Genomic DNA, 57,498 nt, shown 5'->3' with positions numbered 1-57,498 from the left:
CTCTCATCCAGGTCAACATTCAAGGAACGTCCCGCCGCCGCTCTCAGTGAATGGCGTCAGCTTTGCGTGGCCTGATCCAGACCGGGGCAGGGGACATTCCAAGACTTTATTGTTGAGTCTGACAGCGCCCGCGGAGCGCCTCGCGCAATGCGCGGAATCCGTCGAGCAGAGCTGTCATCATCGGGGAGGCGACGGTGCCCCTTCCGGGCGACCACCGATTGCGCTCGAGATCATCCGGATGCGCATACCCTTCGCATGAAATGAACTGGCCGTATTGCGCCTCGAGTTCGAGGCATTCCCGGTGACGGCTCCGACGTTCGGTTCTCTCCGGCATGGCGCACCTCATTCTGTGGGAAGCAAGGCCGGACGACGGGCGAGTTCCGCCTCGAGTTCGGCGATCCGGGTGGTGAGCGGCGCGGTCATCGCGCGGATCTCATCGAGCGTGAACCGCTCGGTGATGTGCTGCGGGCAGTTCCAATCGAACCCCTCGACGGTGATGAGAAACCCGCGTTCGACCCGGGCCCGATAATCAGGCAGTTCGAGCCGGCTGAGCGTCGCCTGGTCGTCGAGCCCGACGATCCGGGCACGACCAAAGAGCTTGAGGCGCGTCTTGTTCGGATAATCCATGAAGAACAGCGACACGCGGGCGTCCGTCATCAGGTTGCCGACGCTGACATATTGCCGGTTACCGCGGAAATCCGCGAAACCGATCGTGTGTTCGTCAAGCACCCGCACGAAGCCCGCAGGGCCTCCCCGATGCTGGATGTAGGGCCAACCCGTCTCGCTGACGGTCGCCATGTACAGCGAATCCCGTGCCGCGATGAAGCCGGCCTCGGCGCTGGTCAGCGCATGGTTCATCGCTTCCGGAACACCCTCCATCCGGGCATAGGCCATCCGGCTCCCCAGATCCTCCTGTATCTTCTTCACCGTCGGGGTGAAGGCAATGTCCGCGAATTTGTGCGACATGACGGTCTCCTCAGGGCCATCCGGCCCTTGCTGTTAAAGTCCCAGGTCAGACAACCCCGGGTGATCCTGCGGGCGCGGGCCTTGCGGCCACCGGAACTTCCGGTCGCTCTCGCGGATCGGTTGATCGTTGATGCTCGCGAAGCGCAGGCGCATAAGCCCCCGCTCGTCGAACTCCCAGTTCTCGTTGCCGTGGCTACGGAACCAGTTCCCCGCATCGTCGCGCCATTCGTAAGCAAAGCGCACCGCGATCCGGTTCTCGGCGAAGGCCCAGAGTTCCTTGACGAGGCGGTAGTCGAGCTCGCGCGACCATTTCCGAACCAGAAATTGCACGATCTCGGCGCGGCCGACCGGAAACTCCGCCCGGTTTCGCCAGCGGCTGTCCTCGGTATAGGCGAGGGAGACGCGTTCCGGGTCGCGCGCATTCCAGGCATCCTCGGCCATCCGCACCTTCTGGATGGCCGTCTCGCGGGTGAAGGGTGGCAGGGGCGGCCGTGCGCCTGAAGCGGCATTTGGCGGCGTCATGGCAATCTCCTTTGCTTGCGGGATGTGTCGAGCGCAGGACAATCCTGCGCCTGAACACGGTGTCAGAGGGCTCGGACCCACTCCGCCACAGATAATGCACCAGCGCGACCGAGTAGATGTCGCCCGCGGCCTGATCGTTCGCTTCACGGTGCTCTGAAGCGCCTTTTGGGTTCAGGCGGCCTTGTTCAGATCGATCTTCGGGAAGTCGATCTCGACCTGCGTCGCCTTGCCGAGCAGGTTCGTGAAGATGTTCATCGCCACATGGGTGATGATCTCGATGACCTCGGCATCGGAATGGCCCGCAGCCCGCACGGCATCGAATTCGGCCTTGCTCACCTGACCGGTATGCTCGACCAGTGCCCGCGCGAAGACGAGCGCGGCTTCCGCCTTGGCATCGGCCGAACGGCCCATCCGGTTCGCGAGCATTTCCTGGTTGTCGAGCCCGGCTTTCCGCCCGATCGCCGTATGCGCCGACACGCAGTACTGGCAGGCATTCTGCTCGGCGACCGCCAGAGCGATCCGTTCGCGCGTCTTCGGGTCAAGCTGGCCGGCGCCGGCAATCCCGTGAATGCCGAGGAAGGCGCTTAAGGCGGCGGGCGAATTCGCCAACACGCGGATGAAGTTGGGAACCATGCCAAGACCGGACTGGACGGCGTCCAGAAGCTGTTTCGCTTCGCCGGTGGCGGTTTGGGGATCAATGACGGCAACACGAGCCATGTTTCTATCCTCTTTCAATTGATGCGACGGACCGTCCCGGTCGCGCTCCGGAAGAAAATGGCTCCTTATCCAGATTGAAAGAATACGCGATATATGAAATTCATTATTCCTCTGAGGGGAATAGAAATGGATCGTCTGCACGAGCTCGAGGTTTTCGTTGCGGTGGCGGATGCGGGTAGCTTCGCCAAGGCCGGCACGCGCCTGCGCCTTTCGCCACCGGCTGTGACGCGAGCCATCTCCGCATTGGAAGACCGGCTTGGGGCCCGTGTCTTCCAACGCACGACGCGCAGCCTCACAATCACGGAAGTAGGCCAGCGCTTCCTTGAGAATGCGCGCCGGATCCTGACCGATCTGGACACGGCCGAAAAGGAAGCCGTTGGCGAAACGGCTGTCCCGCACGGTCATTTGACCGTTACGGCGTCAGTCACATTCGGTCGTTCCGCCTTGACGCCGATCGTCTGTGCCTTCCTCAACCAGAACCCTCGTGTGTCCGTCTCGGTCATTTTGCTCGATCGCCTGACCAACCTCATCGAGGAGGGTATCGACCTGGCCGTGCGGATTGGCCCCTTGCCGGATTCAAACCTTGTCGCGAAGAAGGTGGGCATGGTCCGCCGGATCCTGGTGGCGAGTCCTGATTACCTGTCACGCCGGGGAACGCCGCTTTCGCCGGCCGACCTTCGCCTGCATTCGATGATTGCCTTCACAGGGCTGATGCCGAACCGCGAATGGCGCTTCATGGATGGCAGAAGCGGTCAGAGCGTCGCCTTCACCCCGCGCCTCGAAATCAACGATTCGGTGGCGGCGATTGGAGCGGCGGAGATGGGCGACGGCATCACCATCGCTTTGTCCTACATGGTCGCAGACAAGATCCTCGACGGGCGTCTGGTGCCGGTTCTCGATGACTTCACGCCGCCAGCCGTTCCCGTTAACCTCGTTTACCCGCAGAACAGACTGATCTCGCCCAAAGTCAGGGCCTTTGTGGATTTCGCAACGCCGCGCCTGCGGGGCGCCCTCGACAAACTGACGATCCCGATCGCCGGGCCGCCCGTCACCTTGTCATCCATGCCTCCATCCGCCTGACAAGCCTGGTACGGTCCTGCCCACCGCTGCGGCGAGCCTGCATGGATTGCGTTAAGGTGAAAACCCGCGCCCGCTGACCGGCAGTATGGGCAGCCGGAGCGGATGAGGAGCGATCGCGTTTTCTGGCACTTCAAGACCGGCCCGGAGATGGCTGGCTCGCCTTTTCGAACCGTTTCGGGCCGCTTCCTGGGAGAACTCCCGACATGGTTGGAAATGCCCGACCTTCTTGGTCTCGATTTTTGCGGCGGAGATCCGCCGGAGTCGGTTCAATTCCGACGACGAGAGCGGGCGATGCTCTGCTTCCGGCGGATGCCAACCGAAGGTCCGCTAAGCAAATTCTGCAGAAATTCGCCGCGGTCCAAGGCTCCATTTACAATCACTTCAACCAGGAACGACACCTCTCATCGAGGCCAGCATTCAAGGAACGCCGCGCCGCTGCTCTCACCGCGTGGCGCCAGCTTTGTGCGGCCTGATCCATGCCGGGACAGGGTGCTTTCCGAGACTTTTTTGGTTAGTCTGACAGCACCCGCAGGCGGGCTCATCTGTGGATGCTGCTGCTCATGCAGGCCTCCTTTCGATCATGGCGCATGCCATCGGGCGCGGTTCGGCTGATCCAGCGCTTGAGTGGCTGCAGCGAGACCCTCTCACGTCATGACCTTGTCATGGCGAGCCAATAACCACCACGGCTCGTGCGGTTCGCAGCGCATTCGATCCCGCTCCCGACACTGGATTGGTCAGATGACCCGCTATCTCGCAACCCGTTTCGTGAGAGCCGTTCTCACGCTTCTTCTTTGCGTGAGCGCCGCCTTTGTTGTTCTCCGCCTTTCTGGGGACCCGACGGATATCCTGCTCCCCGAGGATGCGTCGGCAGATACCCGCGCGGAATATCGCACGCGTTGGGGACTCGACCGGACAATTCCCGAACAGTATTTTCGCTATCTCGCCAGTGTGCTGCGAGGAGATTTGGGGCTGTCCTTCGCCGATGGTCGGCCGGCCATCACGGTCATCCTCGAGGCCATCCCGAATACGCTCATTCTCGGAAGCTCCGCGATTATCCTGGCGCTGGCAGTGGGTATTCCGCTGGGCATTCTGGCGGCTCAGCACCGCAACACGCCCCTTGATCGGACAATCATGTCGTTGGCCGTCCTTGGCTTTTCGCTGCCGACTTTCTTTCTTGCCATTTTGCTCATCCTTCTTTTCGCACTGACGCTGAGATGGCTGCCATCGTCCGGGACGGAAACCTGGCTTCACCTCCTCCTGCCAACAATAACCCTGGCGTCAGGTCTTCTCGGCAAGACCGCAAGGTTTACCCGAACATCGCTGCTCGAGGTGCTGAGCCAACCCTATGTCCGGACGGCACGCGGAAAAGGTGTACCTCGCCTCGGCGTCCTTCTGGGTCATGTTTTCCCGAATGCCGCTGTTCCACTCCTGATGTTTCTCGGGATCGAAATCGGTCTGGTTCTGGCTGGCGCCGTCGTCACGGAAACGATTTTCGCCTGGCCGGGTATCGGGCGCCTGTTGGTCTCTGCAGCGGCGTCCCGCGATCTTCCCGTGGTCCAGGCAGCGATCCTTTTCGTTGCCGCGATCATCGTCCTGTCGAACCTGGCCGTCGATCTTATTCACGCGATGGTTGACCCTCGGATCGACGCCTTCGGCACGAAGCATTCCCGCTCATGAGTGTCCAGGTGGAGACATTTTCTCCTGCCCGGCGGTCGATGCCCCTATCGATCCGTCTCGCGTTGGCCTTTCTGGCCAGCATGGCCGTGATCGCGCTGATCGCGCCGTTGATCGCCCCCTATGATTTTGCCCAGCAGAATCTTCTCAGGCGGCTGCGACCTCCGGTTTTCTGGGGGGGCGATTGGGCCTATCCGCTGGGAACGGACAATCTGGGCCGCGATATCCTGAGCCGGCTCATTTATGGCGTCCGGACATCCATCGCCGTCGCGATGGCAGGCACGCTCATCGGGGCTGTCTTCGGTTCGCTGCTGGGTTATCTGGCGACCCGCCGGCGTGGTCTCGTCGAGGAGATCATCATGATGATGGTGGATGTGCAGGCAGCCTTGCCGGCCTTCTTCATTGCCATCGCCTGCATCGCGCTGATGGGATCGAACCTTCTGATCTTCATCGTCCTTGTAAGCCTGGAAGGCTGGGAACGGTATACCCGCCTCGTTCGAGGGCTCGTGCTTTCCCAGCAGGCATCGGGATACATCCTTGCCGTGAAGGCCCTCGGAGCGAGCGCGGCACGTGTCGATATCCGGCATGTCCTCCCGAACATCGCAGCATCCCTTGTTGTCCAGATGAGCATTACCTTTCCATGGGTCATCCTTCTCGAGACCTCGCTCTCCTTCCTCGGGCTCGGTATCCAACCACCCGGTACATCGTTGGGGCAGATGCTCGGATCGGGCCGGAACTATCTGCTCCAGGCGTGGTGGATTGCCGTCCTGCCCGGCATGACGATCTTCCTCACCACCATGGCGATGAGCCTCGTTGGCGACTGGCTCCGGGACAGGCTGGATCCGACATTGGAAGAGCCTTCCTAACGGCACGCCGTTGTCACTCGCATGTTGCAACTCCTCCGTACGAACCGGGCAGCGCCAACTGGAGATTTGCCTCATGTCTGTGACCCGCCGCCGGTTTTCACAAGGCCTCGTCGCCGCCCCCTTCGTTGTCACGACGCCCCATGCTTTTGCCCAGACAGATCGTCGACCGACCTTGACGGTGGCCGTTGCGCAGCTGCCTAAGGTGCTCGAGCCGGCACTCGAGTTGAACAATGTCGGGACGCGGGTCACGTATTCGGTATTTGATACGGTCATCCGTCGTGACTTCAAGGGCTCGCCGGATGGCGGCGGGTCGGCCCTGCTGCCCCATCTGGCGACGTCCTGGAAGCGCGAGAGCAGCCAATCCCTGCTGGTCAGTTTCCGTGACGACGTGATGTTTCACGATGGCGCGAAAATGACCGCCGAGGATGTTGCCTACACGTTCCGCAATGGCCGGCTCTGGGGGGAAAAGGCAGCGATCCCGGGTGGCCGCGCCTTCTTCGGAACGCTGTCGGAGGTTGAAGCCGTTGACCGGAACACCGTGCGCTTCAAGACCCGCATTCCCGATGTGCTCCTCGAGCAAAGACTGGCCTCCTGGTGCTCCTGGATCGTCAGCAAGCGCCATTACGAGCAGGTCGGGATCGAGGGCTTCGGGAAGAACCCGATCGGAACAGGCCCCTTCCGGTTCTCGCGGGCACGGGCCAATGAATTCATGGAATTCGAGGCGCATGACGCCTATTGGATGGGCCGCCCGAATGCGCGCCGCGTGACATTCCGCGAGGTGCCGGAACTCTCGACCCGTATTGCCGGGCTGGTCTCCGGCGAGTTCGATCTGATCACCAACGTCCCGCCAGACCAGCTCACCGTGTTGCAGGGGTACAAGGATGTCGATGCCCGGTCGGTCGTGCTGGCGAACAGCCACCTCCTGACCTTCGACGCCCGTTCTCCGCAGACCAACGACAGGCGCATCCGGCAAGCCCTCGGCCTTGCCATCGATCGCAAGAAGCTTGTCGACTCGCTCTGGCTCGGCAAGGCTGCTATCCCGGCTTCCCATAATTACCCCGAATTTGGCGACATGTTCTTGCCGGGACGCGCGTTGTCCTTTGACCCGACGAAGGCGAAAGCGCTTCTGAAGGACGCCGGGTACAAAGGCGAACCGATCACCTATCGCACGATGCCAAACTACTATACGGCCGCTCTCGATGCCGCCCAGATCATCGTGGAGATGTGGAAGGCCGTCGGCATCAACGCGCAGCTTCAGGTTGTTGAAAGCTTCGCGCAGATGCAGAGTGCAGGCCAGCAGGTCGGCAACACCTCGAATTCGACCCGCTTCCCCGATCCTCTCGGAGCGCTGTGGATCTCCTGGGGCCCGAATTCGGAGTTCCAGCGGTCAAAGGCCTTTGACCCGGGCGACGCTGCCGCGTTCAACACGCTTGGGAAGGCACTCGAATCCGAGACCGATCCCGCCAAGCGGAAAGCCTTGTTCGCGAGCATGCTGGACGCTTGGGAAGATGCGTGTCCCGCCACGATTCTCTACCAGCCCTTCGAGAGCTATGGCGTGAAGAAGAAGATCAGCTGGAAGCCCTACAGCTTCTTCTTCATGGACCTGCGGCCGGACAATCTGTCCTTTGCCTGATACGGGACAGTCCATGACGCGTTCGATCACGATCGTGCAGGTTTCGGACACCCATCTGTCCGAAACCCACGCCTACTTCATCGATAACTACCGTGTATTCGAAGAGGAAATGGCCAGGCTGAAGCCTGATCTCATTGTCCATACGGGGGATATTTCCTTCAACGGGCCTGCCCGCCCGGATGACCTGGTGTTTGCGGCGTCCCAGCTCCGCCGGCTGCAAGCGCCGCTCCGCGTCCTCGCGGGCAACCATGATGTCGGTGAGGCCCCGGGCCATTCCCGCCTCGACCAGCCCCTGAATGACGCGCGCATCAAGGCGTGGCGTGATCATGTTGGTCCGCTTTGGTGGCACGAGGATATCGGTGCCTGGCGCCTGATCGGTCTCGATACAGCGTTGATGGGTTCCGGCAGACCAGAAGAAGACGAGCAAAACGAATTCCTTGTGGGAGTACTCGCTTCGCGGGGGACCCGCCCGGCCATGGTATTCATGCATATGCCGCCTTTCTACCGCGATGCCGAAGACCCGGTCTTCACGACATCCGCCATTCCGTTCGGCGTGCGCGGTGAATTGCTGTCTCGTTGCCGGGACGGAGGCGTAAAGGTCATGACCTGTGGCCACCTGCACGTCTATCGCACGCTGCGATACCAGGGGATGCAAATCGTCTGGGCACCGACGACGGCCATGGTCAATCCGAAACACCAGTGGATGCAATGGCGGCGGTGGACGCGGCCGGGCTATCTAGTCTGGCATCTTGAGGGCAGCAGGATCCGCCATGAACTGGTTGAGCCGAGGCTCATGATCGGGCTGGATACGACGCGCTGGACCGAAATTGGCGGCACAACAACGAACATGCCGCCACGTCCTCTGGTCCGGAATGCCTAGTCATGACCGATGGCGGTGTCAGCCCTGACGCTCGCCATGCACAAGAAAGGTCGCCCCGCCCCGACTTGCGATGGCGAGGCTTTGTACAAAGCCGCCGGTTGAAGCCGTGAACGCGTGCCGTTCGACGGCGTGGTCCGCTGCACTCCGCAGCGTGTGGCCCTGCATGCTGACGGGCTGCGGAAGGCCGAGCAGATCGAGGATGGTCGGCCCGATATCGATGATCCCGGCAGGAACATCCGTGATCGCGCTGCCATTCGCTGCTGAACCGCCGAGAACAAGCAACGTATTCAATTCGTGCCGGTTGAGGCCACCATGCATGCCGCCACCGACCGGCACGCTCCCCGTGATCAATCCGAGCCCGGGCAAGCCATGGGCGTCCCTGCTGGTGTCGGAGCGCAGGACATAAACAAGCTCCGGCGAGCGCGGATGGTGAAGCTCGACCAACCGCGTCGAGAAGGTTCCCGGGACACTGCCCAGAATGGGATCATCGGATGGTGTGAAGACCATCCCGGTGAATTCCTGCGCCATCAGCCAGCGGGCCACGGCATCGCGGCGATCAAGATCACCATCGAGAACGCGGATCTCGCCCATGTTGCCCCCGGTGACCGCCAGGGCTGCTCCATCAAGAGCCCGCGCGGATGCTTTCGCCGCCGGGTGACCGGCTCCGGTGAGGAGTTCGGTAATGTCAACCTGGCCTGAACTCGAGATCTGCCCATGATCCGAGGCGATGATCAGGGCAATGTCCTGTGCGTCCGAGCGGGCGGCAATGGTGTCAAGAATGCGCTGGAAGGCTGCATCGACATGGGCTAGTACGGCCAGCGTCTCTTCAGAACCCAGAAACTTGTAGTGGAAGGACGTGTCAGGCTCGTTGAACCAGATCAGCGCGACATCGGGGTTGATGTCCGGCAGAACATGCTCCGTCAAGACACGGGTTGCATAATCGATTTCCTCGAACCGCGGCAGATTGCGTGGCGGCAAGGGGCCAAAGCGGGCCACCATTTCCCGGACGGCATGTGGCGTCTTCGTATGGGCCTCCCCCAATACCGAAAACGTCCAGTGGTTGTTGATCGCCGCACCCGGATTGATGGCGTAGGTCGATCCCGGCGAACCGGAATGCACGACCGCGAGGTTCCTGCCGTGCGCAGCCAGGACATCCCCGAAGGTTGTTGCCGTGATGAAGCGCCCATTGAGCGTGGCTTCAGCGAGCGCGATATCGCTGGCAAGCGAGACGTCCAGCACGAAATCGCGGCTTACCTCCGGATAGTAGAAGGCGTTGCCGACAATGCCATGGATGACCGGCATCGCTCCCGTTGCCATCGAACTGGTTGCGACGCGCGTCATGGAAGGGAATACAGACCGGGCTTCCCGGAACCAGGAATTTGCCACGGAATAGGCGTGCAGATTGGGCATGAGGATCGGCGTGACCATATCCGGCCGCAATCCGTCAAACACGACAACGACGATCTTCGATGTTTCTTGCATGGTCTACCTCAAGGTGGGATCGAGCCGGTCGCGCAGCCAGTCGCCCAGAACCGAAACGGCAAGGGTTGTCAGGATGATGGTCACCGCTGGTGCAAGCATGATCCAGGGAGCCCGGGTGATGTATTCGCGGCCAAAACCCACCATGTTGCCAAGGCTGGTCATCGGGGGCTGTACCCCAAGGCCAAGGAATGAAAGCGAGCTTTCCAGCAGGATGACCTCCGGGAAAACCAGTGTCATCATCACGATCAGCGTCGACGCGATGTTTGGAAGAATGTGCCGAAGATAGACCCGGACGGGCCGAGCACCTAACTGATGGATCGCCGATGCGTATCCTTGCGCGCTGGCCGAAATGGCCAGGCCACGCGCAATGCGCGCATAGCGTTCCCAGCCGAACAGTCCCATCAGCCCGATCAGAAGCGGCAGGGAATTGCCAAAGAAGGCAAGAACCGACAATGCGAGGATCAGAAACGGCATGCTGGCTTGAAAATCGGCCAGCATCAGGACGAGTTGTTCAGCAACACCACGAAAATACGCGGCCACGAACCCAAGGACGGTGCCCAAAAAGGCAGAAATCAGGGCCGCGCCGAAGGCGATCAACAGGGAAATCCGGATCGACACAAAAAGCCGCGACATCACATCACGGCCCAGCTCATCGGTGCCGAGCCAATGCAACGGATTGCCCGGCGGTGAAAGGCGATTGCGCAAGTCAGGCGCAGTGAAGCGATAGGGCGAAAGGACATCGGCAAGCAGGGCAATGACAACCATCCCGATCAGCCATGCCAGGGCAAGATAAACGGCGATCGGAACCGATCGCGATCGTGTGTGATCCAAGGATTTGGGCGCCGGCTTTGCCGATGCCAGGGCATGATCGGTCATGGCTGCCCTCCCGCTGCCTTTTGACCCTTCGCACTACGCAGTCGCGGGTCCAGAAAGCCGTAGAGGAAGTCAACGATCAGGTTTGAGATCACCATCGTTGCCGCAACCAGGAGCAGAATGCACTGCACGACCGCAAGGTCACGGTTGGCCACGGCCACGACAAGCAGGCGCCCGACTCCGGGCCACGAAAACACGCTTTCGACAACCACCGCCCCCGCGATCAGGGTGCCAACCATGAAACCAATGATCGTCACCGTCGGAATTGCCGCGTTCGGCAAGGCATGGCGCGTGATCACATCCTGCCAGGGTACACCCTTTGCGCTGGCGGCCCGGATGAAGGGTTGGCCGAGCACCTCGAGCATGGCGGATCGTGTGAAGCGGGCAAGGATCGCGGCACCGCCGATCCCCAGCGTCAGGATCGGAAGAATTGCATGGCGCCAGCTGTCCTGCCCACCCGAGGGGAGCCAGCCGAGCTGAACTGCGAAGACCAGCACCAGTGTCAGGCCAAGAACAAAGCTTGGGATCGTGAATCCGGCAACCGAAACGATCATTACAATGCGGTCTGTGAGGCTGCCACGGTGCAGGGCGGCATAGACCCCGGCCGGAATGCCGATGCCGAGCTTGAGGACCAGGGCAGGGACCGTCAGCGCCAGGGTGATCGGGATGCGTTCGGCGACAATCTCGATCGCCGACCGGCCATCGCGCATGGACCGGCCCAGTTCGCCCTGGGCAATCGCCCCGAAATAGTGAAGATACTGGAGCCATATCGGATCATCGAGGCCCCAGGCTCGACGAAAGGCGGCGAGCACTTCGGGCGGTGCTTCCGGCCCGAGGATGATCTGGGCTGGATCTCCGGAAAGCCGCAGCACGATGAAGGCAAATGTCACGACAAGGGCGATCGTGATCAGCGCCCGGCCAACGCGGAGAATGATGAAGCGCCCCATCAGGCGGCTCGCGTCTGGTCAGAGGTCGCGGCAGGGTAGAGATGGCAGGCAACGCGGCGTTCCCTGCCCACAGGAACGAGCGCCGGGGCCTCCTCCTTGCACCGGGGCATCGCGGCTCCGCATCGGGGATGAAACGCGCAGCCTGTCGGCCGGTTCGCCGGGTTGGGCGGCTCCCCGGTCAGGACGATACGTTCATGGCGGTTGGTCGAGCGGGCTTGCGGCGCGGCAGAGACAAGGGCCTTTGTGTAGGGATGGAGCGGCGATGCGAACAGATCATCCGCATCTCCCTCCTCGACAAAGCCTCCGAGATACATCACCGCCACACGCTTCGAAATCTGTCGAACCACCCGAAGATCATGGCTGATGAACATCATCGCGAGACCCAGTTCGGTCTGCAGGTCGATCAGTAGATTGACCACCTGCGCCTGGATGGACACGTCGAGCGCTGAAACCGGCTCGTCACATACGAGAAAATCGGGGCCAGTCATCAGGGCCCGCGCAAGAACGACGCGCTGGCGCTGCCCGCCGGACAATTCATGCGGGTAGCGCGCGCCCTGTTCGCGCGAAAGTCCGACCCGCGCCAGCATCTCTGCCGCCTTGACCTGATTGCCGTGATGCTCCCGTGGATGGTGAATATCCAGCGGTTCGCGGATCTGCGTGAGCACCGGGAGACGACGGTCAAGTGCACCCAGCGGATCCTGGTAGATCATCTGCATGCGCTGTCGCAGGGTTCGCCATTCAGCCGTGGATGGCATCGGCATCGGGCTGCCACGGAAGCGAACGGAGCCGCGGTCGGGGGTTTCGAGCCCCAGGGCAAGACGCCCCATCGTTGACTTGCCCGAGCCGGATTCGCCTACAATGCCAAGGGTTTCTCCCGGCAGGATATCAAAACTGACATCATCGACAGCCCGAACGAGGCTCGGCGCGCCGAACATGCCTCGACGAGATTGATAGACCCGCCGGAGATTGCGGGCCAACAGCAGCGGTTCAGCGTTTGCCGACGTCATGCTGCATACCCGTGCGATCGAGCCTGTTCCTGAACGACGGCTTCTTCAGCAAAACAAGCCACACGATGCCCCGGATGTGAGACCCCTAGCGTGGGAATGGCTGAATCGCATGTTGACACCCGTTTCGGGCATCGCGGTGCAAAGGCACAACCGGCTGGAAGAAGTCTCGGATCAGGGACGACACCTGGAATGGACACGAGGCGACGGCGAGGCCCGGACAGCGGCGGCAGCGATCCCAGCAATCCCTGAGCATAAGGGTGGCGGGGGTCATCAAACAGGGCCCCGGTCGTTCCTTCCTCGACAATGCGTCCGGCATACATCACGGCTACGCGATCACATGTTTCGGCGATCACGCCGAGGTCATGGCTGATCAGAACCAGCGCCATGCCCAGCTCGCGGCGGATGGTCTGGATCAGATCAAGGATCTGCGCCTGGATCGTCACATCCAATGCGGTCGTCGGTTCATCTGCAACAAGCAGATCAGGCTGCCCGGCCAACGCCATAGCAATCATGACGCGCTGGTTCTGTCCGCCGGAAAACTCATGCGGATAGGCGTGAATACGACGGGCGGCATCGGGAATACCAACGAGATCAAGAAGTCGGAGTGTCTCTGCCCTGCCAGCGATCCCAGAAAGACCGCGATGCAGTGCAAGAGTTTCGCCAATCTGTTTGCCGATCGAGATCACCGGATTGAGCGCGCTTGCTGGATCCTGGCTGATCATGGCGATTCGCCCTCCCCGCACACGATCGAGCGTGGAGGGCGGGGCCCCGATCAATTCCACCCCCTCGAGCGTTGCGGAACCGCCAATTCGCGCCTTTCCAGGCAAGAGTCCGAGCGCCGCCAACCAAGTGACGGACTTCCCCGAACCGGACTCGCCAACCAGACCAACGGCTTCGCCGCGCGAAACCGTCAGGTTGATGCCATGCAATACGCGCACGCCATCGAAGCTGACGGTCAGCTCGTCCAGCGCGACAAAATGGCTCTCACGATCAGACATAGTTGCCAGGCCGGAAGTCCATCGCGAAGGCTGGCGAAGCCTGCCATTTCAGGGATTTTGGCTTGGCCGTGAACGTCGCATTCTGGTGCAGGACGGTATAGGCAGGGTCTTCGCGCTCGCAGATTTCCAGCATTCGACGAAACGCGAGCCGCCGCTTCGCCCGGTCGGTCGACGTCTCGAGCACTTCACAGAGCTGGTTCATCTCGGCGTTGGTCCATTCGCCGATCTGTTGTTGCTGGCCGTTGGGACCATGCTGATTGACAATCGAGGAGACAGGATCAGAGAACGGTGCCGAATTCGACCAGTCCCGCACAGCGCGCTGGCTGCCCCTTTCCATGATCTGGGTCCAGTTTTCCTTCGAGTTGATCTCAACGTTCAGGCCAACCGTGCGCCACATCTCAATGAGGATCTGCGCAGTCGCGTTCTGATTTGTGTAGTAATTGTTGAGCAGGCGATACGGGATCGGGTCGCCCTTGTACCCAGCCTGTTTCAACAGATCCTGGGCCAGTTTCGGGTTGTATTCCGGGACGCGCCAATCAGCGTGAAACATATCGCCATAGTATTCCCACTGCAGGCCGGCCGGTACCTTGGTGCGCCCGGCCCACAGGCTGTCGACGATAGCCTGGCGATCAATCGCATGGGTGAAAGCGCGGCGCACAAGCGGGTTCTGGAGTTGCGCGTGGTTCTTATCAAACGTGATCAGGCGATGATTGAGGATCGTGCCGCCCTGCACTTCAAAAGCTGCATTCTTCTCGATCTGGCTGATCTGGTCCGGCGGAATATCGCAGGCAAACTGGTATTGGCCGGAAAGAAGACCGGCGATCCGGCTCGGAACTTCCGGCACTTCGATAAAACGAATGCGCTTGATGGGAGGGCGCCCACCCCAATATTCGTCATGGGCTTCCAAGACGAGCATATTGTCTGGGCGGAACTCCACAACCTTGTACGGGCCGGTCGTGATCGGCTTGCGTGCCCAATCGAGGTAGGAAGCGGCATCTTCCCAACCCTTCCGGCTCATGATGTCCGAGCCATAGCGCGCAAGGCGCCCCTCAAGGGTTACGTCCGGTGTCGCATTGAAAAAGCGGACAGTGTACTTGTCGACGGCTTCAACGCGAAGCAGATCGGGCCAGGCCCGGCGCGCCACCGCAATGATCTCGGGGGGCAGTTCCTTGCCGGGGCGGGGCGTCGGGATTTTCTCGAAAGCCTTGAGCGTTGTCCGGTTCTTGGCCTCGCTGTTGCCGAACATACGTTCGCGCGAGAACGTGAAAACAACATCTTCCGCCGTCATTTCTTCGCCGTTGTGAAACTTCACCCCCTGGCGCAGCTTCAGCTCAACCGTCTGGTCGTCGATGCGCTTCCACTCTGTCGCAAGGCCGGGACGAGGGGACAGATTCCCAAGCCATTCCTTGGAGATCAGCGGCTCCCAAAGTGACGTGAAGAAAACGCGCTCTCCCACGTTGGATTGTTCGCGCAGCACATCAAGTGTGTTGGAGTTCACAACCTTCTGTACCGCGACCGTGATCGTTGGCCGGTTATCCGCCTGGCCAATCGCAAAACGCGGAATGGCAGTAATGCCCAGAAGTGAAGCCCCTGCGCCAAGAGCTGTACGGCGTGACAGATTGACCACTATGATCTCCTTTTCGATACAAAAGCGACGATCTCGGAACATCCTGCGGCCCTTGGCTGCAGGGAGGATCAACCACGCCCTCACATTAAGTATTGGTAAGCTGCCCCGCTGACAGCCCTGTGACGAAGCTGGCAAAATGGATGATCTGTTGCCCGATGATCTCATCGATCCTTGCAAGGTTTCTGGTGCTGTCTGCTGTGCCCCCTGCGCCAGGAACCTCTTCGGTCAGAAGATCGTGACCCAATCACTTCGATGCCTACGATTTGAAATACTGAAATGCCCGTGATTGGGCAGTCGTTTTGATCCGCCGTATACGGAGATGCGGCTTTCCGGCGCGCCGTACAGCAAAGCCGTTGTTGCAATGAATCGGCATTCACGACTCGACTCCGAGCGTCGGGCTTGCTCTGATCGCGGATCGAAGACGGGACCAACAACCCAACTCCGCGAAAAAACCGATGTGGAAACGGAGTCGGCCGCGGCATGCCGCCGAGCAAAACCATGAGTGAACTCCTCCTGGCCCACGAACCCGCCATACGGCTGGCATTCTTTCTCGCCATCCTGCTGGGGATGGCGATTTGGGAAATGGCGGCGCCTTGCAGGCGCCTCGAGATCCCGCGGCTGCTCCGCTGGTCAAACAACCTCGCGATCGTTGTGATCGACACGCTTCTGGTGCGAATGACGTTCCCGATTGCTGCGGTTGGCCTCGCCGTGCTGTGGGATCAACGCGGTTGGGGGCTGCTCAACCTGATTCCTCTCCCTGAATGGCTGGCCATCATCCTCGCGATCCTGGTCCTCGACTTCTCGATCTACCTTCAGCATGTCGTGTTCCATGCTGTTCCGGCCCTGTGGCGGCTGCACAGGATGCATCACGCCGACCTTGACTTCGATGTCACGACAGGATTGCGGTTCCATCCGATCGAGATCCTGCTCTCAATGGCCATCAAACTCGGCATTGTCGCTGTCCTTGGCCCGCCCGCCGTTGCGGTCCTGATCTTCGAGATCCTGCTGAATGCGACCTCGATGTTCAATCATTCGAATATCCGGCTGCCGCTGGGGGCCGACCGTCTGTTGCGCAAGATTGTTGTCACGCCCGACATGCACCGCATCCATCACTCGGTGATCCCGTCCGAGACCAACAGCAATTTCGGCTTCAGCCTTTCCTGGTGGGACCGGCTGCTGGGGACCTACAGGGCCGATCCGGCCGGGGGCCATGAGCGAATGGCGATCGGCATTGACCGGTTCCGGTCCCGCAGGGACCTGCGCATCGATCAGATGCTGCTCCAGCCCTTCCGCAAGGCCGGGAGCCTGGAACCATAAGCAAACGCGTCAATGACCACGCGCCTCGCCGATCTGCTCTGCTTTCATGACAGAAGTGCGTGCGGCCTAAAGCCTATCTATTTGCACGGCGAAAGTGTTGTTGGGCCCGCTTCAGCGAGTCTGGAGCCGGAGGTAGAGTGGCTCCTGTCAGGTCATGCGATCACCGTAGGCTCGAATGCTTGCCTCCGGCACATTGTCAACTGATGATCAAGACGATGTCTTTAACCCAATGCTTGCGAAATTGCCGACAAGCAAGCTGCAGCTGGCGCCGTCTTTGGCAGGCGCTCATGCGTAACAAGCCAAATATCTTTATATAATTTGGCATGAGCAATATGCAGTGCTACAAGATGTCCTTGCTCGATTTCGTCAAGAACAGCTGATTTCATAACGATTGATACACCGCGGCCGGCGCGTACTGCCATCTTGACAGCCTCTGTGCTTCCAAGATGCTCAGATACCCGCAGCTGATCTGCGATTGATCCAACCGCCTGCCGGAGTACGCGAGCCGTACCACTTCCGCGCTCCCCTCCGAGAAGCGGCTCGGCCAATAGCTCCTGAACATCAATAGCCTCGCGCGTTGCCCATTGATGGAAAGGCGATGTGATGACAACCAGTTCCTCCCGACGCCAAGCGACTGCCTCGAAGCCGGGTCGATTGTCCCACCATTCCAATGCCGCCAGATCCGCCTCGCCCCGCTCAAGCCGGTCAAGGGCTTCATGGTTGGGTCCGATCCACGTCTCGACGCCGATCCCTGTTGCGCTTTCGAAGGCCGAGATCGGTTCCTGCAACATGTAGATGCCTATATTGCTCGCCGAGGCAATCTTCAGACCGTCGCCGGAGACTGCGGCACAGGCGCGCATTGCGGTTGCCAGAAGTGCGCGACCAAGTGGCAGAAGTTTTTCGCCTTGCCGAGTGGGGAGGGTTCTTGCGGATCTGCGTGCGAGGAGCGGTGCTGCAACGGCCTCTTCCAGTTGGCGAACATGATCCAGGATCGTCGAGGGAGAGACCCCAAGTTCCCGGCCGGCCGACCGGTAGCTGCCAAGGTCGCAAACGGCAACAAAGGAGCGGACATGAATGAGATTCAGCATGTCTTGCCCAGTTGTTCGAGCGGTGTGACCAGCCCGTCGGGGATCTCTCCAGCCAGACCCTGGACGATGCTTCGTGCCGCGGCAGCCTCGATCATCCGGCGCGCTGATACCGTCGCTGATCCGATATGAGGGGTCAAGACGGTGCGTGCGCCCGGCTGGCTCAGGCGTTGGTCAATCCGCAAGGGCCGGTCGTCGCGCGCCCAATCTTCGAAAGCAAAGACATCGGCAGCGTAGCCGCCAAGACGTCCAGCTTCGAGCGCATCGGCAACTGCGCTTTCATCGACAAGCGATCCCCGCGCCGGGTTGATCAGGAATGCGCCCGGTTTCATTCGTGCCAGTTCGCTGGCGCCGATCATCCCGACTGTTGCGTCAGCCAGCGGAAGAGCGAGGAAAACGAAATCCGATACTTCGAGCAAATGCTCTGGCGTGGCAAATTCGACACTTGTTGCCACTGCTGCAACCGGGCTCAAGTCGCTGGCAAGGATGCGGCAACCAAACCCTTCGAGCTGCCGTGCGATGACCTGTCCTACCTTCCCGAAGCCGAGGATGCCAACGGTAGAGCCGTGCAGCCCTCTGCCGTAAAGGCGCGGGCGCCAGCCAGCAAAGTCTCCTCCGCGGACCAGCGCATCTCCTTCGAGAACGCGGCGCCCCAGAGCAATCGCAAGGCCAATCGCGAGTTCGGCAGTCGGCTCGGTCAGGAGATCGGGAACGATTGTCACCATCACGCCGCGCTGCCGCGCAGCCTCGACGTCAATGTTGTCATATCCCTTGAGTGCTGCACCGATGATTCGCAATTCCGGACAAGCCTCAAGGAATTCAGCATCAATCTGTTCCGTCATGAAAGCCATCAGACCACTGGCTTTCCTGACTTCTTCCAGAAGCCGGGCACGCGGCCAAGGTTCGATGCCATCATTGGCAACAACATGGGCACGGCCTTCGAACATCGCGCGGGTCTCGGGAAACGTCCGGTTTGTCAGAACAACCAGCGGCAAATCAGCCATCACAGTGGGTCCAGTTCCGAATGCCCATCACTTCAGTGACTTGCGGAGGAATGCGCCAATGGAGTCGACGACAAGGACGCAGGCAAGGATCGAAAGCAGGATCGCAGAGACCTGATCGTAGTTGAGAAGGCGCAAGGCCGCCATCAGCTCGAAGCCGATCCCGCCAGCCCCCACAATGCCCAGGACCGCCGAAGCCCGGAAATGATACTCCCAGCGATAGATCGTCACGTCGGTCAGCTGCGGCAGGACCTGCGGCAGCACAGCATGCGTGATCACCTGAAACGGGCTGGCACCTGCTGCTCGCGCCGCTTCAAGCGGCTTCGGGTCTACATGCTCGATAGCTTCCGCATAGAATTTCCCGACCATTCCAACCGAATGCAACGCCAGCGCCAGCACGCCAGGCAGGGCACCAAAGCCGACCGCTGCAACAAACAGGACACCGAGGATGATTTCCGGTACCGAGCGCAAGAACGCAAGAAGGGTCCGCGTGATGAAATAGACGGTAGCGTGCGGGCTCGTATTCGGTGCGGCGAGAAGCGCCAGCGGCAGCGAGAGTATGACGGCGAGCACCGTACCCGCGATTGACATGGCCAGCGTATCAAAAAGTGGTCTCAGCCAGGATTGCCAGCGGCCAAAATCCGGCGGCACCATTTCCGAGGCAAGCTGCCGGATGGCCGGCCCCGCCTCGGCGAAGCGCTGGGCGTCAAAAAAACCGGTAGTCGCCAGCGCGGCAATCGAGGCGACCATGATCGCCCCAACAATGACAGAGCTGCGCCGTGCCGCCTTGCGCTCGGAAACCAGAACTGTTTCGTAGAATGCGGCGCGGCTCATCGGATCAACCCAGCTTGGCAATATCGAGTTCAAGGATCTTCGCCATATCGCGCAGGACGTCGTAATCCTTGTCCGTTGCGGCAGCGAGACCATCGACGCGGAACAGCTTCAGGATGACCGGATCCTTCATGTCGAGGAAAGCGCTTCGGATTGCAGCCTTGAGTTCGGGCTTGAGGTAGCCCTGCAAGGTCATGGGGTAGTTCGGGATCGGATCCGAAAGGCCAAGCTGGATGACCTTGGTGGCGTCAACTTTCTTGCCATCGACGAGGGTTCGGAAAATCGGTTCGGACAAGGCGCCAGCAGGCACCTGCCCGGCGGCAACAGCACGGGCAACAGCATCATGCTTGCCGAGATGAACGACCTTGTAGTCCTTGTCTCCGATCAGACCCGCTTTGGCGAGAAACGCGCGCGGCGCAAGATGGCTCGAGGTCGAGGCCTGATCGCCGAAGGCAAATGGCTTGCCGCGCACGTCGGCGATGGTCTTGACCGGCCCATTGGCATTGGCGATCAGGATTGATTGATAATTCGGCTTGCCGCGTTCCACACCCACCGCGAACGGTTCGATTTCCGGCGCTTTCGATTTGGCGAGAACATAGGAGAAAGGACCAAAATACGCGACCTCGATCCGCCCGAAACGCATGGCCTCGATCATCGAGGAATAATCGGTGGTCACGATGATCTCGACACTCTTCGCAAGCACCTTCTCGAGATGCGCCTTCAGGGGTTGCGCGTTCTGGATGATGGTGGATGCATTCTCATCCGGCAGGAGCGCTACACGAAGCTTGTCCGGATTGGTCTTGTCGGCGCGAGCCGGATGAATACCAGCCAACATGGCTGCACTGGCGGAAGTGACAAGGAAGGTTCGGCGGTCCATGGAAAGCTCCTTTGATGGTCGAATTTACTCTGCGGCGACCGGAAGCGTCGCGGCCGGCTGGGCATAGATCGTGTCGATTGACTCAGTGACGAGTTCGCCCGGCGCCGCGGAAAAGACAACGCGCCCACCGGCGAGCCCGACAATCCGATCGGCGAAACGACGAGCAAGATCGAGTTGATGGAGGCTCACAACCGTCGTGATGCCGTCTTCCCGGCATATTCTGTGCAGATCGCCGAGCACCTGGACGGCGGTTGCGGGATCAAGACTGGCCACAGGTTCGTCCGCGAGCATCAGCGTCGGCTGCTGAGCCATGGCCCGAGCAATCCCGACGCGCTGTTGCTGCCCGCCGGAAAGCTGATCGGCGCGCGCAAGCGCACGATCGGCGAGGCCGACCCGATCCAGTATTTCCAGGGCGGCGAGGCGGTCCGAACGGCCGAACGGTAGCAGAGTCCGTAACCCGCCATATCGGGACAGGCGGCCCATGAGTACGTTCTCAAGCGCCGTGAGGCGGCCGATGAGGTGGTGCTGTTGAAACACCATTCCCGTCCGCCGGCGATGTTCACGCAACTTGGTGCAGCTCTCGAATATTGACCCGAACGCCTCGACATGGATGTCGCCCGACGTTGGCTTAACAAGGCCATTCAAACATCTCAGCAGCGTCGACTTACCCGCACCGGATTTCCCAAGCAGAACAACAAATTGACCGCGTTGAATCTGGATGTTCGCCGATTCAAGTGCCCCAACCCCGTTCGCATAGACAACAGAAACGTCGCGGGCCGATAGCATTCAGAGCCTCGTATCTGTTTGGAAATTCCGAACAAACTAATGTCTCGTTCGATATCCGATACGATCTGACTGCAACGTTCGTGTGACAGCCGTGGCAGGCAGTGGGCAGTGTCAGACCAAAAATCGGGTTGCCGCCGGAGCGGGGTACTGTCAGAGGAACATCGGCTCGCCGCTGAAGGGGAGGGCGGCCAGCCGGGGAGCATCAGCAAAGCCCGCATTTTTCGGCATTTTTGAAACAAGCCGTGAGATCATCCGCCTGGCGGTGATGATTCACGTTCGCTTTTCGCTGTCATTGTGAAAAATCGAGGGCTTGCTGAGAGCTGGCCAAGTCTAATCGAGGTTACGGAGGCTCTCGGGGTGGCTTCAGGCCCCGATCAAGAGCGGCACGGTTTTCCTGCCGCCCAAAACATCCGGTTTTGGCATCCGTCGCTCGCAGCGCGGGCGATCGCAAGAGAGGGCGAGAAGCTGTCCATGTACCTTGGCGCCTATCGCTCATTCCAGCGGTGCCTCGGGAGGCCAAAGGCGAATTGCCGCCAACACCCCGCCAGCCGCGATAATCGCCAGCAGAAGCGCGGCGACCGGCAATCCAAACCGGGCGCCCGCCCATCCAGCAAGCGGATAGGTGATGAGCCAGCAGGCATGGCTGAGCGCAAACTGCGCCGCGAACAAAGCCGGCCGATCCTCCGCCGCCGACGACCGGCGGAGCAGGCGTCCCGATGGCGTCTGCGCCATCGAATAGCCCGCACCAATCAGGAACCAGAGCGGCAACAGCCAAAGATAGTTGGGTAGCAGCGCCGCCAGCGCCGTGCCAAGGCCGACAAGGCTTGCCCCCATCAGCATCACGGGCCGGTCGGGCAGCCGGTCGAGAAGTCTCGGCAAGGCGAGAGCGATCGTCATCGACCCGGCGCCAAAGGCCGCAAGCGCCAGGGCGGTATCGGCTTGCGTCATCCCGAACTTCGCCTTCACGAAGACAACCGTGTTCACGATAACCAGTGCGCCGCCGGCGGCGACAGCCAGGCTGATCGCCAGAAGCCCTCGAAGCCTTGGGGTCGCGAGATAAAGCCGGATACCGCGCGTGGTCCGGTCATAGATTCCGCGCAAGATCGTGGGTTTGGGACTTAGCAGGGCCACGGACAGCACGAGCGCAGCGGATGCCAGAAAGCCGATCACCGTGCCACCAAAGAGCGTGTGAAAGCTGATCACCGTGAGCAGGAAGGCTGCCAGCATCGGGCTCAGCAGGCTTTCGAGATCATAGGCCAGGCGCGAAAGCGAAAGTGCGCGGGTGTATTCCGCTTCATCCGGCAGCACATCGGGAATTGTGGCCTGGAAGGTCGGAGTGAAGGCCGCTGAGGCGGATTGCAGCACGAAAATCAGGAGATAGACCTGCCAGATCTCGGTGACGAAAGGCAGGAACACCGCGACCCCGGCCCGCACGAGATCAAGCGCCACGAGCATTGCCCGCCGCGGCACGCGCTCCGCGAAGGCCACCGCGACCGGCGCCACGCCGACATAGGCGACCATCTTGATCGCCAAGGCAGTGCCCAGCACCGCGCCGGCATTCTCTCCCGCCAGCGAGAAAGCGAGCAGGCCCAAGGCGACCGTGGCAAGGCCCGTTCCAATCAATGCCACGACCTGCGCGAGGAACAGGTGCCGGTAGGTGCGGTTCGCTAGCACGCCAAGCATGGGGCTCACAGATATTTGGTGATGGCTTTGAACTCGTCGATGACATGGCGCTGGTCCCGCGAGAGCGCGCCGGCCACATCATCAAGGCAATGATCGAGGTGATCGCGGATCAAAGTCTTCTTCGCTTCCGCCACGGCCTTTTCGACCGCGTGCAGCTGCTGGGCGAGATCGAGGCAAGGGCGCCCGGCCTCGATCATCCCGATGATCGAGTGGAGATGCCCCTCGGCGCGCTTCAGCCGCATGATGATGTCGGGATGGGATTGGTGGGTGAACATGGAAGTGCGTCTCCAGCCGAAAGCGAAGACAGATACCTATCCCCCCCGATAGGTTACAGCAATCAAGGTTTGACCGCATTCATGGTTTCAACAGGAGCTGTCTGGCTTGCGCAACTGCCAGTTTTGCCCAGATAAGGACGCATGAAGACGGTTCGAGCGCTTCTGTTCGGGTTGGTCACGCTGGCCTTGCTGCTGGCGCCGCCCTTGCGCGCGCAGTTTAATCTCCATTACGTCCCGGCGGCGGATATCGCCGCGCTAGATGGCGACGCACAACACGATCACAGCCATGCCCACCACGATCATGGGCATTCCCATGATGATGACGAGCCGGGGCACCAGCCACAAGCCGCATAATCCCGGCGATCACAGCCATGAATCTGCCGTGGCCGCCGGGTTGGTCACCCCCATGATGGGGCCGGTTCCGCGGACAATTCTCATTGTTAAGACCATGGACGGGATCAACCAGACCCATTTCCGGCTGGAGCGACCGCCTCGGCAGGCCTGATGAACCGGCGCGGATTACCCCGCGCCCGCGTTTTCCCTTCATCAGGAGTTTTTCCATGCAAGAGACTGTCCCGAGGGCAGGCTTCCGGCTTGGCCGGAATGCCGTTCTCGCCCTGGCGCTCATCGCGCTGAGCCTTGTTGCCTTGCCCGGCCATGCCCTCGCGCATGCCGTCGCGGAGGGCGACAAGGGCTATATCCAGGAGATCACCGGCATCCACTTCATCCTGTTCATGTATCTCGGGGCGAAGCACATGATGACCGGTTATGATCACCTGCTTATTCTGGCCGGTGTGATCTTCTTCCTCTACCGGCTCAATCACATCGCGATCTATGTGACGCTGTTCGCCATCGGTCATTCGACCACGATGATCCTCGGCGTCTATTACAACATCGCGATCAGCGCCTACATCATTGACGCAATCATCGGCCTGTCGGTCGTCTACAAGGCGCTCGACAATATGGGCGCCTACCAGCGCTGGTTCGGGTTCCAGCCGAATACCAAGGCGGCGACCTTCATCTTCGGCCTGTTCCATGGCTTTGGCCTCGCAGCCAAGGTGCAGGAATATCAGATCGCGCAGGATGGCCTGCTCACGAACCTCATTGCCTTCAATCTTGGCGTCGAGCTCGGGCAATTGCTGGCGCTGGGCGCGATCCTGATAGCCATGAGCTACTGGCGTCGTTCGGAAGGCTTCTGGCGCCACGCCTACACCGCCAATGTCGCGATGATGTCTGCCGGCTTCATCCTGATGGGCATGCACATCGCCGGCTACATCAAGTCTCTCGCTTGAGGACCTGACCCATGTACAATTCAGACATTCCCAGCCGCGCCGAACTGCCGAGCACGGCCCAGCTCATCAAATCGACGATCATCGCGTTTGTCGTCGCGATCGTCCTGCTCTTCACGGTCGTGCTGCCGGCCGAACATGCGATCGATCCCACCGGCATCGGCAAAATGCTGAAGCTCACCGAGATGGGCGAGATCAAGAAGCAGCTTGCGGCAGAAGCTGAAGCGGATCGGATCAAGGATCAGGAACTGGAACGCCAGAAACAGCAGCCGGAGAAGAAGTCTGGCCTCGGCTCCATGCTTGCGAGCCTGTTCATCGGCTCGGCACAGGCGCAGGAGCTCAAGGTCGCGCAGGCGGCTTCACGCTCGGACGAGCTGACCATCTCGCTCAAGCCCGGCGAAGGCATCGAATACAAGATGCCGATGAAGTCGGGCGCCAAGGTGAATTATGCCTGGGAAGTGACCGGCGGCAAGGTCAACTATGACATGCATGGCACCCCGCGAAGCGGCAAGGAGCAGAGCTACAAGAAGGATCGCGGCGTTGCCGGCGATACCGGTGTGCTCGAAGCGAAGTTCGACGGCACGCATGGCTGGTTCTGGCGCAATCGCGACAAGGAAACAGTCACGATCAAGCTGAAGGTCAACGGCGACTACACTGACCTCAAGAAAGTTTGAGATGGAAGTCCTGGCGGGTGACCATAACGGTCGCCCGCCTCAGATGTTCACCTCAAACGAAGAGCGGCTGGCGTAAAGCCCGATCCCTTGCCGATGGGCGACCCGCGGAGAAGGGCTGCCTCCTGGCCTTGTTCAGGCTGCGAGCGATTTCAGGAAACGGTTCACCTCTTGACGCAGCCGGGCAACATCAGCCTTCAGCACGTCGGCTTGGGCCAGCATGCTCTCGGTCGCATGCTCGGTCCTGCTTGTGGCGACAGAGACCTCGGTCATGCTGGTCGCCACTTCGTTTGTGCTGGCCGCTGTCTGCTGGGCACTCGCGACAATATCCTCGGTCGCGGATCGCTGTTGCTCGACCGAGGCCGACACCCCGCTCGCATTGCCGCCAATCGCCTCGATCGTTGACGCCACCGATTGGAGAGCGTTGACCACTTCACCTGTTTTTTGCTGGATTGAACCGATCTGCGCGACGACCTGATCGGCGGCGCGCGTGGTCTGGCTGGCGAGCGCTTTCACCTCCGAGGCAACTACGGCAAAACCGCGCCCGGCTTCGCCTGCACGGGCGGCCTCAATTGTGGCGTTGAGAGCCAGTAGATTGGTCTGGCTTGCGATTGTGCCAATGACCTGCACGATCGCCCCGATTTTTTCAGAAGCGATGGACAAGTCGCGGACCACGCCGACAAGATGCTGCGAATCCTTCGTCGCCTGACCGGCAATCGCGGAGGATGCTTCGATATGGTGGCCAATGTCGCCAATTGATGCGCGCAATTGCTCGGCAGCGGAAGCCACCGTGGTCACAGAAGCCGAACTTTCTTCCGAGGCCCTTGCGACCGCTTCCGCCTGTATCTGGGTGGTAGAGGCGCTCGTGCGAACCTCATCGATGCGCTCACGCAGCGTAATCGCGGCGACTTCGACGGACCCAGCCAGGGACAGCACGGCCGACTCAAAATTCGCCGCCAGTTCCTGCCGATCGGTCATGTTCTCCCACGCCACCATGACGCCAACCTTCTCGCCCTGTTTCGAACGAATATTGGCCAGCGTGAGCAGGAAGGTCAGATGACCGAAGCTGGCGCGGTGCCGCAAGCCGTCCTCAGGCAAAGTCTCGAGGGTGGCATTTGTCAGCCCGACGCTTCCAAAAAGGACATCTGCCTTCATCCCTTCCAGTTGATCTGGCGCTGCGGGCAGGAGTTTTCCGACCGCGCCAAGAACCCCGATGAGTGCCGGATTGACGTAGTCAATCACCCATCCCTTGCCGCGATGAATGGTCAAAAGCCCCGTCGGCATGCCGGCTACAGTCTGGTGCAGCCGGACGGCATTCTCGACCTCGATGGCCAGCATTCCGAATGACCGGGCAATATCGCCAACTTCGTCACCGCGTCGCGCCAGTGAGGTGAGCGTGGCATCCCGCCCTGCTGTCAGGCGGTCCATGGCGCCAGCGGTTTTCACCAGCGGCCGAGCAAACCAACGACCTGTCAGGAAGCCGAGAAGAATGACAAAGGGCAGAGCGATAAGCCCATAGAGCACCATGGACTGCCGGAACTCTGCAATCCGGGCAGCAAAGGGAGCGCCATCGACGAAAACGGCCAGCACCAATCCCTCGCCGAGATCGCTCGGCAGATGATGCAGCCGCGACAGATACATCCGATCGCTGATCGGGACCGCAACCAGGTCAGCTTCTCCAGCCATCGCGCGGGCATAGTCTGACTCGGAAAGGACAGGTACCTGGCTTTCTTCAAAGGTCGAAGCTGTGGCTTTTCGCTTGAAATACAAGGCGATATCCGCACCCGTTCGCGCCTTGATCTCGGCAACGATTGCCCGGGTCGGGCGCGAGCCAACCCGCAATGTGCCGATCACGCCAGATCCGGTCTTGACCGGTGCGACAGCACCAATTGTCGCGTCGCCCGATGTCGGTGAAACAACCAGACCGGAAACCAGTTTCCCGTCTGTCGCGGCCTTTATGTCCTTGAGCTTGCTCTTGTCGTCGCCTTTCACGCCCGGGTTGTGGCCCCGTCCGAGAATGATCCCGGCCGCGTTGGTCACCTCGAATGTCGAGACCGCAGGATCTCTCTTTTTCAGCTCCTCGAATTCCATGATGATGGCATTGAGCCGCTCATTGTCCTCACCCTTCTGCATCAGAACCGCGAAGTCCCGCTTCCGGGAAATCAGATCCGCGTAGATCGAGGAACGGGTCTGAATCGCCTCTATCGCTCTGGTGGCTTCGCGGACAGCCGATGCTGCTTCCGCTGCATGCTCCGATCTCGCAGCATCATCGACCACCGACGTCGATATTGTTGTGGCAACTGCGAAGCCAGCCGCGAAAACGAATGCCGCTGCTGCTGCATACTGGATTTTCAGGCTCTGGATTCGAAACGCACACATATTCCCCACCCCAATGTCGCGCTACCTTGCGGCCAATTGTTCAACCAAGCCTAGAATGTTGCGTTTAATAACTGACTAAAAAATAGGCACATTGTATCCAAAATGCAGAATGCCACTTGGCGCATTTTCAGAGAAAAATCGGGGCACTGTCAGAGGAAAATCGGCTTGCCGCGGACGGGGAGGGCTGCCAGCCGGACCGGATGAGCAACGCCCGCATTTTCCGGTATTTCAAAACGAGCCCCGAGATCATTCGCCTCGCGGTGATGCTGTATGTGCGCTACCCGCTTTCGCTCCGGAACGTCGAGGACCTGCTGCACGAGCGCGGCATCGACATCACGCATAAGACGGTGCGGTTCTGGAGGAACCGGTTCGGGACGATTTTTGCGTCCGAGATCCGGCGGAGTCGGGTCCAGGCGATGCGGTCTTTCCGGCATCGGCGATGGCATCTCGACGAGGTTTTCGTGAAGATCAAGGGGGTGAAACACTATCTTTGGCGCGCCGTCGATCACGAGGGCGAAGTGCCCGAAAGCTTCGCCATAAAGCGCCGCGACAAGAAGGCAGCATTGAACCGCAGGTCCAGGCCGCGAAGTTTGCAGAAATTCGCCGCGGTGCACGGCTCCGTCCACAACCACTTCAACCAGGAGCGGCACCTCTCATCCAGGCCAGCGTTCAAGGATCGCCGCGCCGCCGCTCTTGCTGAGTGGCGCCAGCTTTGCGCGGCCTGATCCATGTCGGGGTGGGGGACATTCCGAGACGTTTTAGGCTCGTCTGACAGCACCAGTCCGAGAGCACCGTCTGATGGCACTGGCGGATTGCAAAAAGCATGACTCAGCGTCGCGAATTGCAATCGCTATCTTTGCGATTTGCAAATCGGGACGCGTTTGGCGGCGTTTTCTCGCGCGCATCATGGCATCCGGCCTTGCCCGGTTCTTGCAAAGGGATCGGGGCATTGTGACGCAGGAGGTACAAGATGCGCATTCTGAAGGCCCTTATCGTGTTGGGAATGATGGTGACGGGCCTTGGGATGGCTCAGGCTCAGGGCCTAACCGCGCCCAAGGGCGAGGTGATCCTGTCGGTGGCCGGCAAGGTGAAGACGACCAACCAGGCCGGACGTGCCGATTTCGACCGCGACATGCTCGTCGCGCTCGGCGTCCGGCAGATAAAGACCCGCCATTCCTGGGCGGATGGCGTTACGACGTTCGAGGGCGTTCCCCTTGCCGCTGTTCTTGATGCCGTGGGTGCGCAGGGCACAAAAATCCGCGCGGTCGCCATCAACAACTACGCCGTCGAGCTTGATGTGGCAGAAATCCGGAAGTACCCGGTCATTCTCGCCATGAAGGCGGATGGCCAGGAGTTGCGTCGCCGGGACCGAGGCCCGCTCTGGGTGGTCTACCCGCGCGACAGCTTCCCGGAACTGGCCGATGAGAAGCACAATTTCAAGTGGATCTGGCAGCTTCGGAACCTCGAGATCCAGTAAGGCTTCCTTTTCGCCTTCCGGTTAGACTTTCGGCATGGTCCTCGATCCACCCCGTTCGAACCGTAGGGTTCGCGTGCTGGTCGCCGCGCTTGTGGCGGCCATCATCGTCATGACGGGTCTGGCCGTCTCGCGCTACCACAGCATCGAGCGGCGGCTGGACTATGCCATTTCCGAAAACGTTCTCTGGGCGGCAGCCCAGACCGAGATCGAGCTGCACCATTTTCTGAGTGCCCTGACGGAAATGGCAGACCGGCCCGATCCGGCTGCAAAGGCGAAGCTCGAAGAGCGGTTCGACCTGCTCTGGAGCCGCGTTGATCTCTATCAGGCCGGCGTATTGGCCAGAACGCTCGACAAGCGCCCGAACTTGCGTGAAACGGTGGCCCGGCTCAAGGCTGATCTGGTCACGACAGATCCCGAATTGCAGAAACCGTTGGATCCGGAGTCAATCCGCGCCATTCGGGGAAGGATGCAGCAGCATGTCGCGCCCATCCGCGACATCACGACCGCTGCTTTGGAGTCAGACAGGCTCGAGCGGCAGGAAATCGTCGCGTCGCAGGCTTCCATCAAGGGGGAACTGGGCCTGCTGGTCGCGGGCTTCCTGATGACGATTGGCGGCGTCGTCATCTACCTCATGCGCGCCGAGCGTCGGGCCAACCAGCTGCTGCGGCAGGCCGTGGCCGCCCGCAAGGAAGCCGATGCCGCTTGGTGGCAGCTGGACGAGGCCATCGAGAGCATCAACGAGGGGTTCGTCATCTACGATTCCGAGGACCGGCTCGTTCGCTGCAACCGGAAATATCGGGAGCTTTATGCCCTGTCCGCCGAGAAGCTTCGCCCGGGCGTGCCCTTCGAGGAGATCTTGCGCTTTGGTGTACAGAAGGGACAGATTCCGTTGGCGGAAGCCGATCCGGAAAGCTGGATCGCCGAACGTCTGGACCGGCATCGCAATCCCTCTGCGCCATTTGAGCAGGCCCTCGGCGACGGGCGCTGGCTGATGGTTTCTGACCGCATCACCGGCAACGGCGCGCGGGTCGGCATTCGGACCGACATCACCGATCTCAAGAAGCACCTTGCCGATCTCGAGACGGCGCGTGAAAGCATGCGCCGGCAAGCGGAGCGGATGGCCGATCTGGCCGAGGAAAGCAGAAGGGCGCGCGAAGTGCTGCGCGATGCGATCGAGAGCATCGGCGAGGGCTTTGTCCTTTACGATGCCGATGACCGGCTGGTCATGTGCAATTCCCGCTACCGCTCCTTCTTCAGCGAGGTCGCGCCTGCCATCCGCAAGGGGCTCCTCTTCGACGATTTCCTGCGCAAGGCCTTCCAGACCGGCGCATTGCCGGCCGAAGGCGATGTCGAGGAGGCGATCCACCTCCGCAAGAAGCGGCGGCGCCAGCGCAAAGAGGCCACCTTTGTCGAGAAGCTGGGCGATGGCCGCTGGCTGCAGGTTTCCAACCGCTTGACCGCTTCGCTGGGTGTCGTGACCGTCTTCAACGATATTACAGAGCTGAAATCGCGCGAGCTTGCACTGATGGCGGCCCGGGCCGATTTCGAGGCGCAGGCCGAGCGCATGCGCTCGCTCATGGAGGTTGCCGAGGCCGCCAACCGCGCGAAATCGGACTTCCTGGCCATGATCAGCCACGAGATCCGGACGCCGATGAATGCCATTCTCGGCCTGTCGAGCCTGCTCGAGGAAACCCGGCTCGATCCGGAGCAATCCCGTTTCGTCGATGGCATCGGCGAATCCGGTGCCCATCTGCTCGAGCTGATCAATAATATCCTCGATTTCTCGCGGCTCGAGGCGGGCAAGGTCGAGATGGCTCCGGTGCCGTGCGAGATCCGCAGCGCAATCCGTGCTGTCGAACAGATGCTCGGCGTGCTGGCCCGCAACAAGGGGCTGGATCTCTCTGCCACATTGGCAGAGGACGTGCCACAACATGTCCTGCTGGATCCGGGACATCTCCGTCAGGTCCTGATCAACCTGATGGGCAATGCCATCAAGTTCACGCCGTCCGGGTCCGTCCGCCTGCAGGTCGAGGCCCGGCCATCCGGGCAGGCAGGCTCTGCCATGCTGCATTTTCGCGTCTCCGATACAGGGATCGGCATCCCCGAGTCGCTGCAACCGACCATCTTCGAGCCCTTCGAACGGGCCCGCCTGCCCGAAAGCCAGAAGGCGGCCGGCACCGGCCTCGGCCTTGCCATCACCCAGCGGCTCGTCGCGGAAATGGGGGGCGAGATCCGCCTGCTGCCGCAAGAGCAGGGTGGAACGACATTTGCGTTCGATCTCACGGTCCCGGTTGTCGAGGCGCCGGCCCGCAGCGAGGTTCGGCGAACTGACCGGGGCGCTTCTGCCACGTCCCAGCGCCGGATGCGGATCCTCGTCGCAGAGGATACGCCGGCGAGCCGACTTGTCATCCGGACCATGCTGGAAAAACGCGGCCATGAGGTCGTCGCCACCGAGGATGGCTGCATGGCGCTGGTCGAGGCTGGAAAGGGCGGGTTTGACCTCGCCCTGTTCGATATCCAGATGCCGGGGATGACTGGCTACGAAGCGGTTGCCCGGCTGCGCGAGCTACCCAAGCCGGCAGGCCGCATCCCCGCTGTCGCGCTCTCTGCCCAGGCCTTCCAGACCGACCGGCAAAAAGCCTTCGAGGCAGGGTTCGACGATCACCTGGCCAAGCCGATCCGGCCGGCCGAACTGAACGACCTGCTGGAGCGCGTTGCGCAGGGCCTTGTCGGCCGCCAGGCGGGCGAGGCTGAGCCCGAGGAGGAGGCCACTTTGGTCGCTCCGTCGCCGGCACATCTGCCGATCGATTGGCATGACGACGAACATGATCCGCTCGGCGAGCTGGAATCACTCTGCACGCCCGATGTCTTTCGCCCGTTGCTGGAAACGGCGATCGAGAATATCCGCGAGGAAGCAGAGCGGATCGCGGCAGCCCGGGCTTCCGGAGATGACGTCCTGCTGCGCCGCGCCGCGCACAAGCTGGTCGGCATTCTCGGTCAGTATCACAGTTACCGCGCCGGCCAGGTCGCCAGCGCCGTCGAGATTGCCGAGGCCGCCGAGCTGGAAGCAAAACTCGCTGCACTCGAAGCTGTCAACCGCGCGGTCCTCGTCGGTCTCGAGGAACGCCTGAACCGCCTCGCCGCCTGAGGGCTTGCCTTAAGCAGGCCTCGTCTGACAGTGCTGGATTGCGGTGACCCAGACAACGGAATCACAAGCTTTTTGTCCTAGACAGGGCTGTGATTGCGAGGAGAGGGCGGGTCTTGTCGAAAAATGCGAAGGTCCTGATCGTCGAGGATTCAACCTCTCTCGGCGAGGCCTACAAGGCCATGCTGCTGGGCGATGACCATCAGGTTGAACTCGTCACCCGGGCGGACGAGGCACTGGCCCGGCTCGAGGGATTCCTGCCCACCGTCCTGCTCGTCGATGTAAATCTGCCGGACCGCAACGGCCTCGAGATCCTCCAGCATGTCCGGCAGAGGCAGATGCCGGTCGAAGTGGTGATGATGACGGCGCAGGGCTCCGTCCAGCTCGCCGTCGAGGCGATGCGGCAGGGCGCTTTCGATTTCGTCATGAAGCCCTTCTCGCCCGATCGCCTCCGCGTGACGGTGCGGAACGCGCATGAGCGGCGCAGCCTCGCCAATACCATTGCCGCCATTTCGGAATCCTTCGATCGCGAGCGCTTCGCCAGCTTTATCGGCCGCTCGCTGCCGATGCAGGCGACCTACCGCATCATCCAGAGCGCCGCCTCGTCCAACGCAACGGTCTTCGTGACCGGGGAAAGCGGCACCGGGAAGGAACTCTGCGCCGATGCACTCCACCGGCTGAGCCGGCGCGCCAAAGCCCCGTTCGTCGCGATCAACTGTGCCGCCATCCCGCGCGACATGCTGGAAAGCGAGATTTTCGGCCATGCCAAGGGCGCCTTTACCGGCGCCATCGCGGATCGCAAGGGCGCGGTCCTGCAGGCCAATGGCGGCACCCTTTTCCTGGACGAGATCTGCGAGATGGACCTTTCGCTCCAGGCCAAGATGCTGCGCTTCCTGCAGACCATGACGGTCCAGCGGGTGGGCGAGGATCAGGTCCGGCCGGTGGATATACGGATCGTCTGCGCCACGAACCGTGATCCGCAGGCCGAAGTCGCCGCCGGACGCTTCCGCGAGGACCTGTTCTACCGGCTGCATGTCGTGCCGGTCGAATTGCCGCCTCTGCGTGAGCGCGAGGATGACGTCCTGCTCATCGCGCGCGATTTCCTCGCCCGCTTCGCCAGGGAAGATGGCAAGGTCTTCACCGGCTTCAGCCCGGAAGTTGAACTGGCCTTCCGGAACTATTCGTGGCCCGGCAATGTCCGGCAGCTCCAGAATGTGATCCGGAACATCGTGGTGCTCAGCCAGGGTCCGGGCGTGGAGCTGTCGGATCTTCCGCGCGAGGTGCTGCCTTCCTGGTCCGCGCCGCGCCCGATGACGGTGTTGACATCGGGCCCGGTTGCCACGCCGGTCATGCCCGCCATGGTCGCCACAGCACCGGTTGCGGATGCTGCCGACGGTCCGATCGAGCCGCTCGAAACCACGATCCGCCGCACCATCGAGGCGGCCATCGCACGTTGCGGCGGCTCGGTGCCCCGAGCGGCAGCTGCGCTGGACGTCGCGCCATCGACACTTTATCGCCGGCTGCAGGCTTGGGAAAACGGCGAGGCCTGACCGCTACCAGATCGCGGCTGTCTTTGGCGGAACGCGCCCAAGGACCGGCAGGCCCGATTCCCGCGTGAAGTCCTCTTCCGAGCGCAGGCGCTGGTCCGCGAATTCGGTAATCGCTGCGAGCCCGAGCCCGAGCACGATTCCGCCGACAATCCCTGCCAGAAGGAAAATGAGCAGCCCCGGGCCGACCGGGATTGTCGGTGCCGAGGGCGGATCGATGATCTTGATGCGTTCCGGGGCCTCGTAGCGCCCCAGCGCCCCGGTGACACGGGCCATCTCGCTGCGCTTGAGCAACGAGTCATACATGTCCCGGGCGGCCGCGATCTCGCGCTCGAGATGTTGCTGCTCCTGCTCGATCGGAGCGAAGGTGCCGATTGTTTTCTGCAGGTCCGCGATCATCCGGCGCAACTCCTGCACGTCATTCTCGATCGTCACCCGCCGCGCCTGGGCGTCCTGCAGACGTTGCAACTGCGACATCAGCAAGGTGGTTGGTGGCTTGCCTTCGTCACCGCTCGCCATGTTGGCTGCGATATGCCAGAGCCGGTCGAGATCCATCGATTTCAGGGCCGAACTGGCGTCGAGAAGGGCGACACGCTCGGCCTGCATCCGCCTGAGCCGACGTTCTGCCCCCTGAACCTCGCTGTGCTCGTCGGTGTAGCGGGAACGAAGCGACGTCAGTTCGCTGGTCAGGCGAACGATCTCGTCCTCGAGTTTGCCGATCACGGGATTGGCCCCGGCGATCCGGCCCCTGATATCCTCGAACCCGGCCTGCGCCGTGGCCAGCTCCATCTCGCGCTCCTGCAGCTTCTGCTGCAACTGGCCGAGCCGGGTGACGTTGGCGGCATAAAGAGCGGGCAGCTTGTCGGCATTGCGGACCTTGAAGGACGCGAAATTCTGTTCGGCCTTGGCAAGCGCTTCGCGCCGCTGGCCCAGCTGGATCTCGAGGAAGTTCTGGCTCGCGACAATCGCACCCTGTTCCGGCGAGACCAGCCGCTCGATGAAGCGGTTGGTGACAGCCGTCAGGCTTTGCAGCAGCCCGGAAGGCCGGCGACCGCTGATCTTGATCTCGATCAGGTCCGATCCGGTCAGCTTGACGGAGATGGCCGCCGAAAGCGTTGCGATCATGTGCTGACGCTCGGCGGGCGCGGTCGACTCTGTGATCTGCCCGGTATCGGTCAGCACCTTGTCGAGGACATGCTGGGAATGAAGCAGCGCCGACAGCGCGGGCATGCGGTCTTTCACATTGGTCCCGACGGCGAGGTCATTGAGGAAAGGATTGAGCTTGGCCGGCTCCTGCACGAGCAGGGTCGTGCGGGCTTCGTAGCGCTTGGGAGCAATCATGCCGCCCGCCAGCGCGAGGAATGGCATGACCACGATCGGCACGCAGATGAGATAGCGCCGGCGCCAGCCAGCAGCCAGCAGCAGCGCGAGGACCTCGAAAGGAGTACGGATCACGATCCCTCTCCCGCGATCGTCACCTTGATCACATTGCCATCAAGCGCCGGGTCGAAACGCCGGTCCACGGCGAGGGGCGGAGGAACATGCCGGGCAACGACCTCCAGCCGCCGGCTCGCCAGCTGCAGCCTTTCCCAGGCAGGAGCAGTGCCGGACAGGCCGGCCGTGAGCACGAGTTTCCTGCCGCTTTCCAACCCCGTCCGGCGCGAGAGTTCGGCGAGCGCGCGGTTGCCGTCGCCATCGAGATCATCACGGCCGGTTGCGAAAATGATCGTCGCCGCTGCGCCCGCTTTGGCCGGCAGCGGATCCGAGAGGCGTGCCTGGATCTTCGCGGGCTGGGGTTCGGCAAGGGCAGGCCGGTTCGCCGCCGGGCTTGGCGAAATCTGACGCGCCCGGGCCAGCATGGCCGAGACGGCATCTTTGCGGGCAGGACCGGCGGCTCCGCCCGGCAGGGGCGCAGCAGGGGGTCTGGCCGCCGCGGGTGGAGCCGCCGCCTGTGCACCGGCGACCGGCAGGGGAGCCGTCGGCTGGGGCAGGGGTGATCCGGCAGGGCTGGGTGTGCGCTTGGCGAGCATGGCGGCGGCCTTGGCCTGAAGCGCACGCTCCAGCGCCACGTCCGGCGGTGCAGCGGCCTGGGTCCGGGCGGTCAGCTGCCCGATCGGCTCTGCAAGCGCCGGAAACTCGCCGGCCGGGCGGAGTACGGCAGAACAGCCCGCCATCAGAGGGAGCAGGGCAAGGCCGAGGGTGAGGCGATGGATCTTCATGGGGTACTCCTGACGAAGTCTTGTCATGGAACCACCAAGTTTCATGCCAGAGCCCGGCTTTGTTCTTTCGGGTCGTAAAGCATTGAAATCGCTACGTGACGGGGAAGAATGGCAGCGTTCAATTCGCGAAATGCAAGCCCGGATCGCGAGGCCGGTACAGGCCGGCCTCGCGATTTGCAATGTCAGAGCAGATCGATCACCGCCGCGAGATCCTCGGCTCGCCGTTGCCAGGTCTCGTTGGCCACAGCGCGCTGCCGCAATGTCTTGCGTCCGCCATCCTTCAGGGCTTCGCGGATCGCCTCAACGAAGGAAGCAGGCGTGGTCCCGACATGGATCAGGCTGCGATAGGGTTCCAGCGCGGGAAAATCCGTCGAAGCGATCGCGACGCCCGAGGCAAGGTACTCGCGCAGCTTCAGCGGATTGCACGCCCGGATCTGCGGCGTGTCCCGGAAGGGCAGCATCGCAACACGGAAATGCTGGACATAGGCCGGCAGCTGGTCATGCGGCTTGGGGCCGAGCAGGAAGACGTTCGGAATGGCCTCCAGCCCTTGCGTATCGGTATTGACCGGGCCGATGAAGACGAAATTCACGGCCGGCAGGGCCTTGGCTGCCTTGATCAGCAACTCGACATCGATCCAGCCCGACAGCGAACCATAGAACCCGACAATGGAACGACCGTCCGGAAGGTCATCCGGGCGGGGCTGGGGCCGGGCGAAAAGGTCGATATCGACGCCATGGGGTACGATCATCGTCTTGCTTTCCGGGAACCGGCCGGCGATTTCCGGGCTGGCAGCAAGCACGAGCTGCGCCTTTTCCACGAGGCGCTGTTCGAGCGCCACCACGGGCTCATGGTCGACACCGTCGAGCGCGCTGAAATCATCGCCCGCATAGAAGACCAGCGCCCGCTCGTCGAAGGCCCCGACCAGTGGTTCCGAGGTTGGCAGCGACGACCAGACAACCGGTCGCTTCATGCCGAGCCGGGCCATGGCCTGGCGCACCTGGCGGGCCACCATGCGGCGGGTGACGGCCGCCGCTGCCGGATTGCCGGGCAGGGGAATGGCCGCCGGCGAGATGATGACATCCGGCTTCCTCAGGCCATCATCGGGCGAAGGCTCGGAAAGGCTGAAGGTCGAGGCGACGAGGCTCCCGAATTTCCGGAGCAGCCGGGCGCCATCCTTCGCGGAGAAACGCGGTGCGCGGAGGCCCAGTGAATTCACCCAGATGATGCGCCGCTCGGGCAGCATGGCGCGGATAAGGTGCTGCGTGGAACTCGGATGGGCACCCCAATCCTCGCCGAAAACAATTAGGTCATGGGCCATGGTCAGGCTCCTTATCTGCAAGGGAACGGATCACCCGTGCCGGCACGCCGCCGGCAAGGACACGAGGGGGAAGGTCTTTCGTGACGACAGAACCGGCGGCGACCACCGTCCCGCGCCCGATACGGACGCCCGCATTCACCGTGACGCCGGTGGCAAGCCACACATCCGGCTCGAGGATGATGTCACCGCATTGCGAATCCTGGTCGGGCAGGCCGAGGGCGCGGGCTTCCGCGTCGAGCGGGTGCCCGGGATAGCCGGCGAGAAAGGCCCGGCCGGCAATGCGGACATTATCGCCCAGCACGACCCTTGTGCCCACGGCAATCGTGGTCTGCCAGCCGATATCGCAGTTCTTTCCCACGACCAGCATCGGCTCGCGCGAGGACGGGCGGGCCGTCAGCGTCACCTGGCCCGAGATCCGGCAATCCTCCCCGATGGTGAGCCGGAGAGGGCCCAGGATCAGCGGGATCCCGCCATAGAGATAGAGGCGGGAGGGAGGGTTGCGCGTCTGCGAGAGGAAGAGCGGCGTATCCCAGAGCATGCGCCGCATGGCCTGCCAGAGGCCGAGCCCGCCCAGCCGCGCCCGGTAGAGCGCGGCATGGAGGCCCGGAACAACCGGGAGGCGGCTGGCCCGCAGGGTGTGGAAGCCGGCATGGAGGAGCCGCGCGACCGGATGCCGCCGCGCCTTCACCCATTGGCGGAGCGAAAGGGCGTCGGTCATTCCACGGTCACCGACTTGGCGAGGTTGCGAGGCCGGTCGACATCGAGGCCGCGCAACCGGGCGACATGATAGGCCAGGAGTTGCAGCGGCACGGTCGAGACGATCGGCTGCAGCAGCTCGCAACCCTGCGGCACGGTCAATGAATGCGTCGAGACATCCGACAGCGAGAGCAGGGATGCACGGTCACCCACAAGCACGATCCGGCCATTCCGGGCGGCAATCTCGCGGACATTGGACGCGCTCTTCTCGAAGAGCGAGCCCGAGGCGACCAGCGCGACGATCGGCGTCTGCGGATCGACCAGCGCGATCGGCCCGTGCTTCAGCTCGCCGGCTGCAAAACCCTCGGCATGGATATAGCTGATTTCCTTGAGTTTCAGCGCACCTTCCATTGCAACCGGGAACAGCGAGCCGCGCCCGACATAGATCATGCTGTGCGCATTGTGGATGCGCTCGGCCACCGCGATCACGGCCGGCTCGTTGTGAAGGGCGGCGGTGACCATGTCGCCGAGCTTCTGAAGGCGGGCATGGAACTGCCCGATCCCGGGCTGGTTGCGCCGCTGGCCGGCCGCGAGGGCCAGCATGGCAAGCACGGTCAGCTGGGCCGAGAAGGCCTTGGTCGAGGCAACCCCGATTTCCGGGCCGGCAAGCAGCGGGATCGTGCCATCCGCCTCGCGGGCGATTGTGCTGCCGATCTGGTTGACCAGCGCGATCACCGGGATGCCCCGGGCCCGCATCACTTCCATCGCCCCGATCGTGTCGGCGGTCTCGCCGGACTGGGAAATGACGATGGCCAGCTCGCCCGGCAGTGGCGGCGCGAAGGCCTCGTAACGGAATTCCGATGCGATGGCGACTTCGGCCGGCACCCGGGCAAATTCCTGGAACCAGCGGCGGGCCAGCGCCGCCGCATAATAGGACGTCCCGCATGCCACGAGCGTGATCCGCGAGACCCGGCGGAAATCCACCGGAACCATCGCAAGCACATCGGACGGCACCCGATACTGGCCGAGAATGCGGGCGATCACGTCCGGCTGTTCGTGGATCTCGCGCAGCATGTGATGCGCATAGGGATTGTCGTCGCAGGCGAAAACCGACGGGTCGACCGCCAGGGTCTGGCGCTGGACACGTTCACCGGCCCGGTTGAACAGCGCGACGCCGTCACGGGTGATCTCGGCGCTGTCCCCGTCCTCGAGGATCATCGCCTCGCTGGCATAACCTGCCAGGGCCTGCGGATCCGAAGCGAGCACGCCGCCGCCCTTGCCGAAGCCGACGGCCAGCGGCGAACCGCGGCGGTAGGCACGCAGGACATCCGGTTCGTTTTCGGAAATTGCGGCGATCGCAAAGGCGCCGTGCAATTCCTCGCCGACCCGGTGCATCGCATCCTTTGCGCTCGCCCCGCCAGCCATATGCTGGTGCATCAGCCAGGGGATGACTTCGCTGTCGGTCTCGGAGCGGAACCGCGCGCCGCGATCGCTGAGGGCATGACGCAACTCACGGTGGTTCTCGATGATGCCGTTATGGGCGATTGCAAGGCCCGGCGCGATATGCGGATGGGCATTGCGCTCGCTCGGCGAGCCATGGGTGGCCCAGCGGGTATGGGCGATGCCGACTGTCCCGGCCGGCGGGCCCGAACGGACAACGGCCTCCAGCGCATCGACCTTGCCGACAGCGCAACGGCGCTCGATCCCGCCCTGCTCGATCGTGGCAATGCCGGCTGAATCGTATCCGCGATATTCAAGGCGCCTCAGCCCTTCGATCAGGGCCGGGGCCACCGGTTCATTGGCAATTCGAGCAAAAATCCCGCACATGGCTTTCTCCAGCATTTGTGACACCCCGAGGGGCCTGCCGGAGAGCCTGCATGGCGCTTGCCAGACGGCTTGATTGATTAAGTATCAGATTTTGAATGATTTTTTATCGGAGTCGCGAGAATGCGGATTTGCAAATCCCGAACCGGATTCGCAGAACGCGACAGGGCTGCGCTCAATGCGACAAGCACATAGACCGGCCAGGTAAAGCCCTGCGTCAGGAAGGTGCCGGAAAGGCAGAACCCGGCAACGCCCGAGAGCAGGCCCAACCCTGCGGCCCGTACAGGAGCTGTCTCCGGGCCCGGCGCGATACGGGGCAGGGTGCGGAGCAGGCTGCGCGCCGTGACGGCGATCATGGTCACGAAGACGATCAGGCCGGGCAGGCCGGTTTCGCCGAGCACGCCGAACCAGGTCGAGTGCACCGCATGGTTCATGCCGTCCCAATGGTCCGAATAGAAGAAATAATTGGGAACGAAATTGTCGAGCCCGACACCGGTCAGCGGCCGCTGCGTGGCCATCTTGATCGCGGCTTCCCAGGCGTAGATCCGGCCCATCGCACTCTCGTCGATCCCCTCTTCATGCGCGCCGCCAGAGGCACGCGAGGAAATGCCGGCGGCCGCAAACAGGATCGCCAGCCCGATCAGCCCGATCGTGACCAGCAACATCTTGTTCTTCACCAGGCGCCAGCCCACCGTCCCGAAAACCGCCACCATGCCGAGCAGGCCGCCCCGGCTCTGCGTGGCGATGATGGCGGCGATGATGGCCGCAGACCCGAGGAGACCGATAGTCCGGTCGAGGCGCCCGGTTGGCGAAACAGTCATGCCGACGGCAAAGCTGAGCGGAAAGAGCAGCACCAGCGAGAGATCGTTCGGATCGCCGAGGACGGAGCCGATATCGCGCCCGATCGTGACGCGCGTTCCTTCGACAAGCCCGATCCCCTGCGCCTTGTTCTGCAGGGCCACCGCTGCTACGGCCACACCCGCCAGCACCATCACCCGCATGAAAAGCAGGAAATCCCCCGGCTTGCGCACAAGCCAGGCGATGGCGAGCGTCATGATGCCGATCTTGACATAGGTCGCGGTCCAGTAGGCGATCGCCGTCGGGCGGTCGGTGGCGAAGGGTACGCCGATCGTGACCAGCAGAAAAAAGGCGCCGAACCAGACCAGTTCGCGCGAGAGGAACGGCTTCAGTGCCTTGGAGCCCAGGGCATGCCACGCGATGACCCCGAGGGTCGGGATGGCGAGCAACTGCGGGATCCGCAGCGGCAGCAATACTGGAAACACCTCGTGCAGCCTGAAGAAGGAGAAGGCGACGAAGCCGAGGCAGAGCAGGAATGGATGGCCCATGCAGAAGCGGATGGCGAAGGGCGCCAGCCCGATGGCCGTCGCCACAAGGGCCACGCCGAGCGGGAAGCCGCTCGCCGTGCCGATGACGAAGACCAGCAGGCAGATGGCCAGGGCGAAGGCCGAACTGTCCTGACGTCCCTCGACGGGAATGCGATGTGAGACCGGACGCATCCTAGCCTCGCCCCGCCGGGAGCAACGGGCTTCCCCGCATCGGCAGCACCGCGCGGGCGAGAACGAGGCCAAGGAGGGCCAGGGTCACCAGCGGCCACGCCCAGTCATGGTTTGCGCCATCGGCCAGCATCACCATCGAAACCAAAGTGGCGGCGATCATCGCCAGGCCAAGTGGCAAAGGGTAGGGGATGCAGCCGGCCGTTCCGCGATCCGACCAGAACAGGACGAGCCGGCAGCTCTGCCCCGCCGCTGTGGCGAGGATCGCTCCGGCCAGCCCCAATCGCGGGATCAGCACCGCATAGAGCAGGGTGGCAACCAGAGCTGCGGCCATGTTCACCGCGAGCACCCGCCAGCCCGCCGCCCGCGCATAGGCGGGACCGTTCGAGAGCGAAGCGAGCTCATTGAGCAGGATCAGCAGGATGAGCCATGGCAGGAAGACCATTGCGCCGTGATAGGCCGGAGGGAACAGCCCCAGCACGAAAAGGCGGGCTGCCCCGGTGACGGCGAGCGCGCCGAGGCAGAGCAGCGCGAGCCCGACCAGCCAGAACCGGGCGGTTTCGGCAGGGCCTTCCGGGCCGGCCAGTATGGCGAAACGGCGCGGATACCACCACAATCCGAAGGGCTGGATCGCAAGCGCCAGCGCCATCGCAAGCTTGGTCGCGAGGGCGTAATGCGCGAGGGCAGCCGGCTGGACCGCACCGGCCAGGAACCAGCGGTCCAGCGAGCCCAGCGCGAACATGGCGAGCCCGCCGCCGATCACAGGTCCGGCATAGCGCAGCTGCGCCGGCAGGAGGGCGATCTCGAACCGGGGCAGGCCCCGGCCGGGCATCAGCCGCCAGAGCAGCAAGATGACGAGGCCGTCAATCACGGCATTGCCGATCAATACGCCATCGACGCCGAACCCGGCATGCAGCCCGCCGATCAGCAACGCGGCCTGCGCCAGCGACCGTCCGACCACGAAGGCGGTGAAGCGCATCGGCTGCCCCATCAGCCGCCAATAGGCGAGGGGCAGTTCGATGAAAGCGCCGAGACAGGCCGAAAGCAGGGCGAGCCGCAGGGCGGTCTCGCCCGGCATGTTCGGCCATGGCGCCACGATTGGCACGATCACGATCTGGCAGAAGAGGGCCAGCGGCAGGCCGAGCGCGGCGGCAAGGCCAGCCAGCATGCGGGCCAGCCGCGCCCGTTCCTCGGCACTGCCTGCCGCGAAACGGAACAGGGTGTCGGCAATGGCCAGGCAGCCGATCAGCCCGATCGGTTCGATCAGGGCAGCCGCCATGTCGAGGCGGATGAAATCCTCCGGCGGGAGGGTCCGCGTCAGGAAGGGCAGCGTGAACAGCACCAGGCCTTTGCCGAAGGCAACGCTGACGGCATAGAGCAGGACGGCGGAGATCGGGGATGTCATGGCAGGTCCAGTGTCTCGAAGGTGGCCGAGAGCCGGGCGGCGCATTGGTCCAGCGAGAAGGCCCGCACCACATGCTGCCGAGCCAACTGGAGCTGGGCCATCCGGGCCGTTTCCCCTTGCTGCGCGATCCGGAGGATGGCCTCGGCAAGGGCGCTGACATCGCCGGGGGGGACGAGCGTCCCCATCTCCGGCAGGATCATTTCCTTCACACCCATATAGGCGGTGGAAATGACCGGCAGGCCCAAGGCCATCGCCTCCTTGACCACGAGCGGCCCGGTATCGCGCGCGCCATCGGGTGCCGTCTTGAACGGCGCGACAAGCGCGAGATAATCCGGTCCGTTTCCGGCATACCAGCTGGCCGTCTGCGCGCCGAGGAAGCGGATCGCATCCGGGCCGCTGCCGAGTTGGCCTGCCTCGGCCTCGAGGTGCTGCCGCAAGGGACCGTCGCCGACAAGGTCCAGCCCGGGCCGCCTTTCGGGAGGAAGCATGGCAAGGGCAGCGAAGAGATCGTCGAGCCCCTTCTGTGGCACCAGCCGGCCGACAAAGAGCAGCCGCCCGTTGGATTTCGCCTTCGGCCGCCAGGCATAGCGCTCCGGATCGATGCCGCAGGGCACGATCCGCAGGTTGCAGGCCGGCTCGGCCTTCCGGAGATCCTCCGCGAGATCGCCGCAAACGGCGATGACCCGGTCGGCAGCGGCGAGCTTCTCGGGCAGGTCCTCGGCTTCCGCATAGACGTCATGGCCATGACAGACGAAGGACACGCTCACCCCGGCCAGCCGCGCGCCAAGGATGGCATGGGCCGCGCCGCCTCCGGCAAAATGGGCATGGACATGGTCGATCCGCTCGCGGCGCAGCCAATGCGCGATCCGCCATCCCTGATAGACGAGCGAGGCGCGTGGCAGACGCTTCTGCCGGAAGGCAAACTGCAATCCGCGCGCAAGAGCCCGTGGCGCGGGCGGGAAAACAGCCCGGTTTCCCCGCGGCAGGTCTTTCAGGCAGGTCGCCCGGTCGGCGAGGCCGACATCCTCCGGCTGGGCCATGCCTGCGCCGCGGCGCATGATCAGCGGGAGCACGGAATGCCCCTGCCGCTGCATGGCGCGGATCTCGTTTCCGACAAAGGTTTCCGACAGGACAGGAAACTCGGCGAGGACATAGGCGAGGCGCTTCATGGGAACTCCGGACATTCGGTTGCGGCACGAAATCAGCAAGGGAGATGCCATGCGGGCCGAGACCCGCCCCAAGCAGTGGAGTTTGCGATGTCCCGCCCCCTTTTCGATGCGCGCGTCAGCGTCATCATTCCGAACCGCAACAATCTCGATACGCTTCCGGCCGCGATCCATTCGATCGGGCTCCAGCAGCTGGATGCCGTCGAGATCCTCGTCATCGATGACGGCTCGACCGACGGCTCCCGCGAATGGCTGTCGGCCATGGCCCGGGAACTGCCGCAGCTTCGCGTGCTGCATACAGAATCCCTCGGGCCTGCGGGCGCCAGAAACCTCGGTATTTCAGAGGCTTCAGCCCCGATTATCGCCTTCCTCGATTCCGATGATGTCTGGCTGCGCGGCAAACTGCGCGTGCAGATGGAGCATCTGGAAAGGAACCCGGAAATCGGGATGAGCTTCACCGATTACCGCCATATCGGCCCCTCGGGCGAGGATCGCGGCACCTGCTTCGACTATTGGCGCCCGGGCTTCCGCAACCAGCCGCCGACGCATTTCTTCGCCCTCGAGGAGGCCGAGGCGATGCTGCTCGGGCACAACCTTGTCGGGACATCGACTGTCGCGGTTCGCAAATCGCTGTTGCAGAATGCGAACGGCTTCGCAACGGATCTCGCCTCGGCCGAAGACTGGGATCTCTGGCTGCGCCTCGCTGCCATGGCCCCTGTCGCGGCAAGCACGATGATCATGACCCATTACCTTATGCGCCCGGGGAGCCTGACCTCGCGCCTGCAGGACCGGCTTGGCGCCATCGAGGCGATTGCCGGGCGTTATCGCGGCCGCCAGGACAAGGCGATCCGCCAAGCCCTGCGCAAGGTCGATGCGCGCCTCGCCCGAGCCCGGGCCGAGATCGCGCGGAAGGAAGAGCGGCATCTCTCGGCTGCCATGGCCGAATTGCGGGCCTGCTGTGCCACACCTTCCCGTCCGGGATTGCGCGCTGCCGCTGCCGATCTGGTGCGCGGTCTCCAGCCGTCCCCGGCGCGGATCTGACGGTCGAGGCAACAATGATCCTGTTCGAGGCCTCCATCCCGCCTGATCTGCTGGCCCTCAGCGCGCTCCGCAAGGACCTCTCGGCCCGGCTGGACACGTTATGCCCGGCCGATCCGGTCCGGCAGGCGATTCTCCTGACCCTGTCGGAGATCGGTGCCAACACGATCCTGCACGCGGATCCGGCGCCCGAGACGGTGACCGTCCGGCTCAGCCTTCACGGGGCCTCGCTGTCGATCGATATCGAGGATGATGGTGGCGGCTTCGATGATTTCGATGGGGCCTGTGCCCGCTCGCTGGTCAAGCAGGACCATCTCTTCGCGGAAAGCGGCCGTGGCCTCGCGATCATCCAGTCCATGGTCGACGGGTTGTCCTACACGCCGGGCCTGCCGAACCGCCTGCGTGCAACGAAGCGCCTCGCGGGGGACAGGCCGACCATCCTGATCGTCGAGGACAGCCCCATCCTGCTCGAAACCTATGCCGCCATGCTCAAGGGCCAGTACGACATCCTCAAGGCACCGGGCTTCGATGCTGCGATCGGCATTGCCGCCAGCCAGTCGATCGATGGCATCGTCACCGACCTCCACCTCGAGGGTCACGACGGCAGCGCCCTGATCGATGCACTGGAATGGAAGGCGGATCGCCCGCCCGTGCCTGTCCTCGTGCTGACGGGCGAGCGCGATCCGGACCGGCTGCGGATGGTCTTCAATGCCGGTGTCGAACAGGTCCTGAGCAAGCCGGTCAGTTCCGATGCGCTCCGGAATGCCGTGGCCGCAATGCTGACTCGGAACGCCCGGAACAATGCGCGCATGTTCCGATTCTTCAGCGCGGCCATTGACCGGGAAGGCCACGATGACCTGCCCGAGCGGATCGGTCCCCTGCGGGTCGTTTCACGGCATGCGCGGGCGGGGTTCGGCCGTGGTGATTTCCTGTGCCTGTTCCGGCGGCCCGGCGGCCACCGGCTTGTTCTGGCCGATGTCATGGGCCATGGTTTGGCTGCGCAGCTCGCCGCGATGCGGTTCCGCGCAGCGATGGCGGGCGTCCATGGCGCCATGCCGCATCTTCCCTGCAACATGTTCCTCTCCGCCCTGTCACGGGCGATGTCGAAAGACCTGCTTCTCCCGGAGGCCTTCTTCTCGCTGGTCGTGGCGGATATCGACGAGGATGGCCTCGTTGCCCTGTCGGCAGCCGGGCATCCTCGGCCCTTCATGGGTGATGCCCAGGGCATCACCATGGTCGAGGTGGACGGGCCTTTCCTCGGCCTGTTCGAGGAGGTCGAATACCCTGTCGCACAAGTGCGGCTCGCGCCGGGGCAACGCCTATATCTGCCGACGGACGGTCTGGACGCCCGGTCGGAACAGGTCGGTCGTGAAGTGCCGGCATGGCTCGCCGAGGCAATGCTTGCCGTGCGTGACCAGCCGCTGGAAGCGGCCGGCGACCGGCTTGAAGCCGAGATCCGCGCGACGCTTTCGCTTGCACCGGAAGATGACTGGACATTGGTGATGCTGGAGGCCGCGGCCTGACCGCGTCAGGCCCCGGCCCGCCGATAGGCTTCCAGCACCCGCGCGAGGCCCTTTTCCAGCCCGAATTCCGTTTCGCCATGACGATGGGCACGGATGCGGAGGGCATCGCGTTCAGCCGGCGGCAGGGCCAGCCAGTCCTGAACGCCCTGTGAAAGGCCATTGAGGATCTGTGCCTCGGACCCCGGCCCGACCAGCCAGCCCGCCGCGCCATTCCCGATCACGCTGGCCATGGCGCCGACCGGGGTCGAGACCACCGGAATGCCCCGTGCCAACGCTTCCAGCGCCGCCATGGGCAATCCCTCCGCCCGCGAGGGGATAACCAGCAGGTCAAGCCCCGGCCAGATGGCACCGGGGTCGCGGACCATCCCATGCCAGATCACGCTGGATCCGGCCCGTTCCGTCAGTTCGGCGCGCATGGCGCCATCGCCGAAGACATGGAAACTGGCCGCGCCCTTCATCCGCAAGGCGAGATCGATGAAGCGGTCCGGCGCCTTCTCGGGCGAGAGCCGCCCGACAAAGCCGATCTGCGGCTGGCGCCGCTTGGCGGCTTCCAGAGGAGGAAAGCGCAGGAAGTTCGGCACAATCGCGGTTCGGAAAGGCAGGCGGTTGGCGATGGCCGAGGAGACAGACAGGCCTTCCGCCATCCAGCCGGTCCAGGCGTCGAGCGCCTGATACAGGTTGACGGGGAACGGGCCGGTCTCGCCGGAATGGTAGGTGGAAACGACCGGAACCCGGACGATCCGGGCCGCCAGTCTGCCCAGAATCCCGGCCTTGTAGCCATGGCTATGGAGCAGCAGGGGCTCGCGGCTGCGCAGCCGCCCGAGGAGGCGGTCGATCCGCCCGCCCAGATTCGAGAAGGGCAATCCGGCCGCACGAAGGCGATCCTCGAACGCATTGCCGGGATATTGCCGCCAGAACACGACTTCCGCCGGAAAACCGGCCTCGGGCAGCGCCTCGGCCAGGGTCGCGATATGGGATTCGATCCCGCCGAGGCCGGAACTGTCGAGAAAGAGCAGGATGCGGGTCATGTCAGGCCGGAAGGTTGAAGAGCGGAAGGGACTCAGCCCAGGCGGCGAGACGGTCCGCCCAGCGGGGACGCAAGCGCCGGAACCGCCGGACCTCGCGGGCAATCTCCGAGCCGAGGCTTGGGGCGATAATGTCGTTGATGACGAACCCGGCCAGGGGTGCCCGGCATTCGGCCAGGAGTGCCAAGGCGGCATCCCGCTCATGGCCGAAAGTGCGGTTGGCCTTGCCGATCACCAGCGTTGCCCCGGAAATCGCCGCAATGGTCATGGCCTCGATCGCCGCGCCGGAGCCGATCCGGGCCGGAGCGCAATCGACAATCACGGCATCGTAGGCCGAGAGTTCGGTCTCGAACAGGGACCGCAGGCGCGCCGGATCGTTGAACCGGCCGGCATCATCCGGATGGATGGCGATCCAGAGCCGGTCTGGCCCTTCAGCCTCGCGGGAAACGAGATGCAGCCCGCCGCCATCGCCCGGCGACCAGCGCCCCGGGCTCGTCCGGGGGTCAGGGGGAAGCGACGCATCCACGAGCAGCACCTTGAGGCCGGTTTCATGCAGACGGCGAGCGAACAGCGCCGCGATCAGCGAGTTCCCGGCATTGGCATGCGGGGCAGTGAGGGCGATGACCCGCGCGCCTTGCGTGAACGTGGCATGGCGCATCCGCTCGAGCAGGGTATGGAGATTGGCGGTGATGCCGCTGGTTTCGGATTTGGCCATTACAGGGCTCCCAGCAGGGCGACGAGCGAGACGAGCGGGATCACGTCGCGGACGCCGTCCATGAAGATTTTCCAGTCACTCTGCGCCATGTTCGGCACGTAGACCGTGTCTCCGGCCCGCACCGCCGGCAGCCGCGAAATGTCGCCCGACTTGGCAAAGCCGACGAGGTCGAAGAGGCGCGCGCCTTCGGTCTGGGCCGTGATGTTGATCACGACGATCTTTGTCTGGAGTGCGTCGCTGGTCGGACCGCCGGCTTCGGCCAGCAGGTCGAGCAGGGTCATGTCATCGGCGAAGCGGTAGCGGCCCGGCTTGCCGACGGCGCCGATGACGCGGACCGTCCGCTCCTTCGGGTCGTCGAGCCATTCCTTGTTCCGGTCCGGAATGAAGATGACATCTCCGGGCTTGACGCGCGGCAGGAGCTTGTCATCCCCGGTCTCGAAATACCGCGCAAGATTGACCTTGCTGATCCGCGAACCCTTGCCGTGGCGGTGCGAGACGCGGACATTCCTCAGGTCGGCCGCACTGGTCGGGCCATTTGCCGCCGCGATGATGTCGAGGAAGTTCATCTGCGTGTTGAAGGCGTAGCGTCCGGGCGAGCCGACCTGTCCCATCACGTAGATCGAGGCTTCCGGCGCCTGCTGCACCCATTGGCCCTTCATGTCGACGGGGCTGGACGGGAGGTCCGGCACCATGATCACGGCCCCGGCCCGAAGGCGGGGCAGGGCGGTGTTCTGGCCATTCAGATAGGCCGTCATGTCGAACAGGACGGGCTTGCCCTTGTCATTCTCGCCGAGCCGGATCTGGATCCGCGCGAGATCGGCCTTGTGTGTCGGTCCGCCGGCCTGCGCCAGCAGGTCGAGCAGCGACATCTCGTCCGACCATTCGAACCGGCCCGGTCGTGTCACAGCGCCCATGAGCTTGACAGCGCGGTCAGGCGCGATCTTGAGCCAGGAGGGTTCCTTGGTATCGGTCTTCTCGGGCACGAAGATCGCGTCGCCGGCCCCGACGGGCGGCAGGGCACCGCCCTTGCCCTCGGTGAAGAGAGGCAGGTCCACGAGGGCCACCGTGCCATCGGCCCGGATGAGACGGATCTGGCGTGTATCGGCGAAGCGCGTCGGGCCGCCGGCATTGGCAAGGATATCGATGAACCCGGCGCCCGGCTTCGAGTCGAACGCGCCCGGTTTCGCCACCTCACCCATGACATAGACCGTGTTCTTGCCGGAGCGGATCTCTTCGAGCTGCTTCGGCACGAAGATGGTCGCACCCTCGGCGAGATCGGGCAAGAGATGCGCCTTTCCGCTGTCGAGGAAAGTCTGGAGGTTGAAGATCGTGGGCTGGCCCTTGGCGATGATGCGGATCTGTTCGACCGAGGCATAGCGGGTCACGCCGCCGGCGCGCATGATCATGTCGATCGCGTTCGAGCCGGGCTTGAATGCGAAGATACCGGGCTTGTTGACCTCGCCGAACACCTTGATGGAGGAGCGGTCCTCGCCACCATCTCCGGCTTCCGCGAGGGTTCGCCCGTCGAAATCGATCTGGACATTGCCGGTCCGCGGCGAAGCAGGCACGAACAACGTATCGAGCGGCTCCAGTGCAGGCAGGAGGCCGGGATCACCGGTATCGAGATACTTCTTGTAGTCGAAGGTGATCTCGCGATCCTTCCGCTGCAGCCGGAACCGGTCGAGCTGCGCGCCCTGGTTCAGGCCGCCGGCGGCCGCGATCGCCATCTGCACCGAGGCATCGCCGGGAATCTCCACCGGCCCGGGATTCTTGACATAGCCAAGCACGGTCACGAGCAGGCGCCTGTCCTTGAGCGCCAATGTCAGCCGGTCGAGATCCCGGTAGACGCGCGAAAGACTGGTCCGGATCGCGCCTTCGGCTTCCCGGGTTGTGAGCCCGGCCACGATGACCGCACCGACTTCCGGCAGGATGATCTGGCCCTGCCGGTCGATCTTGAAATCCTGTGAGAGAGCAGCTTCGCCCGGCACGCGCAGCGCGACCGTATCCCCGATCCGCAGCGCGTCGCCGGCCGTGGCAGCAAGAGCCGTTGTCGCCATGACGGCGAGGAAGGCCATGAACGCGAGGATCAGGCCGGCAAACCGGGCCGGATGGAAGGCTGCGAGGGGATTCATGGTCAGGGGCTCCGCAGATGGGGCTCGATCGTATCGAGCACACGGGCAAGGCGACGCTGGTCTTCGGCGAGATCATCGGCAAGACCAGCCTGGTGGTTGCGCTGCGCGCGGATCAGGAGCAGCCGGGCTTCGTCCGCGAGGCCAGCCGCCCAGCGTTCGGCGCCGCGCTGGCGCAGGGTTTCGTACCGCATGGTCAGACCCTGCAGCCCCGGATCCTCGACCGGGCGCCGTTCGGCAAAGCCGCCCGTCCCGGGTTCGGGCCAGGTGGCACAGCCGCCGGCCAGTCCGGCGATCAGGACGAGAATGGCCAGGCGCGGCATCACGCGCTCCGGGCCAGATCCGGCGCGAGGATCGGCGTCAGCTTGAGATGGTCAAGAAGCTGGCGCGGCTGGCCGCTCAGACCGGCGATTTCCAGCCGGCGGCCACGGGCATTGAGCCGCTTGTACAGGAAGACGAGCCCGCCCACGCCGCTGGAATCGATGAAGCTGACATTGGAGACATCCAGCGCGATGTCTTCCTCGGCAGCGGCAAGTTCCTCGAACAGCACGCGCACGGTCGTCATCGTGCCGGCATCGAGGTCGTCTTGAATGCGCAATCTACGGGTCATGGTCTGCTCCTTCTTCCGGCCATCGCGGCCGATCCGGGATGGAAGTCAGCAAGGCGGGTGCCAGCCGCGATCGGCCTGCAATCTGGCGATTTCCACCGGTTTCCGGGGCGGACACGCCCAGTTCGCAAATCCGGAATTGCAAAAAGCAACGCGCAGCGGGGTGGTTTCCGTTGCGAATTCGAAAGAATCGCGGCTGTGGCGTCGGGCATGGGCCTTGCTGGAACGGGGCAGACCCTGATCCAGAAAGGCCCCGTCGATGCCGACCCATTTTCATATTGTTCAGCGCATGGCCCCGGGCGGGATCGAGACTGTTGTTCTCGATCTCGCCCGCATGGACCCTGACGTCGTGATCGTCTCTCTCGAAGGTACGCGTGAGAGCCTGGTTGCCCATTGGCCGGCCCTTGCCGGTCTCGGCCGGCAGCTGGTCGGCCTCGGCAAGCCCGCAGGGCAGGCCTGGCTGCTGGTGCCGGTACTGGCAGCGCTGATGCGCAAGCGGCGTGCGCAGGCTGTGGTGACCCACCATATCGGCCCGCTGCTCTATGGCGGCCTTGCCGCCCGGCTGGCCGGCATCACCCGCCGGATCCATGTCGAGCACGATGGCTGGCACTACGCCAATGGCCGCCGTCGGCGCCTCGCGCGGGCGCTGGAATGGCTGGTGGCACCGAAGCGCGTGGCGGTCTCGCATGCCACGGCCGGCCAGGTGGCCGAGGCCATCGGCGTGGTTCATCAGATCGTCATTGCCAATGGCGTCGATCTCGATCGCTTCCAGCCCGGCTCGGCCCGGTATGCGCGGCTGCGTTTCGGCCTACCGCTGGAGGCCCGGCTGATCGGATGTATTGGCCGCCTCGAGATTGTAAAAGGGCAGGATGTGCTGATCGATGCGCTCGTCCGCCTTCCGCAGGAATGGCATGCCGTTCTGGCCGGGCAGGGCAGCCAGGCCGACGCCCTGCGCGCCCGTGCCGAGGCAAATGGCCTTGCCGGCCGCGTCCATTTTCTCGGTCACGTCGAGGCGCCTGAAAGCCTGTTCCCGGCCTTTGACCTGCTCGCGCTTCCCTCCCGGGCCGAGGGCTTCCCACGTGTCCTGATCGAGGCGCAGGCGGCTGGCCTGCCGGTCATCGCCACGAAGGTCGGCGGTGTGGCCGAGGCCGTTTGCCCACGGACCGGCTATCTCGTCCCGCCGGAAAATCCCGATGCGCTGGCCGAATGCATCCGACAGCTGGCCGAGATGCCGCCCGTCACGAGCCCGCGTTCCTTCGTCGATCCCCGTTTCTCCCATCGCGAGATGGCTGCGCAATACCGCGCGCTGCTTGCCACCTGATTCCTACGGAGTTTCCCATGTCCCTGTTCTGGTTCCCGCTTGCCATCAGTCTTGCACTGCTCGCCTATCACCACCTGGTCTATCCGCTCTGGCTTCGTACCGTGCCGATGAAACCCCCGCAGCCTGCACCGGCAGACGGGCCGTGGCCCGCTGTCGGCGTGGTTGTTCCGGCATATCGCGAGGCCGCGCATATCGAGGCCATGATCCGGCAACTCGCTGCGCTCGATTACCCGAAGGACCGGCTGGAGATCCTTGTGGTCTGCGATGGCTCCCCGGACGACACGGCTGTACGGGCACACCACGCCCTGGCAGCCTTGGCCGGTCAGGATCATGCAATCCGATTGATCGATCACCCGATCAATCGCGGCAAGGTTGCGGTGCTGAACGACGCCATCGCAGCGCTGCATGCCGAAATCCTGGTGCTTTTCGACGCTTCCAGTATCGTTCCGGCAGATGCGCTCCGCCGCCTCGTGCCGGAATTCCGCGATCCCGGCGTCGGTGTGGTCTGCCCGGCCTATGGCCTTGCCGACGGGTCAGCGTCGGGGGAGCGAGCTTATTGGCAATACCAGCAGGCCATTCGCCGCCGCGAGGCTGCCTTTGCAGCACCGATGGGCGCCCATGGCGCCGGCTATGCCTTCCGCAGGGCCGCCTGGGCACCCCTTCCGGCTGAGACGATCAATGACGATTTCGTTCTGCCCATGCAGATTGTCGCCGCCGGGTTCCGGCTGGTCGACCGTCCGGATGTCGTGATCGGTGACCGGGAGATTGCCGATGCCGGGATCGATCGTCGCCGGCGGCGTCGTCTCGGCGCGGGCAACCTCCAGCAGGTCCTGCTCTGCCATCGCCTGCTCTGGGCTTCCGGTTGGCGGATGGGGTTGCTCTTCGCCTCCGGCAAAGCCTTTCGCGCCATAGCGCCGTTGTTGCTGCTGGTCGCGCTCGCAGCGTCTGTCGGCCTTGCTGTGACGTCGAAGGGTCCGCTCGATCTGGTGCCGCTCGCGGCGGCGGAAGCCATCGGGATCCTCGCCCTTCTCGCGGATCGCCTGCCAAACGGCCGACTCCGCATGATCGCCGGGGCCCTGCGCTATGCGCTTGGCAGCTATTTCGCCATGGCCCGTGGCATCCTCGACCTCGCCATCGGCCGGTTCGATGATGACCGCCGCAAGACCGACCGACGCGAGGCGGGGGCAACGCTCGTGCTGAGCCCGCTTACCCGGGGCCTCAAGCGCGCATTTGACATCGCCATCGCGCTGCTGGCCTTCCTTGGCCTCCTGCTGATCGGCCCGCTGATCGCACTGGCGATCCGGCTGGATTCCCGGGGGCCGATCTTCTATCGCCAGTTGCGTGTCGGGCGGGCCTTGCCGGACCGGACCGACCTGTTCCATCTGATCAAGTTCCGGACCATGCGTGTCGATGCCGAAGCCGGCACAGGCGCTGTCTGGGCTGCCAAGGGCGATCCGCGCGTTACCCGGCTCGGCCGGTTCCTCCGCAAGACGCGGCTCGACGAGCTGCCGCAATGCCTCAATGTGCTGCGTGGCGAGATGTCGATTGTCGGCCCGCGTCCGGAGCGGCCGGTCTTTTTCAGCAAGCTCGAGGCGGAAATCCCCTTCTATGTCGAGCGGACATTCGGGCTGAAGCCGGGCGTGACGGGCCTTGCGCAGGTCTCGACAGGCTATGATGCGACCATCGACGATGTTCGACTGAAGATCCTGTTTGATCACAGCTATGCGCTGAAAGTGCAGTCACCCTTGGCGTGGCTCCGCACCGATCTGGCGATTATCGCCAAGACATTCCTGGTGATGGGGCTTGGCATGGGGCGCTAGACCGACCTTCACGAAGCTCTGCACCGCCCAGGGGTGCCAGCTTGGCGCGGCCTGGTCCAGGCCGGGGCAGGGTGCTTTCAAAGACTTCTTGTTTGGTCTGACAGCGCCGAGGCGAGGCCCTCCGGTCTACCGTCTCGCCTCGCGCGCCATGGTGGCGATCCGGCGCAGGTCGAGCGCCCGGGCCGTCACAGCTTCGCGCTGGCACTCGGCGGCAAGATCGCGCCCGTAGAAGCCGGGATGGACCAGCGCCTCGACCCGGCAACTCGCGTCGCGAAAGGCAGTCCATGCCCGCTGGCTTCGGCCGAGCGCTTCCCTGGCCGGCGCCGGCAGGGCCTGGGAAGCCTCGTCATTCCAGCGCTCCAGCCATTCCGCCCACAACGCGGACTCGATTGGCGCGCAGCCTCTCGGATGGCCGCTGCGGCCCTCCGGTTGGTGCAGCCGCGGCACTTCGTGCTCATCATGCCCCAGACAGGCCCGCGTCAGCAGTCCGGCGCAACGCTGGCCGGAGACAGGGTCGCCGGGATCGGCAGCACCAAGGCACTGCGCGAGCCATGCCCGTTCCTGCTCCGTCGGCCGATGCGGGTCATCCGCCTGGGCACGGGCCGGCTCGGTCAGGATCGCCAGCAGAAGCAGGGCCAAAGGCATGCGCATGACTGACTTTGCGCTTGGGCTTTGGTTCTGTCCAGCCGCCTTACCGCCAGCCGCTTCACCCGCCCATTACGGAAACCCGATGACCAGCCTCCGGTTTCCTGGGCCGCTCATTTCCTGAACATTCCGGTTCAGCAGCACAGGCTGCCTGAATAGCCCCATGGTTTCTGGACGCTGTGATCATCCGGTCTCGGTCAACCCTCTGGAAATCGCGAGCGACCGCAATGCCGACGCGCAACCGCCTGTCGCGGCGGCTGGGGCTGCTCCGTGACCTGAGACGCCCAACGGGTTCGCCACCCGGTCCAGACAGGACCACAACCAGAACAGGATCTGGTTCTAAACGAAGGAAATCAGGCGGTCAGGTCACGGCGCTTAACCGATCTTGGTGCCCAAGGGGCGCGCAATCTTTCCGTCAGTTGATCCGGCCGGTCGAGGTCTTGCCGTCGGCCCCGGTCAGCTGGACAGCGCCCTTGACGCGGGCAGGCAGGGATTCCGCCGCCGCGCCGATCAGCTTGCTGCCGTCTGGGGCCGGCTCCAGCGTCACCCGGACAGACTTGCCCGAGACCGCGAGAATGGCGAGGGCCTTGAAGCCGTTGGCCGGCAGCGGCTTGTCCTGAGCATCGCTGACGAAGATCTCGATTGCCTTGTCACGCGTGACCAGTTCGACATGGTAGGTTCCGGCATCAACCAGCGCGCCGCCCCGCGGCCCGACCCGCTGCTCATGGGCGATGGCAGGCACGAGGCTGGTGGCGAGGGCAATGCTGGCAAACAGGGATCGCATGATCATTTTCCTTCAATACGCTTCGCGCAGGTTTGCGCGGGATCGGGCGGGCCCGGTTGAGGCAGGGTCAGATTCCTGGCGATGCAGGATCTGCAGTCGTTCGAGCGGCCGTGCGCCGTAGCGCAGAAACAGGACCGGCGTCAGCAGCATGTCGAGCACAGTGGCGGTGACAAGGCCGCCGAAAATGGTGATGGCAACGGGATGGAGGATCTCCTTCCCCGGCGCCTGGGCATCGATCATCAGCGGGACGAGAGCGATCCCCGCGGAGAGGGCCGTCATCAGCACCGGCGTCAGCCTTTCGAGACTGCCGCGCAACACGAGGTCGCGCCCGAACGGCATTCCCTCATACAGAGACAGGTTGATGTAATGGCTGATCTTCAGGATTCCGTTGCGGGCGGCGATGCCTGTCAGCGTGATGAAGCCGATCATCGAGGCAACCGAAAGCGGCTGTCCGGCGAGCCAGAGTGCCGCCACCGAGCCGATCAGGGCCAACGGCACCGAGCCCATGATGATCAACGCGAGCCGTACTGAGCGGTACCGCGAATAGAGGAGTGCGAAGATCATCGCCAGCGACACCAACGAAAGCAGGCCGATGGTGCGGCTGGCCTCTTCCTGCGCCTGGAACGTGCCTTCGAGCATGGTGAAGGCGCCGGTGGGCAACGTGTGCTCTGCGACGATGCGGCGGATCTCGGCGACAATGGCTGCCATATCCGTGCGGCCATCGCTGTTCGCCAGAACGACGATGCGGCGCTTGCCATTCTCGCGAAGGATCTGGTTCGGGCCATCGGTCTCGAGGACATCCGCAAGCGCAGACAACGGAACCCAGCCGCGCGGCGTTTCGATCAGCATGGAGGCCAGCGAGCCCGTGGTCCGGGCCCGGTCATCAAGACGAAGCACGAGATCAAACCGTCGCGTGCCATCAACCAACCGGGACATGACGCGGCCGTTGGAGAGTCGCTCGAGTTGCTCTGTCACGGTGGCCGGGGTTATGCCGTACAGCGCGGCCCTGTTGTAATCGACCGTGATATCGAGATGCGGGATCCGGACCTGTTTCTCGACCTGAAGATCGACGATGCCCGGCACATTGGTCATTTTCGCGCGCAGTTCCTCCGCCACGCGGCGCAGCTGATCGAGATCCTCGCCAAAGATCTTGAGCGCGATCTGCGCCCGTACACCCGAGAGCATATGGTCCAGCCGGTGCGATATCGGCTGGCCGACATTGGTCACCAGCGGCAGCACGGCCAGCCTTTCGCGGATATCGGCGATGATCGCATCCTTGTTGCGGGCGGAAGGCCTCAGATCAACCTCGATCTCGGAGGAATGCACGCCTTCGGCATGCTCGTCGAGTTCGGCCCGGCCGGTGCGGCGGCCGACCTGCCGGACTTCCGGGACCTCGAGGATCAGCCGTTCGGCGATCAGGCCGATCCGCTGGCTTTCGGCCAGCGAGATGCCCGGGTTGAACAGCGTATTGATCGTCAGCGTGCCCTCGTTGAACGGCGGCAGGAAGGCCCGCGGCAGCTGGACTGCCAGCCAGGCCGCGCCTCCGACCATCAGCAGCACGACCAGCATCAGCAGGCGGGGCACCCGGAAGGCGAGGGCCAGCAGGGCCGCATTGACCCTCTTGAGACCGCGCACCAGCGCGCTGTCGCCATGATCGAAGCGCTTCAGCCCCGGCAGCAGGTAATAGGCCATGACCGGGGTGAGCGTGATCGAAACAACGAGGCTCATCAGGATCGAGATGATATAGGCCTTGCCGAGCGGTGCGAAGAGCCGCCCCTCGATGCCGGTCAGGGCAAAGAGCGGCACGAAGACCAGCACGATGATCGCTGTGGCATAGACAATACCCGAGCGCACTTCCTGGCTCGCCGAGACCACCACATCAAAGACGCTCCGCGCATTGCCGGCCTCGCGGTTTTCCCGCAAGCGGCGGAAGATGTTCTCGACATCAACCACCGCGTCATCCACCAGCTCGCCGATCGCGATGGCGAGCCCGCCGAGGGTCATGGTGTTGATCGAAAGGCCCATCAGATGGAACACGATCGCCGTAGCCAACACGGAAACAGGAATCGCAGTGAGTGAAATCAGCGTGGTGCGGGTGTTGAGCAGGAACAGG

The 57,498-nt window shown here is 63.2% G+C and carries 50 protein-coding genes (1 of these 50 cut by a window edge); 17 read left to right on the top strand and 33 right to left on the bottom strand.

Features of this window, described 5'->3' with window-relative positions; genetic code table 11:
* Positions 1-342 precede the first annotated feature (342 nt).
* From P0652_RS16055 to P0652_RS16045, 3 genes are all read right to left on the bottom strand, one after another.
* Positions 343-966, bottom strand: a complete 624-nt coding sequence (locus P0652_RS16055) for a pyridoxamine 5'-phosphate oxidase family protein (protein ID WP_284179873.1) — start codon at positions 964-966, stop codon at positions 343-345.
* A gap of 33 nt (positions 967-999) precedes the next feature.
* Entirely contained in the window at positions 1,000-1,488 is a 489-nt protein-coding gene (locus tag P0652_RS16050) for a nuclear transport factor 2 family protein (RefSeq protein ID WP_284179872.1), read from the bottom strand.
* A gap of 171 nt (positions 1,489-1,659) precedes the next feature.
* Entirely contained in the window at positions 1,660-2,205 is a 546-nt protein-coding gene (locus P0652_RS16045) for a carboxymuconolactone decarboxylase family protein (RefSeq protein ID WP_284179871.1), read from the bottom strand.
* Positions 2,206-2,331: 126 nt separating this feature from the next.
* Here P0652_RS16045 and P0652_RS16040 point away from each other — a divergent pair, with 126 nt between their 5' ends.
* The 5 genes from P0652_RS16040 to P0652_RS16020 all read left to right on the top strand — a co-directional run bounded on the left by P0652_RS16040 (position 2,332) and on the right by P0652_RS16020 (position 8,338).
* A complete protein-coding gene (locus P0652_RS16040) occupies positions 2,332-3,285 on the top strand; it encodes a LysR family transcriptional regulator (RefSeq protein ID WP_284179870.1) in 954 nt (317 codons plus the stop codon).
* Positions 3,286-3,936: 651 nt separating this feature from the next.
* Complete coding sequence (locus P0652_RS16035) at positions 3,937-4,962, top strand: ABC transporter permease (RefSeq protein WP_349774989.1); 1,026 nt, start codon at positions 3,937-3,939, stop codon at positions 4,960-4,962.
* Positions 4,959-5,825 (top strand): ABC transporter permease, encoded by an 867-nt coding sequence (locus tag P0652_RS16030; RefSeq protein WP_284179869.1) that lies wholly within the window; start codon positions 4,959-4,961, stop codon positions 5,823-5,825. Before P0652_RS16035 ends, P0652_RS16030 begins: the two co-directional genes overlap by 4 nt.
* Before the next feature lie 73 nt (positions 5,826-5,898).
* A complete protein-coding gene (locus P0652_RS16025; protein ID WP_284179868.1) occupies positions 5,899-7,458 on the top strand; it encodes an ABC transporter substrate-binding protein in 1,560 nt (519 codons plus the stop codon).
* A 13-nt stretch (positions 7,459-7,471) separates the two neighbouring features.
* Positions 7,472-8,338: a metallophosphoesterase family protein gene (locus tag P0652_RS16020; protein WP_284179867.1), complete on the top strand. Its 867-nt coding sequence runs from the start codon at positions 7,472-7,474 to the stop codon at positions 8,336-8,338.
* 18 nt (positions 8,339-8,356) lie between these two features.
* Here P0652_RS16020 and P0652_RS16015 read toward each other — a convergent pair whose 3' ends face one another.
* Genes P0652_RS16015 through P0652_RS15990 form a run of 6 tightly spaced genes read right to left on the bottom strand, consistent with a single transcriptional unit; the run spans position 8,357 to position 15,272 of the window.
* Positions 8,357-9,820 carry an alkaline phosphatase family protein gene (locus P0652_RS16015; protein ID WP_284179866.1) on the bottom strand — a complete coding sequence of 488 codons (1,464 nt, stop codon included), beginning with the start codon at positions 9,818-9,820 and terminating at the stop codon, positions 8,357-8,359.
* A 3-nt stretch (positions 9,821-9,823) separates the two neighbouring features.
* Positions 9,824-10,696 carry an ABC transporter permease gene (locus P0652_RS16010; RefSeq protein ID WP_284179865.1) on the bottom strand — a complete coding sequence of 291 codons (873 nt, stop codon included), beginning with the start codon at positions 10,694-10,696 and terminating at the stop codon, positions 9,824-9,826.
* Positions 10,693-11,640 carry an ABC transporter permease gene (locus P0652_RS16005; protein WP_284179864.1) on the bottom strand — a complete coding sequence of 316 codons (948 nt, stop codon included), beginning with the start codon at positions 11,638-11,640 and terminating at the stop codon, positions 10,693-10,695. Before P0652_RS16005 ends, P0652_RS16010 begins: the two co-directional genes overlap by 4 nt.
* Positions 11,640-12,647: an ABC transporter ATP-binding protein gene (locus P0652_RS16000; protein WP_284179863.1), complete on the bottom strand. Its 1,008-nt coding sequence runs from the start codon at positions 12,645-12,647 to the stop codon at positions 11,640-11,642. The genes P0652_RS16005 and P0652_RS16000 overlap by 1 nt, the downstream gene beginning before the upstream one ends.
* The gene (locus P0652_RS15995; RefSeq protein ID WP_284179862.1) at positions 12,644-13,645 is read right to left on the bottom strand and encodes an ABC transporter ATP-binding protein; all 1,002 of its coding nucleotides are present in this window, start codon (positions 13,643-13,645) and stop codon (positions 12,644-12,646) included. The genes P0652_RS16000 and P0652_RS15995 overlap by 4 nt, the downstream gene beginning before the upstream one ends.
* Entirely contained in the window at positions 13,638-15,272 is a 1,635-nt protein-coding gene (locus P0652_RS15990; RefSeq protein WP_284179861.1) for an ABC transporter substrate-binding protein, read from the bottom strand. Before P0652_RS15990 ends, P0652_RS15995 begins: the two co-directional genes overlap by 8 nt.
* 498 nt (positions 15,273-15,770) lie before the next feature.
* Here P0652_RS15990 and P0652_RS15985 point away from each other — a divergent pair, with 498 nt between their 5' ends.
* A complete protein-coding gene (locus P0652_RS15985) occupies positions 15,771-16,589 on the top strand; it encodes a sterol desaturase family protein (protein ID WP_284179860.1) in 819 nt (272 codons plus the stop codon).
* 221 nt (positions 16,590-16,810) lie between these two features.
* On the opposite strand, the gene P0652_RS15980 is transcribed toward P0652_RS15985, so the two are convergent.
* The 7 genes from P0652_RS15980 to P0652_RS15950 form a co-directional block, all read right to left on the bottom strand.
* Positions 16,811-17,677 carry a LysR family transcriptional regulator gene (locus P0652_RS15980; RefSeq protein WP_284179859.1) on the bottom strand — a complete coding sequence of 289 codons (867 nt, stop codon included), beginning with the start codon at positions 17,675-17,677 and terminating at the stop codon, positions 16,811-16,813.
* Positions 17,671-18,678, bottom strand: coding sequence for an NAD(P)-dependent oxidoreductase (locus P0652_RS15975; protein WP_284179858.1), 1,008 nt, complete (start codon positions 18,676-18,678; stop codon positions 17,671-17,673). The genes P0652_RS15980 and P0652_RS15975 overlap by 7 nt, the downstream gene beginning before the upstream one ends.
* Positions 18,679-18,705: 27 nt before the next feature.
* Positions 18,706-19,509 carry a phosphonate ABC transporter, permease protein PhnE gene (gene phnE, locus P0652_RS15970; RefSeq protein ID WP_284179857.1) on the bottom strand — a complete coding sequence of 268 codons (804 nt, stop codon included), beginning with the start codon at positions 19,507-19,509 and terminating at the stop codon, positions 18,706-18,708.
* A gap of 4 nt (positions 19,510-19,513) precedes the next feature.
* The gene (gene phnD / locus P0652_RS15965; protein WP_284179856.1) at positions 19,514-20,383 is read right to left on the bottom strand and encodes a phosphate/phosphite/phosphonate ABC transporter substrate-binding protein; all 870 of its coding nucleotides are present in this window, start codon (positions 20,381-20,383) and stop codon (positions 19,514-19,516) included.
* Between the two features lie 24 nt (positions 20,384-20,407).
* Complete coding sequence (gene phnC / locus P0652_RS15960; protein ID WP_284179855.1) at positions 20,408-21,169, bottom strand: phosphonate ABC transporter ATP-binding protein; 762 nt, start codon at positions 21,167-21,169, stop codon at positions 20,408-20,410.
* Between the two features lie 492 nt (positions 21,170-21,661).
* Entirely contained in the window at positions 21,662-22,852 is a 1,191-nt protein-coding gene (locus P0652_RS15955; RefSeq protein ID WP_284179854.1) for an MFS transporter, read from the bottom strand.
* A gap of 5 nt (positions 22,853-22,857) precedes the next feature.
* Positions 22,858-23,127, bottom strand: coding sequence for a metal-sensing transcriptional repressor (locus P0652_RS15950; RefSeq protein ID WP_284179853.1), 270 nt, complete (start codon positions 23,125-23,127; stop codon positions 22,858-22,860).
* A 259-nt stretch (positions 23,128-23,386) separates the two neighbouring features.
* Here P0652_RS15950 and P0652_RS15945 point away from each other — a divergent pair, with 259 nt between their 5' ends.
* Genes P0652_RS15945 through P0652_RS15935 form a run of 3 tightly spaced genes read left to right on the top strand, consistent with a single transcriptional unit; the run spans position 23,387 to position 25,090 of the window.
* Positions 23,387-23,632 carry a hypothetical protein gene (locus P0652_RS15945; protein WP_284179852.1) on the top strand — a complete coding sequence of 82 codons (246 nt, stop codon included), beginning with the start codon at positions 23,387-23,389 and terminating at the stop codon, positions 23,630-23,632.
* Between the two features lie 55 nt (positions 23,633-23,687).
* Complete coding sequence (locus P0652_RS15940; protein ID WP_284179851.1) at positions 23,688-24,419, top strand: HupE/UreJ family protein; 732 nt, start codon at positions 23,688-23,690, stop codon at positions 24,417-24,419.
* Positions 24,420-24,430: 11 nt separating this feature from the next.
* Positions 24,431-25,090, top strand: a complete 660-nt coding sequence (locus P0652_RS15935) for a transmembrane anchor protein (protein WP_284179850.1) — start codon at positions 24,431-24,433, stop codon at positions 25,088-25,090.
* A gap of 132 nt (positions 25,091-25,222) precedes the next feature.
* Here P0652_RS15935 and P0652_RS15930 read toward each other — a convergent pair whose 3' ends face one another.
* Complete coding sequence (locus P0652_RS15930) at positions 25,223-27,466, bottom strand: methyl-accepting chemotaxis protein (RefSeq protein WP_284179849.1); 2,244 nt, start codon at positions 27,464-27,466, stop codon at positions 25,223-25,225.
* A gap of 200 nt (positions 27,467-27,666) precedes the next feature.
* On the opposite strand from P0652_RS15930, the gene P0652_RS15925 reads away from it, so the two are divergent.
* From P0652_RS15925 to P0652_RS15910, 4 genes are all read left to right on the top strand, one after another.
* Positions 27,667-28,191, top strand: coding sequence for an IS6 family transposase (locus P0652_RS15925; protein ID WP_502947540.1), 525 nt, complete (start codon positions 27,667-27,669; stop codon positions 28,189-28,191).
* 245 nt (positions 28,192-28,436) lie between these two features.
* Positions 28,437-28,943 (top strand): putative pterin-binding protein, encoded by a 507-nt coding sequence (locus P0652_RS15920; protein WP_284179847.1) that lies wholly within the window; start codon positions 28,437-28,439, stop codon positions 28,941-28,943.
* 34 nt (positions 28,944-28,977) lie between these two features.
* Positions 28,978-32,091 (top strand): PAS-domain containing protein, encoded by a 3,114-nt coding sequence (locus tag P0652_RS15915; protein WP_284179846.1) that lies wholly within the window; start codon positions 28,978-28,980, stop codon positions 32,089-32,091.
* Between the two features lie 113 nt (positions 32,092-32,204).
* On the top strand, positions 32,205-33,638 hold the full coding sequence (locus P0652_RS15910) for a sigma-54-dependent transcriptional regulator (protein WP_284179845.1): 1,434 nt from the start codon (positions 32,205-32,207) through the stop codon (positions 33,636-33,638).
* A gap of 3 nt (positions 33,639-33,641) precedes the next feature.
* On the opposite strand, the gene P0652_RS15905 is transcribed toward P0652_RS15910, so the two are convergent.
* The 8 genes from P0652_RS15905 to P0652_RS15870 form a co-directional block, all read right to left on the bottom strand.
* Entirely contained in the window at positions 33,642-35,090 is a 1,449-nt protein-coding gene (locus tag P0652_RS15905; RefSeq protein WP_284179844.1) for a GumC family protein, read from the bottom strand.
* Positions 35,087-35,854 (bottom strand): hypothetical protein, encoded by a 768-nt coding sequence (locus P0652_RS15900; protein WP_284179843.1) that lies wholly within the window; start codon positions 35,852-35,854, stop codon positions 35,087-35,089. The genes P0652_RS15905 and P0652_RS15900 overlap by 4 nt, the downstream gene beginning before the upstream one ends.
* A 182-nt stretch (positions 35,855-36,036) precedes the next feature.
* Positions 36,037-37,173, bottom strand: coding sequence for a glycosyltransferase (locus P0652_RS15895; RefSeq protein WP_284179842.1), 1,137 nt, complete (start codon positions 37,171-37,173; stop codon positions 36,037-36,039).
* Complete coding sequence (locus tag P0652_RS15890) at positions 37,163-37,891, bottom strand: acyltransferase (protein WP_284179841.1); 729 nt, start codon at positions 37,889-37,891, stop codon at positions 37,163-37,165. Before P0652_RS15890 ends, P0652_RS15895 begins: the two co-directional genes overlap by 11 nt.
* A complete protein-coding gene (gene glmS / locus P0652_RS15885; RefSeq protein ID WP_284179840.1) occupies positions 37,888-39,696 on the bottom strand; it encodes a glutamine--fructose-6-phosphate transaminase (isomerizing) in 1,809 nt (602 codons plus the stop codon). Before glmS ends, P0652_RS15890 begins: the two co-directional genes overlap by 4 nt.
* A 77-nt stretch (positions 39,697-39,773) precedes the next feature.
* Positions 39,774-41,210, bottom strand: coding sequence for an O-antigen ligase family protein (locus P0652_RS15880; RefSeq protein ID WP_284179839.1), 1,437 nt, complete (start codon positions 41,208-41,210; stop codon positions 39,774-39,776).
* A 1-nt stretch (position 41,211) separates the two neighbouring features.
* Entirely contained in the window at positions 41,212-42,612 is a 1,401-nt protein-coding gene (locus P0652_RS15875; RefSeq protein ID WP_284179838.1) for a lipopolysaccharide biosynthesis protein, read from the bottom strand.
* Entirely contained in the window at positions 42,609-43,781 is a 1,173-nt protein-coding gene (locus P0652_RS15870; RefSeq protein WP_284179837.1) for a glycosyltransferase, read from the bottom strand. The genes P0652_RS15875 and P0652_RS15870 overlap by 4 nt, the downstream gene beginning before the upstream one ends.
* An 87-nt stretch (positions 43,782-43,868) precedes the next feature.
* Between P0652_RS15870 and P0652_RS15865 the strand changes: the two genes are divergently transcribed.
* Together P0652_RS15865 and P0652_RS15860 are read left to right on the top strand one after the other, a co-directional pair.
* Positions 43,869-44,819, top strand: coding sequence for a glycosyltransferase family 2 protein (locus P0652_RS15865; protein WP_284179836.1), 951 nt, complete (start codon positions 43,869-43,871; stop codon positions 44,817-44,819).
* Positions 44,820-44,833: 14 nt separating this feature from the next.
* A complete protein-coding gene (locus tag P0652_RS15860; RefSeq protein ID WP_284179835.1) occupies positions 44,834-46,339 on the top strand; it encodes a SpoIIE family protein phosphatase in 1,506 nt (501 codons plus the stop codon).
* A gap of 5 nt (positions 46,340-46,344) precedes the next feature.
* Here P0652_RS15860 and P0652_RS15855 read toward each other — a convergent pair whose 3' ends face one another.
* From P0652_RS15855 to P0652_RS15835, 5 genes are read right to left on the bottom strand one after another with little or no spacing between them, the layout of a single operon-like run.
* Positions 46,345-47,367 carry a glycosyltransferase family 4 protein gene (locus tag P0652_RS15855; RefSeq protein ID WP_284179834.1) on the bottom strand — a complete coding sequence of 341 codons (1,023 nt, stop codon included), beginning with the start codon at positions 47,365-47,367 and terminating at the stop codon, positions 46,345-46,347.
* A gap of 1 nt (position 47,368) precedes the next feature.
* Entirely contained in the window at positions 47,369-48,079 is a 711-nt protein-coding gene (locus P0652_RS15850) for a P-loop NTPase family protein (RefSeq protein WP_284179833.1), read from the bottom strand.
* Positions 48,079-50,211, bottom strand: a complete 2,133-nt coding sequence (locus tag P0652_RS15845) for an SLBB domain-containing protein (protein ID WP_284179832.1) — start codon at positions 50,209-50,211, stop codon at positions 48,079-48,081. Before P0652_RS15845 ends, P0652_RS15850 begins: the two co-directional genes overlap by 1 nt.
* A gap of 2 nt (positions 50,212-50,213) precedes the next feature.
* On the bottom strand, positions 50,214-50,531 hold the full coding sequence (locus P0652_RS15840) for a hypothetical protein (protein ID WP_284179831.1): 318 nt from the start codon (positions 50,529-50,531) through the stop codon (positions 50,214-50,216).
* Positions 50,531-50,818: an STAS domain-containing protein gene (locus P0652_RS15835; RefSeq protein WP_284179830.1), complete on the bottom strand. Its 288-nt coding sequence runs from the start codon at positions 50,816-50,818 to the stop codon at positions 50,531-50,533. The genes P0652_RS15840 and P0652_RS15835 overlap by 1 nt, the downstream gene beginning before the upstream one ends.
* 256 nt (positions 50,819-51,074) lie before the next feature.
* Between P0652_RS15835 and P0652_RS15830 the strand changes: the two genes are divergently transcribed.
* Together P0652_RS15830 and P0652_RS15825 are read left to right on the top strand one after the other, a co-directional pair.
* Positions 51,075-52,136 carry a glycosyltransferase gene (locus tag P0652_RS15830; RefSeq protein WP_284179829.1) on the top strand — a complete coding sequence of 354 codons (1,062 nt, stop codon included), beginning with the start codon at positions 51,075-51,077 and terminating at the stop codon, positions 52,134-52,136.
* 17 nt (positions 52,137-52,153) lie between these two features.
* Positions 52,154-53,956: a sugar transferase gene (locus tag P0652_RS15825; protein ID WP_284179828.1), complete on the top strand. Its 1,803-nt coding sequence runs from the start codon at positions 52,154-52,156 to the stop codon at positions 53,954-53,956.
* Between the two features lie 126 nt (positions 53,957-54,082).
* Here the strand turns inward: P0652_RS15825 and P0652_RS15820 are convergent, their stop codons facing one another.
* The 3 genes from P0652_RS15820 to P0652_RS15810 all read right to left on the bottom strand — a co-directional run.
* The gene (locus P0652_RS15820; protein ID WP_284179827.1) at positions 54,083-54,607 is read right to left on the bottom strand and encodes a lysozyme inhibitor LprI family protein; all 525 of its coding nucleotides are present in this window, start codon (positions 54,605-54,607) and stop codon (positions 54,083-54,085) included.
* 409 nt (positions 54,608-55,016) lie between these two features.
* Positions 55,017-55,385 carry a hypothetical protein gene (locus tag P0652_RS15815; protein ID WP_284179826.1) on the bottom strand — a complete coding sequence of 123 codons (369 nt, stop codon included), beginning with the start codon at positions 55,383-55,385 and terminating at the stop codon, positions 55,017-55,019.
* Positions 55,386-55,397: 12 nt separating this feature from the next.
* Positions 55,398-57,498, bottom strand: the 3' portion of a protein-coding gene (locus P0652_RS15810) for an efflux RND transporter permease subunit (protein ID WP_284179825.1). The gene runs 1,055 nt beyond the window's last position; the window shows 2,101 of its 3,156 coding nt (coding positions 1,056-3,156); its start codon lies off the right edge, out of view; it ends in the stop codon at positions 55,398-55,400.

Source organism: Rhabdaerophilum sp. SD176, assembly GCF_030143245.1.
In the GTDB taxonomy this organism is placed as follows: Bacteria; Pseudomonadota; Alphaproteobacteria; order Rhizobiales; family Beijerinckiaceae; genus Rhabdaerophilum.
Note: the sequence above shows the minus strand (reverse complement) of the source record. Positions and strands in the feature narration are given on the sequence as shown.

Bases quoted from the DNA above. Each gene is read 5' to 3' on its own strand.
- P0652_RS16055 (WP_284179873.1), bottom strand. From the start codon at position 966: ATGTCGCACAAATTCGCGGACATTGCCTTCACCCCGACGGTGAAGAAG.
- P0652_RS16050 (WP_284179872.1), bottom strand. From the start codon at position 1,488: ATGACGCCGCCAAATGCCGCTTCAGGCGCACGGCCGCCCCTGCCACCC.
- P0652_RS16045 (WP_284179871.1), bottom strand. From the start codon at position 2,205: ATGGCTCGTGTTGCCGTCATTGATCCCCAAACCGCCACCGGCGAAGCG.
- P0652_RS16040 (WP_284179870.1), top strand. From the start codon at position 2,332: ATGGATCGTCTGCACGAGCTCGAGGTTTTCGTTGCGGTGGCGGATGCG.
- P0652_RS16035 (WP_349774989.1), top strand. From the start codon at position 3,937: ATGACCTTGTCATGGCGAGCCAATAACCACCACGGCTCGTGCGGTTCG.
- P0652_RS16030 (WP_284179869.1), top strand. From the start codon at position 4,959: ATGAGTGTCCAGGTGGAGACATTTTCTCCTGCCCGGCGGTCGATGCCC.
- P0652_RS16025 (WP_284179868.1), top strand. From the start codon at position 5,899: ATGTCTGTGACCCGCCGCCGGTTTTCACAAGGCCTCGTCGCCGCCCCC.
- P0652_RS16020 (WP_284179867.1), top strand. From the start codon at position 7,472: ATGACGCGTTCGATCACGATCGTGCAGGTTTCGGACACCCATCTGTCC.
- P0652_RS16015 (WP_284179866.1), bottom strand. From the start codon at position 9,820: ATGCAAGAAACATCGAAGATCGTCGTTGTCGTGTTTGACGGATTGCGG.
- P0652_RS16010 (WP_284179865.1), bottom strand. From the start codon at position 10,696: ATGACCGATCATGCCCTGGCATCGGCAAAGCCGGCGCCCAAATCCTTG.
- P0652_RS16005 (WP_284179864.1), bottom strand. From the start codon at position 11,640: ATGGGGCGCTTCATCATTCTCCGCGTTGGCCGGGCGCTGATCACGATC.
- P0652_RS16000 (WP_284179863.1), bottom strand. From the start codon at position 12,647: ATGACGTCGGCAAACGCTGAACCGCTGCTGTTGGCCCGCAATCTCCGG.
- P0652_RS15995 (WP_284179862.1), bottom strand. From the start codon at position 13,645: ATGTCTGATCGTGAGAGCCATTTTGTCGCGCTGGACGAGCTGACCGTC.
- P0652_RS15985 (WP_284179860.1), top strand. From the start codon at position 15,771: ATGAGTGAACTCCTCCTGGCCCACGAACCCGCCATACGGCTGGCATTC.
- P0652_RS15980 (WP_284179859.1), bottom strand. From the start codon at position 17,677: ATGCTGAATCTCATTCATGTCCGCTCCTTTGTTGCCGTTTGCGACCTT.
- P0652_RS15975 (WP_284179858.1), bottom strand. From the start codon at position 18,678: ATGGCTGATTTGCCGCTGGTTGTTCTGACAAACCGGACGTTTCCCGAG.
- phnE (WP_284179857.1), bottom strand. From the start codon at position 19,509: ATGAGCCGCGCCGCATTCTACGAAACAGTTCTGGTTTCCGAGCGCAAG.
- phnD (WP_284179856.1), bottom strand. From the start codon at position 20,383: ATGGACCGCCGAACCTTCCTTGTCACTTCCGCCAGTGCAGCCATGTTG.
- phnC (WP_284179855.1), bottom strand. From the start codon at position 21,169: ATGCTATCGGCCCGCGACGTTTCTGTTGTCTATGCGAACGGGGTTGGG.
- P0652_RS15955 (WP_284179854.1), bottom strand. From the start codon at position 22,852: ATGCTTGGCGTGCTAGCGAACCGCACCTACCGGCACCTGTTCCTCGCG.
- P0652_RS15950 (WP_284179853.1), bottom strand. From the start codon at position 23,127: ATGTTCACCCACCAATCCCATCCCGACATCATCATGCGGCTGAAGCGC.
- P0652_RS15945 (WP_284179852.1), top strand. From the start codon at position 23,387: ATGGCGACGCACAACACGATCACAGCCATGCCCACCACGATCATGGGC.
- P0652_RS15940 (WP_284179851.1), top strand. From the start codon at position 23,688: ATGCAAGAGACTGTCCCGAGGGCAGGCTTCCGGCTTGGCCGGAATGCC.
- P0652_RS15935 (WP_284179850.1), top strand. From the start codon at position 24,431: ATGTACAATTCAGACATTCCCAGCCGCGCCGAACTGCCGAGCACGGCC.
- P0652_RS15930 (WP_284179849.1), bottom strand. From the start codon at position 27,466: ATGTGTGCGTTTCGAATCCAGAGCCTGAAAATCCAGTATGCAGCAGCA.
- P0652_RS15925 (WP_502947540.1), top strand. From the start codon at position 27,667: ATGAGCAACGCCCGCATTTTCCGGTATTTCAAAACGAGCCCCGAGATC.
- P0652_RS15920 (WP_284179847.1), top strand. From the start codon at position 28,437: ATGCGCATTCTGAAGGCCCTTATCGTGTTGGGAATGATGGTGACGGGC.
- P0652_RS15915 (WP_284179846.1), top strand. From the start codon at position 28,978: ATGGTCCTCGATCCACCCCGTTCGAACCGTAGGGTTCGCGTGCTGGTC.
- P0652_RS15900 (WP_284179843.1), bottom strand. From the start codon at position 35,854: ATGAAGATCCATCGCCTCACCCTCGGCCTTGCCCTGCTCCCTCTGATG.
- P0652_RS15895 (WP_284179842.1), bottom strand. From the start codon at position 37,173: ATGGCCCATGACCTAATTGTTTTCGGCGAGGATTGGGGTGCCCATCCG.
- P0652_RS15890 (WP_284179841.1), bottom strand. From the start codon at position 37,891: ATGACCGACGCCCTTTCGCTCCGCCAATGGGTGAAGGCGCGGCGGCAT.
- glmS (WP_284179840.1), bottom strand. From the start codon at position 39,696: ATGTGCGGGATTTTTGCTCGAATTGCCAATGAACCGGTGGCCCCGGCC.
- P0652_RS15880 (WP_284179839.1), bottom strand. From the start codon at position 41,210: ATGCGTCCGGTCTCACATCGCATTCCCGTCGAGGGACGTCAGGACAGT.
- P0652_RS15875 (WP_284179838.1), bottom strand. From the start codon at position 42,612: ATGACATCCCCGATCTCCGCCGTCCTGCTCTATGCCGTCAGCGTTGCC.
- P0652_RS15870 (WP_284179837.1), bottom strand. From the start codon at position 43,781: ATGAAGCGCCTCGCCTATGTCCTCGCCGAGTTTCCTGTCCTGTCGGAA.
- P0652_RS15865 (WP_284179836.1), top strand. From the start codon at position 43,869: ATGTCCCGCCCCCTTTTCGATGCGCGCGTCAGCGTCATCATTCCGAAC.
- P0652_RS15860 (WP_284179835.1), top strand. From the start codon at position 44,834: ATGATCCTGTTCGAGGCCTCCATCCCGCCTGATCTGCTGGCCCTCAGC.
- P0652_RS15855 (WP_284179834.1), bottom strand. From the start codon at position 47,367: ATGACCCGCATCCTGCTCTTTCTCGACAGTTCCGGCCTCGGCGGGATC.
- P0652_RS15850 (WP_284179833.1), bottom strand. From the start codon at position 48,079: ATGGCCAAATCCGAAACCAGCGGCATCACCGCCAATCTCCATACCCTG.
- P0652_RS15845 (WP_284179832.1), bottom strand. From the start codon at position 50,211: ATGAATCCCCTCGCAGCCTTCCATCCGGCCCGGTTTGCCGGCCTGATC.
- P0652_RS15840 (WP_284179831.1), bottom strand. From the start codon at position 50,531: ATGCCGCGCCTGGCCATTCTCGTCCTGATCGCCGGACTGGCCGGCGGC.
- P0652_RS15835 (WP_284179830.1), bottom strand. From the start codon at position 50,818: ATGACCCGTAGATTGCGCATTCAAGACGACCTCGATGCCGGCACGATG.
- P0652_RS15830 (WP_284179829.1), top strand. From the start codon at position 51,075: ATGCCGACCCATTTTCATATTGTTCAGCGCATGGCCCCGGGCGGGATC.
- P0652_RS15825 (WP_284179828.1), top strand. From the start codon at position 52,154: ATGTCCCTGTTCTGGTTCCCGCTTGCCATCAGTCTTGCACTGCTCGCC.
- P0652_RS15820 (WP_284179827.1), bottom strand. From the start codon at position 54,607: ATGCGCATGCCTTTGGCCCTGCTTCTGCTGGCGATCCTGACCGAGCCG.
- P0652_RS15815 (WP_284179826.1), bottom strand. From the start codon at position 55,385: ATGCGATCCCTGTTTGCCAGCATTGCCCTCGCCACCAGCCTCGTGCCT.